We start from the raw sequence: 52,251 nt of genomic DNA on the forward strand, positions 1-52,251 counted from the left end.
TGATGCATCAGATGAAGCATTCGCCCCTGCATATCTTGAAATTAAGGGCGATATCTACATTCTTCAAGGTGATCGCGAGTCAGCAAAAGAAAGTTATCTAGCGGCGTTTGATATGGTGAAAGATGCGCCACAACGAGCACCACTTTTAGGTGTCAAATTGTCAGACTTGGGTGTGGACACACAGAGCCTTTAGTCACCTTCATGGATCATAGTATGACAAAGAGACTTATACAGTGTCTTGGCTTGAGCGCGGTTTTTACCGCGCTTTTTGCTTGTAGTTCTGACACTGGAAACATTCCTACAGAATTATCACGTATTGAAAACCCGATTTCTGTTGATAAAGCGTGGGACGCTGATGCAGGTTCTGGTGATGATGAATTACAACTGCAGCTAGAGCCCTTCGTTAGTGGGCCCAGCGTATTCACAATCGACATAGATGGTGAATTGCAATCTCGCTCCACAGAAACTGGTCGTTTAGAGTGGGAAGTAGATTTAGATCGCAGGGTTAGTGGCGGTGTGTCGGGAGATAGTCGCCAGCTCTATGTGAATACGTTCCAAGGGCAACTTATTGCTTTATCTCGTAGCAATGGCCAAGAATTGTGGCAAGCGCGATTAAGTTCAGAAGCACTGAGTGTTGTAGCAAGCGACGGGTCTACGGTAGTTGTGCATGCCAGCGATGGGAAGGTATTTGGGATTAACGCTGATACTGGAGCACAAAGGTGGCGTTATGATAGCGATACGCCCGTTCTTTCTCTGCGCGGCACATCTTCTCCTTTAATTAGCGGTGACTCAGTATATGTGGGTCTCGCTAATGGGGCCTTGATCGGTATTGCGATTGATTCGGGTCGTCAGCAATGGTCTGTCAACTTGGGAACACCAAGCGGACGCACTGAGCTTGAACGTCTAGTAGATGTCGATGGAACTTTTGTCTTAAGCGGAAGAACACTTTATGCAACCGCTTATCAAGGCGACTTGAAAGCCATAAGTCTTACTACTGGTGAAACCTTGTGGTCGATGGCCTTATCCTCTTATTCAGGCGTAGGTGTGTCCAAAGATGGGAATACTATTATTTCTGCAGATTCCGACGGAAGAGTTTTTGCGGTCGAGGCATCGACAGGCAAAGAGCTTTGGGAAACGGAAAAACTCCTATACCGACGTTTAGGTGCTGTTACGACAATTCTAAATTATGGAGTGGTCGCTGATTTTGAGGGTTATGTTCATTTTCTTGATTTAAGCAATGGCGATCTTGTAGGGCGTGTTCGCCCCGATAGTGATGGCGTATTAGGACGCATCAAAGTCGTTGAATCCACACTCTACGTCTATACTCGTTCTGGCAATCTGTACACCTACGAATTAAATCTTTAAGCGGAATACGATTAAATGGTTCCTGTAATAGCTCTAGTAGGGCGACCAAACGTTGGGAAATCAACTCTCTTTAACCGGATGACAAAGTCGCGCGATGCGATTGTTGCTGACTATCCGGGGCTGACTCGTGACAGAAAATATGGCGAGGGTCACCATGGCGATAAGAAGTATATCGTTATTGATACGGGTGGTTTGACGGGAGACGAAGAAGGCATCGATATGGCGATGGCCGAACAGTCATATCTTGCGATTGAAGAAGCGGATTTGGTTCTGTTTGTTGTATCAGCAAGAGACGGCCTAACACCCGCCGATGAGGTTATTGCTAAGTCGATACGACAGTCAGGTAAGCCGTGCGAACTTGTCGTGAATAAAATTGATGGGTTGAGCCAAGACGCAGTGGAAGCTGATTTTTATAAGCTTGGTATAGGAACCCATCACTTAACTGCAGCCTCACAAAATCGTGGCATCACGTCTTTGACTAGTGAGATTATCGATAACTTTCCAGAAGCTGATGAGGTGGAAGACCAAGAGCGTCATGGTTGTAGTATCGGAATCATTGGTCGTCCTAACGTTGGTAAATCAACCTTGGTGAATCGCTTACTGGGGGAAGAACGTGTCGTTGTTTTCGATATGCCTGGTACAACGCGAGACAGCGTTTATATTCCTTACGAACGTAGAGAGAAGCCCTACACCCTAATCGATACTGCAGGTGTTCGTCGCCGTAAAAATGTAAAAGAGACGGTTGAGAAGTTTTCAATTGTAAAAACACTGCAGGCGATCGCTGACTCCAACGTAGTGGTATTAGTGATCGATGCTCGTGAGGGAGTTGTTGAGCAAGATCTTCACCTACTTGGCTTTGCAATGGATGCTGGACGCGCGATTGTTATTGCTGTCAATAAATGGGACGGCATGACTGGTGAAGAAAAAGACGCTGTAAAAAATGAGCTCTCTCGCCGATTAGTCTTTATGGATTATGCAAATACACACTTTATTTCTGCGAAGCACGGAAGTGGTGTGGGTGACATGTATAAGTCTATAGATCAGGCATACAAGTCAGCATTTGCTAAATGGCCAACAAAACGACTGACAGAACTGCTTCAAGATGCAGTAAGCGATCATCAGCCACCTGTTGTTCGTGGACGTAGAATCAAATTGCGTTTCGCGCACCAAGGCGGTTCAAACCCACCTGTTATTGTTGTTCATGGTTCTAAAACCGATGACTTGCCAGATAGCTACAAGCGATACTTGGAAAATACGTTCAGAAAAGTATTGAAAGTAAAAGGTACGCCGATTCGTTTTGATTTTAAATCGAGCGAGAATCCGTTTGCGAATCCTACTAATAAGTTATCGGCAAAAGACAAAGTCAAAGCGAATCGCAAGAATGAAGCGAAGGCGTTTGAAAGTCGCCGCTCTAAGAAAAATCGACGAGGTTCGAAGGGTAAACGATGACGAAAATAGCATTAGTTACAACCGGCGGTACGATAGATAAAGATTACTTTGATGCGCTTAGCGATTATAAAGTTGTTGAGTCAATCATCCCGGAATTGTTGGCCCGTATTGGGTCTGGCGTTGAAGTTGAACAGCATGAGATTTGTCGCAAAGATAGTTTAGAGTTAACGGACGTCGACCGCGCGGCGCTGAAGGCGTGCATAGAAAGTCTTGAATGTGACAAAGTGCTTGTGACACATGGTACAGACACGATGGTCGACAGTGCTCAGGCGCTTGGTGATATGCCTGGAAAAACGATTGTTTTTACGGGAGCTATGCGTCCAGCACGTTTTCTTGATAGCGATGGTCTCTTTAACGTTGGTGTGGCGTTAGGTGCGCTACAAAGCAAGGAAAGCGGTATTTTCATCGCAATGACGGGCCAAGTATTTACGCCTGATGTGGTGAAAAAGAATCGCGCAGCGCAACGTTTTGAAAGTACGAGTGAATAATAAAGCTGTTTGCCCGTCTTGCGGTAACGAAAACAAATGCGGTATGGCTGCGCTGGACGCGGAATCGAATCTTTTGCAAGTGAGATGTTGGTGCCTACCTGAAGGTGGTTTTGATTTGGATTCAGTGAACGCTGAGTCAGTGTCGGGTGCTCAGCACTTGTCTTGTTATTGCAACCAGTGCTTAAAAGATAAGAAAGTTGTTGAAGGCAATAGTGTAATCACCGAATAAGGTCGGTACACTGCGTCTACAATCAAGAAGGGAGGTTCAGGGAAATGAAAGTGCTTATTGGCGTTGCCATAGCAGGCGCAGTTGGCGCACTGTTACGTTTCGGTGTCACTCTTCTTGTCGGCCAGCGTTTTTTCCCTTGGGCGACTCTTTCCGTCAATGTGGTTGGGTCGTTTTTGATGGGAGTCGCTTATGTTGCGATTGTCGAAAAAGCTATTATTCACCCAGACTTGAAACCTGTCATTATGGCGGGAGGCCTTGGTGCTTTCACGACCTTTTCCGCGTTCTCTCTAGAGGTGTGGGCTTTCATTGAGAAAGGTGCGCTTTCGTATGCGCTACTTTATATTTTTAGTTCAGTGTTGTTGTCTATTACGGCACTGTGGTTGGGTATTGTAATTAGTCGTTACTGCCTCGCATAAAGAATTGAACAAAATTAAACGAAGTTGATTAGTCATGTTAGATCCAAAACTTATTCGTAGCGACGCTCAAGCAATTGCAGAGCGCCTTAAAATCAAAAAATATGAGCTTGATGTAGCCGGATTTGAAGCTTTAGAAGAAAGACGTAAAGCGATTCAAGTGGAAACTGAGACCTTGCAAAGCGAGCGTAATGCCCGTTCGAAGGGAATTGGTAAAGCCAAAGCGGCCGGCGAAGATATTGCACCACTAATTGCTGAAATGGATAAGATGGGCGCTGCTTTAGAAGAGAAAAAAGCCGAGCTTAAAGTTCTTCAAGATGAGTTAAATGCGTTGTTAGCTGGAATGCCAAACATTCCTGACGAAGAGGTTCCTACTGGTAACGACGAAAATGATAACGTCGAAGTCGCTGTTTGGGGCGAACCAACTACGTTTGATTTTGAAGTGAAGGATCATGTTGCGTTAGGCGAAGGCTTGGGCAAATTAGATTTCGAAACAGCAAGTAAGCTAACCGGATCGCGCTTTGTATTGATGCGTGGCGCCTTAGCTAAATTACATCGTGCTCTTGCTCAATTTATGCTTGATACGCATACCGAGACTAATGGCTATGAAGAGCTATACCTGCCGTACATCGTCAATGACGAGTCTTTGTACGGTACCGGTCAGTTGCCAAAATTTGCAGAAGATTTATTTAAGCTCCATGCAGATAGAGAGTTTTATCTGATTCCTACTGCAGAGGTTCCTGCGACAAATATTGTTCGTAATGAAATTGTTGAAGAAGCTGAGCTACCATTACAATTCGTGTGTCATACACCTTGTTTCAGAAGTGAAGCAGGTTCTTATGGGCGTGATGTGCGAGGTATGATCCGTCAGCATCAATTCGATAAAGTTGAACTCGTTCAGGTAGTAAAACCAGAAGATTCTGACGCCGCGCTTGAAACCTTAACGTCGCATGCCGAAGGTATTCTTCAGGCTTTGGAGCTTCCTTATAGAAAAGTGATGCTTTGTGGTGGTGATTTAGGTTTCTCAGCGGTAAAAACCTATGACTTGGAGGTTTGGTTACCAGGTCAGCAGGCTTATCGTGAAATCTCGTCATGTAGCAACACGCGTGACTTCCAAGCTCGTCGCATGCAAGCGCGTTACCGTGACCAAGCTAGCGGGAAGCCGGCATTGGTGCATACCCTGAATGGATCAGGTTTAGCGGTAGGTCGTACCATGATTGCGGTACTTGAAAACTATCAGCAAGAAGATGGTTCGATTAAAGTGCCAGAAGCACTTAAATCATACATGGGTAATATCGACGTTATTCGCTAAGAGACGCTCTTATGAACTGGCTTCCGTTGTATTTTAAGCCGCAAGGGCAGTCAGTTCTTGTCTTTGGTAGTGGTGACGTTGCGACTAGAAAAGTTCGATTTCTACAACGAACAGGATTTCCGATTACCGTAATTAGTATTGATGAGACTGCTAAGGATAGGTTTACTGAGTTTGAATCGGTGGATGTTATTCATAGTACAGGCCTTGATTCTCTTAGCTCTCAATTGTTTGAAAACGTTATTTTTGCAGTTGCGGCATCTGAAGATCATAGCGCTGACGTCTTTTTTGCTCAGCAGGCTCGCCAAGCTGGTATCCCAGTTCATGTGGCACATTCCATTGACGATAGTGATTTTTTGCTTCCTGCTGTAATTGATCGAGGCCCGATATCGGTCGCGGTATCGAGTGCAGGTCAGCATCCTACCTTAACTCGCCTTGTTCGTAATCGTATCGAATCCGTATTGCCGGCAAGGCTCGAAGCTTTGGCTGAGCTAGCATTACGCTATAAAGATAAGGTACGAGAAAAGCTCTCAACTATTAATGCCCGTCGTGCTTTTTGGGAGCGTCAGCTAGAAGGTCGTGTTGCAGATCTTGTATACAGTGGACGTGATGAAGACGCGGAGCGTTTGTTACTAGAGAGCTTAGATAGCATAACGAGTTCCACGCATGGCGTTGGAGAAGTTTATCTCGTTGGTGCAGGGCCTGGTGATCCTGATTTACTTAGCTTTAAAGCATTGCGGTTGATTAGACAGGCAGACGTCGTGTTATTTGATCGTCTTGTGTCGCCCCAAATACTCAACCTAGTTCGCCAAGACGCGGATATGATAGATGTCGGTAAGCGGCGTTCTCATCATACGATGCAACAGGAAAGTATCAACGAATTGCTAGCTAAACTCGCCAAACAAGGTAAACGTGTTCTTCGCTTAAAAGGCGGAGACCCCTTTATATTTGGGCGGGGTGGGGAAGAGATCGAAACGCTCTCAGAGCATGGCGTTCCATTTCAAGTTGTTCCGGGTATTACTGCAGCTGCAGGGTGTGCGAGCTATTCGGGAATTCCATTGACGCATCGAGATCATGCTCAATCTGTGCGTTTTGTGACTGGGCATTTGAAGAATAATAGCTCGGAGTTAGATTGGCCTAGCCTTGTCGCTGAACAGCAAACGCTCGTATTCTATATGGGCTTGGTCGCTTTACCTCAAATTGCAGAAGGTCTAGTGAATCAAGGCATGTCGCAGGATATGCCTGTGGCAGTTATTTCACGCGGAACCTTACCAGACCAGCGTGTATTGATTAGCTCTCTGTCTCGCGTAGCGGCGGACGTTACGGCTGCTGAGCTTAAGGCTCCAACGATTATTATTATTGGTACTGTCGTGAATCTTCACGAAAAGTTGGGATGGCAGTCTTAACTAAGTGTGTAATTGTGTGAATCGAAATGTAGCGAATTGTTTTTCATTGCTGCGCTTCACGCGCCCTAAGATAACCATGACCGACTGAAACTGACATTAAGCGTCATAATGAATCTAGTAGTAGCACTGTTAGGCACATTATGAACATCATTCCTAAATCTGCAATTCGTATCCTAGAGTTGCAAAACGTATCTCTCCCGAGCGTCGGCTTGAACGAGCCTCAAACCACAATTAATAAGGTCAGCAAATCAAAAGGATTGCTATCCCGTTTTTCGAAATCAAAACAAAAGTCTACAACTGCCCTTGATAAGAGAAGCCAGCAGCATAGTTTTGAGGTCGCGAGCTGGCTGAGGTTTGGCTTTTCGGAGGAGTCTCGCTTGGTTACGCTGTGTCTATCTTATTCCGATTCTAGTGGCGATTATGTAGCCCTGGTCGAAGAGCAAAGTGTAAACGATAAGGCAAGTACAATGATGTCTGCCGTCATTGATTTGCAAACCAAAGGTCCGATACAAAAACTGGCAGTAGCTTGTGCGGGGTTAAAAGTTGAAGATCGCTGTTATATAGAAGATTTAACGATAAAAAGAATAACTCAAGAACAAAAAATTAGTGCATAGAGAGGTTAAGCGCTGCTGAGATAATGAAAGCAGCGCTTGAGATGCTTAGCGTGTAGGAAGAACGTCCTTCAATTTCGCATGCATATCTAGAATAGCTTTCTCTGTGGTTTCCCAATCAATACAACCATCTGTCACAGATACGCCGTATTCCAGCTCTTCTAAGTTTTCAGGAATTGATTGATTCCCGAAATTAATATTACTTTCGATCATCAATCCAATGATTGACTTGTTACCGTCAATAATTTGATTCGTAGCGTCTTGCATTACCAGTGGTTGCAATGCTGGATCTTTGTTTGAGTTTGCATGGCTACAATCAATCATAATATTGCTTGCCAGATTTGCTTTCTCTAGAGCTTGTTCGCAGAGCGCAACGTTCACGGAATCGTAGTTTGGCTTACCGCCGCCGCCACGCAATACAACGTGTGCGTATGGGTTACCTTTTGTACGTACAATTGAACATTGGCCTTCATGGTTGATTCCCAGGAAGCTATGAGGGTGTGCGACTGATCCAAGTGCATTGATTGCTACACCAAGTCCACCATCTGTTCCGTTTTTAAAGCCAATAGCAACAGACAGACCAGAGCTCATTTCACGGTGTGTCTGCGATTCAGTTGTTCTTGCTCCGATTGCAGACCAAGAGATTGTGTCTTGAAGGTATTGCGGAGAAATCGGATCAAGCGCTTCTGTAGCAGTCGGTAGGCCGATTTCTGCGATGTCGATCAGAAGCTTACGACCAATATGAAGACCATCTTCGATTTCAAATGAATCGTTTAGATGTGGGTCATTGATCAATCCCTTCCAGCCAATCGTTGTGCGTGGCTTTTCAAAATAAACGCGCATGACTAGGTAAATAGTGTCGCTTACTTTGTCTGCCAATTCTTTTAGCCTTAGGGCGTAATCTTTGGCAGCATCAATGTCATGAATTGAACAAGGACCGACAACAAGGAAGATACGCTTGTCTTTGCGATCAAGGATATTATTGATCGTTTCGCGACCTTCAGTGACAACTTCTTTCGCTTTCTCGGTAAGAGGGATGTCTTGCTTTAGTTGTGCGGGAGTAATAAGGAGTTCTTGGCTCGCAACATTTATATTATCTAATTCAGCGCTCATTTATTTAACCTACTGATATCGTTTCGTTTCCGACAGGTTATTGTTTTAACAACAGAAAGTTTGTCTTTGTGGGCACGATGTTGACCTAAACGTTAATGCTTTGCAACGGCATAGCGAATGTTCCGTGAAACATTATGAAAAAACCTGTGATTATCGATAACCTTTTGAACATCGCTGTCTATACTTTTGTTATTCAAAACAAAAACAAGCTTCGGTAAAGGAATATATGATTAGGTATTACAGTGATGACGAGCGGCGCCGCGAAGCACGGATGTATCGCAGTGGCGAAATCTTTGTTGAACTCGTTACACCGACACCAGATGAAACTTCGAGCCCTGAAATTGTTCGCTGTGAAGTGCTGGACATCTCTGCAACGGGCGCTCAGTTGCTAGCCGACGATTCAATGAAAGTCGGAGCGATTCATACGCTTGTGATCGATCTTGATGAATATGACAAAAACTATCGACTAGCAGGAGAAGTCCGTTGGGTACGTACCCATAATGACGGCTTTCTTATAGGTTTTGAGTTTTTGGATTCTGAACAAACAGGTATTGATGATTGGAAGGGCTTGCTCGCTAATTTCTTAAATTAACGAGCGGTGTGCTTTTACCTATTGCTCGTCAGTCATTTCTGGTAAGCCATCACCAAATAAGGCTTCTTTATCACCTACAGAATTAACCGCATCTTGTAAGGTGAAGGAATTGCGGCCTAAGCCTTCGAGAGTCGGCAGAGGTTCGTCGTTTATGAAAGCAATTAAGTCATAGGCAGAGTCTTCTGCATGCTCTTCCATCGCCAAATGCCCGATTCCTTTATACTCAACCATCATTGCATTTGGAACTTCTTCCACCCATCTCTCGGCGTGCTCGAAGTCACCCCATTTGTCTTTATTTCCCCACATAATTAGAGCGCGATTTTCAATGTTACTCAGAGTCTCTTGAGTTCCGTACTCCATCAGCTCGCGCGCTAGGCTGGCGTGACGTACATTTGTCGCATGCGCTCCTGGGCCTTGCAAAAGATGGATGTAACGCTGGAGGGTGTCGGGGGTGATTTTTTCTGGATTGGCGTAAAAATCATCTACCATTGTGGTAACGATTGTTGATGGTTGAAAATACTCGGAAAGTAGGCCTGTATTATCTAAGTATCGGACCATGAAAGGGGGCTCTTGCTGCATGCCAAGAGGCGATACCAAAGTAAGAGTTTTTACTTTATTTGGGTTGTCTATAGCGTAACGTGCAGCTAAATATCCGCCGTAAGAAGCACCGACTAAATGAAAGTTTCGGAGCTTGAGATCTTCAATTAGGTAGGTGAGGGTATGACTCAGGTAATCACGACTTAAGTTTTCAGGACATAGATCTTCTGGTGAGCGAATGCAGCGTGGTGCCCCCGTTAAACCTGAGCCAGGTAAATCAATCGCGATAACACGAAATTCTTGGCGAAGTATTTCGACCCAGCGGTTCCATGTGTGAACAGAGGAAAGCTCGCCATGGATAAGGACAATGGTATCGCCTTCGCCTACATCACGAAAATGCACAGGTAAGCCAAAGTCATTATCGCGATAGTCTGAGTCAGGATAGGTATAGCGGGAAGTGATGTACCAATCAGGTAATTCCGAAAAACCTAGAAAACTAGTCAGAGAAGTCGAGGATTTAGACGCACCCTTCATATTCGTACACGCGCCAAGCAATACAATGCTCAAAGTGACTAGCGCAACTTTTAAAATGCGAAACATACGCAGTTGTTTCTCTCTAACTTCCCAGTAAAACCGTAAGCATACGCAAACTAGCAGACTATTCAGTGAACTAGTGCTGTTTACGTTAGCTAACTTAGTTAGGCATCGTCCAAAGGATGCATAGCGGTGGTATTAAATCCGCCATCAACGAACAAAATCTCTCCACTAATTCCACTCGCTAAGTCGCTACACATAAATGCAGCCGCATTACCCACTTCTTCGATAGTAACATTGCGCTTCAATGGGGCTTGCTTAGCGGTTTCATTCAACATTTTTCTGAAGTTTTTAACTCCTGAAGCAGCTAATGTTCGAATCGGACCAGCGGAGATAGCATTCACGCGAATACCATCTGCGCCCAAGCTATTCGCCATGTATCGAACATTGGCTTCAAGGCTCGCTTTAGCAAGGCCCATAACGTTGTAATTCGGAACGACCTGTTGTGCGCCAAGATAAGTTAATGTAAGCAATGAACCGCCTTTTTCTTTCATCAAAGGACGTGCGTACTTAGCGAGCGCAACGAAACTATAGGCGCTGATATCATGGGCGATAGCGAATCCTTCACGAGTGGTCGCATCAACATAATCGCCTTCTAGTTCATGAGCAGGCGCATAACCAACTGAATGCACCACAATGTCGATAGAACCCCACTGCTTTGAAATCTCTTCAAAAACGGCTTCAATTTGCGCATCGTCAGATACATCTAAGGGAAGAATTAATTGGCTGTTCCATTTTTTCCCAAAATCAACAACCCTTTTTTTCAGCTTCTCTGTTTGGTAAGTCAGTGCAATTTCAGCGCCTTCGCGATGCATAGCGTCTGCGATGCCGGTAGCAATGGAAAGCTTACTTGCTACACCGATAATAAGTACTTTTTTACCAGCTAAAAAGCCCATAGTGATCCCTTAGAAATAATCTGTTTAAGCGGTCGCCGGATTGTGTCCGTAAAAGAATGCGGCATCAAGCAATTCTTTTGTGTATTCATGCTGTGGAGATGAAAAGAGCTGTTCACAATCGTTTTGTTCGATAACTTGGCCGTGTTGCATGACCATAACGCGATGACTTAATGCGCGGACAACAGCCAAGTCGTGACTAATAAAGATATAAGCGATCTGATACTTTTTCTGGATATTCTTAAGTAGCTCGATTACTTGAACTTGGATACTTCTATCTAGCGCCGATGTCGGTTCATCCAAAATAATGATTTCAGGCTTGAGGATCAAAGCTCGTGCAATAGCGATACGCTGGCGCTGTCCGCCCGAAAATTCATGTGGATAGCGATGTCGCACTTCTGGGTCGAGCTCAACTTCAGTTAGCGCGTCGATGATCATTTGCTCTCGCTCAGATTCCGAGCCAATGCCGTGAATATCAAGGCCCTCAGCAATGATCTGGCCAATCGACATTCGGGGGCTTAGGCTTCCAAATGGGTCTTGAAAAACGATTTGAATTTCACGACGAAAAGGACGGAACTGGCTTTGGTTTAACTGGTCAATTCGTTTTCCATTGAAGGTGATTGAACCCGTGCAATCGAGCAACTTTAGTATCGCCATTCCAGTCGTAGTTTTGCCGCTGCCACTTTCGCCAACAATACCTAGTGTTTCACCTTTTCTTAATGACAGGTCCATTTGCTTTACAGCCTGAAAGCTGCGTGTCGGTTTGCCGAAAAGATTACGTCTAAGAATAAAATCAACACTTAACTGTTCTGTTTGAAGAATCGTATCGGCATTCTCTTCAACAGGGTATGGAGAGCCGCTTGGTTCTGAGTTAATTAGCGTTTGCGTGTATTCGTCTGTTGGAGAATTGAATATTGCTTTGGCATTGCCTTGTTCTACAACGTGCCCATGTCGCATAACGCATACGTGATCTGCATATTGTCTGACGACATTGAGATCATGCGAAATGAGAATGATGGCCATATCTAGTTTTGTCTGTAGATCAGCGATTAGCTCTAAAACCTGCTTTTGAACCGTTACATCTAGCGCTGTTGTTGGTTCATCGGCGATGAGTACCTCTGGTTCATTAGCAAGAGCGATAGCAATCATTACGCGCTGCTTTTGCCCTCCAGAAAGCTCATGAGGGTAGGCGCTTAGTCTTCGTTCCGGTTCTGGTATTCCAACCAAACGTAAGAGCTCAAGGCAGCGCTCTTTGCACTGGTGAGCGCGAAGTCCTTGATGTATCTCAAGCACCTCACTAATTTGTTTCTCAACTGTATGTAAAGGATTAAGAGAGGTCATTGGCTCTTGGAAAATCATTCCAATTTTGTTGCCTCGCACACCTCTTAGATGACGTTCGTCAGCTCGGAGTAGGTCGTGACCTTCGAAGGTGATTTTACCTGATGTGTAACGGACAGTTTGTTTTGGAAGGAGCTGCATGATCGCATTCGTGCTGACAGATTTGCCAGATCCACTTTCACCTACAAGAGCGAGTGTCTTTCCTTTGAATACATCGAAACTAACGTTGTGAACTACGGCTTGCTGAACATTGTTATGTTCAAAAGCGATGCTCAGATCTTGGACGGAAATAATTGGTGTAGTCATGATAAGTTCCGTTTAAATCTTTCTCGGATCAAAGGCATCGCGCATTGCTTCGCCGATAAATACGAGTAATGAGAGCATAAGAGCAAGTACGATGAACGCTGTCATTCCAAGCCAAGGTGCATGAAGGTTTGTTTTACCTTGCGAGATCAGCTCGCCAAGTGAAGGAGATCCGGGAGGTAGGCCAAACCCTAAGAAATCGAGCGAAGTAAGAGTTGTGATAGACCCCGTCAATATGAACGGCATAAAGGTTAAAGTTGCAACCATCGCATTCGGTAGTATGTGGCGAAACATAATGCCTGCATTGTTCAGGCCTAAGGCTCTAGCCGCTCTAACATATTCAAGATTACGTGCGCGCAGGAATTCAGCGCGAACAACATCGACTAAGCCCATCCAGCTGAATAACAGCATGATTCCAAGTAACCACCAGAAGCTCGGTTCAATCATGCTTGATAGAATGATTAGCAGAAATAGTACTGGTAGCCCTGACCAAATCTCTATGAATCGCTGGCCAATTAGATCGACTTTTCCGCCGTAGTATCCTTGTAATGCGCCAACAGCTACTCCAATCATGGATGAGAAAATTGTCAACGCTAAGCCGAATAAGACAGAGATCCTAAAGCCATAAATTACTCGCGCAAATACGTCTCGCGCCTGATCGTCTGTGCCCAGCAAATTATCAGACGTGGGGGAGGAGGGCGCTGGTTCACTCAAGTTATAGTTGTGCGTGTCGTAGCTATAGCGAATAAGTGGCCATAGCATCCAGCCTTTCTCTTCGATTAGCTCGACGACGTATTCATCACGATAATCGGCTTCTGTTTCAAATTCCCCTCCAAATTCGGTCTCTGCATAGACTTGGCTAATCGGAGAATAGAAGCTCCCATCAAAATATATGAGCAGAGGTTTGTCGTTAGCGACAAGCTCAGCAAACAATGAGAAAAAAAATAGCGCCAGAAAAACCCATAGAGAGTAATACCCGCGTCGGTTTGCTTTGAAATTTTCTAAGCGACGACGATTAAGAGGCGACCAATTGTCGGTATTGAGTAACTGCATTATGACTCTCTACTTTCAAAGTCTATTCGCGGATCGATGAGCACATAGGTCAAGTCACTAATCAGCTTCAGCAGCAATCCGACAATGGTGAATATATAGAGGGTTCCAAACATGACTGGATAATCTCGATTTAGAGCTGCTTCGAAACCTAATAGCCCGAGACCATCTAGAGAGAATATGACTTCGATAAGCATGGAGCCGGTAAAAAATATACCAATTAGTGCGCTCGGCATTCCCGCAATAACAATAAGCATCGCGTTTCGAAAGACATGGCCGTAAAGCACTCGATTCTCAGTGAGTCCTTTCGCGCGCGCGGTTGCGACATATTGCTTATTGATTTCGTCTAAGAAGGAGTTTTTGGTGAGCATCGTGAGTGTTGCGAAACCGCCCACTACGATTGCCGTCACGGGCAAAACTAGGTGCCATGCATAGTCGAGAATTTGCTCAAACCACGAGAGTTGGTCGTAGTTGCTTGAGGTAAGTCCGCGAAGGGGAAATAGATCCCAGTAACTTCCGCCGGCAAATAAAACGATAAGTAACACGCCGAATAAAAAACCTGGAATCGCATAACCAACGATAATGACGCTGCTCGTCCAGACGTCAAACCGACTGCCGTCATTGACAGCCTTTTTGATACCCATTGGTATCGATAGCATATAAATGATTAGCGTAGACCAAAGCCCAAGTGATATAGATACGGGCATTTTTTCGAGAACAAGATCGGTGACGCTTTTATCTCGAAAAAAACTATCTCCGAAATCAAAGCTGAGATAGCTTTTTATCATGATCCAAAAGCGTTCATGCGCAGGTTTATCGAAGCCATAAAGCTTCTCGATTCGCTCAACGAGTTCTGGGTCGAGGCCTTGAGCACCTTTGTATTTGGAACTAGAGCTTTCACTAGTTGAGCCGCTCATGGCAGTATCAGAGCCGCCCCCTAAACGGGCTTGGACATCTGATTCCATTCCTTGGGTTTGAGCGAGCATGCGTTCTACAGGGCCGCCGGGAGCTGCTTGGACAATCACAAAGTTGAGAAGCATGATCCCAAACAGGGTAGGGATCATAAGAAGCAAACGCTTAAATATGTAGGCGGGCATTTCTGTTACTTCACCCACCAAGCGTCTAAGTAAATGCCCGATTTTGGTGTAACTTCGGGATGAGCAAGCTTCTTGCTATACGCGATGCGATCAACTGGGTTGTACCAATTTGGAATCGCGTAATGGCCCCAGAGTAATACTCGATCTAAAGCTCTCGTGCGAGTGATAAGAGATTGTCTATCTGGAGCGCTAATAACCATTTCAATTAGTTCGTCGACAACTGGGTCGTTGATACCTGCATAATTACGTGATCCCGGCACAGCAACTTTACTGGAGCTCCAATACTCACGTTGTTCATTGCCTGGCGAATTAGATTGGCCAATGCCACTGACAACGACATCGAAATCAAAATCGCGCAAACGATTAATATACTGAGTTGTATCAACAACTGTAATTCTTGCATCAATGCCTAGTCTTTCTAAATTCTTAATGAAAGGCTGAACGACTCGTTCAAAGTCTTTTTGGAACATTAAGAATTCGAGTTTAAATGGGTTTCCATTTTGATCAACGCGCTTGCCGTTCTTAACGTCGTAGCCAGCTTCCTTTAACAAGCTCATCGCTGAGCGCAGATTTTTGCGAATAGAGTTTGGTTTTGCTGTGCTTGGTACAGAATAGGGCGTGGTAAATACTTCTGCTGGAAGCTGTGTCTTAAATTTTTCTAAGATGGCAAGTTCTTCGCCTTCTGGGACGCCGGAAGACGCCAATTCAGAGTTTTCGAAATAGCTCAAAGATCTTTTATAAGTACTGTGGAATAAGTTGCTGTTAGTCCATTCGAAATCAAAGGCATAAGTGAGCGCGCGTCTTACTTTAGGATCGCTCAAGTATGCTTTGCGGGTATTGAGAACGAATGCCTGCATACCCGATGGGCGTTCGTGTTTGACTTCTTCTTTGATTAGCTCGCCTGAATCGAACAGCTTACCTTTATACTGTGTGGCCCAGTTTCTAGCTGTGGTCTCGGTTCTAAAATCGTATTCACCCGCTTTGAATGCTTCGAGAGCAACAGTGTTGTCGCTGTAGTATTCGTAAACGATTTCATCGAAATTATATTTACCTTTCGCTGTTGGTAAATTTTTTGCCCAGTAATCGGGGTTTCTCTTGTAGGTGATCGAACGACCTGCTTCAAAGCGGTCAATAACATAAGGGCCGTTACCAACAGGGATATCTAAGCCCGCAGAACCAAACCCGACTTTTTCCCAATATGCTTTTGATAGCACTGGCATCTGACCAAGAATTAGAGGGAGTTCTTTGTTTTTGTCGTCTTTAAACTTAAATGTGATAGTTCTACTGTCTTCAATAACCACATCAACCACATCTCCGTAGTAAGCCGCGTAAAATGGACGTGCGCGCTCATGCGTGGTGAGCATGTTAAATGTATATTTCACGTCTTCTGCGGTAATTGCAGAGCCATCACTGAAGGCTGCGTCTTCGTTGATAACAAAGCGTACCCAGCTGCGATCAGCAGGCATGATAATTTGTTCGGCTATTAATCCATATTCAGAGAACGCTTCGTCTTCGGAGTGATTAGTGAGTGTTTGATAGAGATAAGAAACCCCGGCGCCACTGACACCTTTTACGACGAATGGATTGAAACTATCGAAGCTGTTAGAGCGCACGCTTAAGCGCAGCGTTCCGTCCTTCGGAGCGTCAGGATTAACGTAATCATAGTGCTTAAAGTCGGCACCGTATTTTAGGTCTCCGTGCATCGCAAGGCCATGCGACGGCGCAGGGTCTTGATTCGCGTTAGCAATGCTGGTGTTTAAGGAAAGAGAGAAAACTAAAGCAATAGATAAGTGCCAAGTTCGCATAATATAGGGCCGCGCTTGTTAGTGTTATTAATAGAATCCTAAAGCGATTTGACTCAAGCGTCTAGCGAGTAAAGGCTGTTTTATGGTTGGTTTGAGTCAGAGGTCACGCGAGAGCTCGCGGGTTGCTTAAAAGCTATACAGTTTTATGCTTTTGCGATTCTGTTAGTGCCGGAGTACGTGCTTTCGCCGCCTTTCTCACCGTAAAGCTTTGGTTTTTGATGTTTGCCTCGAACCATATCCATAATTTTTTGATTTCGCGATCGTGAGCGCTCAATGACTAAACCGTTTACTTGGTTTAATTCCTTGCACTGTTCGAGTTGATTAAGTGATTGCGACCAAAGAGTTGACAGCTCCGCGTCACCAAGCGCGTCTATCCCCATCTTTACTTTTCCAGCTTCGATAGGTGCTCCAGAGGCAGTGATGAGCTTAACTTTGGCGCGAGCTCGATCTTCAATGTTCTTAACTAGTGTGCCTTTGGTTTTTGCGATGACTTCAATTTCGGTGCTGTTACGATCTTTCAGAGCTTGGGCTTCGTTTAAAAGTGTCGTATGCAATTGATCAAGATCAGAAAGATCTTTATCGATAAGTTGCTTCAGCTGTTTACAGAGGGCGGGTTTGCGTTGTTCGAATGAAGAAGGGGTGTTAGCCATTAGTGCTTGCCTCGAAAAGAATAAATCTATTCGAGATCAAGCATTTTTTGAGCCATGTTTTCAGGGTTTGATTTGTATGTTCCGTCTTCAATCGACGCGCGTAGTTCTGCAACGCGCGCAGCATCAACATCTGGCTCAGATTTGAGAGAGTTCTCTGCTCGGCTAAGAATCTGAGCAGTGTTGCTTAAGCTAACTTGAGCGGAACTGGCCTGAGGAGCAGGGCTTGAACTAGCAGTCTCTTTGGTTTGCGCAGGCGCGTTTGTTTCATTGCGTTTTGCGCGCAAATTCTCAAGATTGCCAGAATTTAAACCGTTAATGTCGATGTTCATATTTCATACTCTAACTGCTTTACGCATAGTTTATCGGAAGCTAGTAAAAAAACTTTAATGAATTTTCGTATAAATCTCGTATTTTTTTAGAGAACAACTAAAACTTTACCTCTTTCAAGGACTTGGGCTCGGATAATTCTCTCAGAAGATAAGTTTCTAACACTAATTTGCTCTCCGAGAGACCCTGCACTCAAGGCTTCGCCTTTCATCTGAATGCGGATGGCGCTGTTTGATGCGCTTATTAGAACTTCATCTCCGCGCTGCACGAGCATAGGTGCTTTTAACTGGGTTGGGCTGATGACTTCGCCTTGACGAATGCTACGTTTAGTAATCATTCCCACGAGATGATCTGGATGTCCGTAGCTACCACGCCTATTGAGATTTACCTGCTGTTCCATCGTACCTAGATGGCTTTCTCTAATGGCGGTGTTCTTAGGAATGCTTTGCAGCGCTGTAATCACTTTCTTGTATAGCGCGGCTTTGGCAGAAATATGAATTTGCCAAGTTGGACTTGCACATGACATGGCGATTGTATTGTTCGCTGTTTTGAAAATATCTCTACGTAATTCTTTCTTAATTTCACTTTCACATACTGGCACACTAAATTTCGGTGAAACTTTGCCGATCTTATATTCAGTGCGGAAGCCTTTTGCCTCGTACGTACTGAGTTCCATAGTGAGATATGAGTATGCTTCAGTAATAAGATTTTCTGCATTTAAGGTCTGCGCAAATGAACTATTCGCAGCGATAGAGGCTAAAAGCAGGGTAACTATTGTGTATAGATGGCGTTTCGACATGCGCTTTAATGACAAATAATCGTTATTTGCGATATTTACTGCAATCTATAGGCCTACTTTTTAATGATGGTCTATTATTGATTTGATAAGACTTTACTAATTTCTCAATTATCGAGGTGTTACCTTGGCTGGTGTGTTAGATAGCGTAAACCAACGAACGCAGTTGGTTGGCCAAAATAGGCTTGAGCTTCTGTTATTTAGGTTGGCTGGGCGTCAGGTATATGGCATCAACGTCTTTAAGGTAAAAGAGGTTCTTCAATGTCCTCGTCTTACGAGTCTGCCTAAAAGTAATCCTGTTGTTAAAGGTGTTGCTCATATCCGGGGCGGCACTATTCCAATTTTAGATATGGGTATGGCGACTGGTCAGCGTTCTGTCGCTACAGACGATCTTACTGAACAATTTATTATCATCACGGAATACAACCGAAATACACAAGGCTTTTTGGTCGCAGGCGTCGAACGTATCGTGAACCTAAATTGGGAAGAGATTCATCCGCCACCGAAGGGTTCTGGAAAAGAAAACTACCTTACCGCCGTTACTGAAATAGACGACAAATTAGTTGAGATTTTGGATGTCGAAAAAATCCTCTCTGAAGTCTCTCCGATGGATGAAAGTGTCAAAGAGAGTACGCTTGACGGTCGCGACAAAGAAGAATTTCAAAAGCATCGAATTTTGGTTGTCGATGATTCTGTGGTTGCGCGAAAGCAAATTCAGAATTGTTTGCAGACCATTGGTGCTGACGTAGTGCTCAAAAACGATGGGCGCCAAGCCTATCAACACTTAAGAGAAATCACCGAAGATGGCTCTCGCGCGAGTGATCACTACAGTATGATGATCTCTGATGTGGAAATGCCAGAAATGGACGGTTATACCTTGACGGCTAAGTGTAAATCGGAAAGTTCGTTATCTGATTTATATATTATGTTGCACACTTCTCTGAGTGGCGTATTTAATCAAGCGATGGTCAAAAAAGTTGGGGCAGACGACTTTATGGCGAAATTTAGTCCCGACGAATTGGCTGAGCGTGTAATGCAGGCAATTGATTCGCATATTCAGCAATAAAAATTCAGGGAAGTTTTTGTGATTAATAGTCAGTCTTATGATGCCTTTTGTGAGTTTTTAGATTCCGCTTGCGGAATTGTGCTTGGAGCAAACAAAGAGTATTTGGTGAACAGCCGACTACGCGCATTGTTTGAGGAGAATGGTCTTGAGTCATTAGACCAACTTCTAGAAAAACTAAAATTTGGCAATCACATGCTTCGTCAAAAGGTTGTTGATGCGATGACAACAAATGAGACTTTATGGTTTCGTGATGATCATCCATTTAAGTATTTTAAAGACGAGCTTTTAGAGCAGTTGTATTCAGTGGCCGGCGCTAGAAAACCAAGGATTTGGTCAGCAGCCTGCTCTAGTGGTCAGGAGCCTTATTCGCTTTCTATTTGTGCTAATGAGTTTGCCAAAGCTAAGCCTCTTCTTGGTTCGAGGGGCTTAGATATCGTCGCAACAGATATTTCATCTTCAATCTTAGATGTTGCAAGAAAAGGTGAATACGATCAGTTAGCTTTGAATAGAGGTATGTCAAAGGAGCGTCTTGAAAAGTATTTTGATCAAGGTGCTCATAACACTTGGACCGTTAAACCTAATATCAAGCAGAGCATTCAGTTCAAGTCGCTTAATTTACAAGATAGTTATATCGCCTTGGGCGGAAAGCTCGATATGATTTTTTGTCGTAACGTGCTTATTTATTTTTCCCCTGAAAATAAAAGGCAGATTCTCGAAAAAATGCATGCTCAGCTTCGCCCGAAAGGTTATTTAATGTTGGGAGCGTCTGAGTCGATTGGTCCTGCCGGAGAGCTGTTTAACATGATTCAGTATCGCGGCGGCATTGTTTATCAAGCAAAGTGAACTCCTTCTTGCTTTTGGTTTATCCCTAATATAAATTACGCCGCTTCTCAAATGGGTCGTCGGTCTATTTGTGTTGGTGAGGTGGCCGAGTGGTCGAAGGCGCACGCCTGGAAAGTGTGTAACGGGAAACCGTTCGAGGGTTCGAATCCCTCCCTCACCGCCAATTTATAAAGAGTCGAATCTTACTTCTGTCCAAACTCCGTCATTTCTATCCTTTTCTGTCTGGTCTAAACGTCACAAATTGATCTACATCAATTTTTAAAATTAGCCTACAAATTCACTGCGTTTACGCCTGAATGACGACTAGCCTGACTGTTTAGTTTCTAATTATTGAGTTTGGTGACTGTGTCTGCTGAAGCGATCTGGTTAGCCGTTTGCGTATTCTTAGTTTTTCTCCAGCAAGTAGGTTTTTTATTGCTAGAATCTGGTTTGGTGCGTTCAAAAAACAACGTTAACGTTGCTGCAAAAAATGTCCTCGACTTATGTTTAGTGATTCTTCTTTTCTGGTTTGTCGGACAAGCAATTGTCTTTGATGGCGATCTTGTATTGGAAGGTGAGGGCTATCTAGTCTTTCTCTATGAGAGCCTATTTTTTGCAACCTGTGTAACGTTGATTTCCGGAGCTCTTTCAGAGCGCGTTGCTCTCTGGGTATATGTCATTGTAGCGGTTTTTACCGCGGTCTTTATCTATCCCTTTTTTGCTTTTAATGTCTAGAGTCAGTCTGGACTGCTCGCACAGTTTGGGTTTGTAGACCTAGCTGGTTCGGCAGTTGTTCACGTCGTGGGTGGTGCGATTGCTTTGGCCGTACTTTTGATTATTGGTCCGCGGGAAGGTGTGTTTGTTAAAGGACGCAAAGTGGCTCTTGCCGCTAATATGCCTGTAGCCGTTGGCGGTGGATTTTTATTGTTCATAGGCTGGTTAGGATTTAACGGTGGTTCAGCATATCGCTCAGATATCGACGTATTTTTAGTCATTGTTAATACGGTTTTCGCTGCATGTGGAGCGGGTGCTTTTGCTGTTGTATTTTCACTGCTGCGACGCTCAATTATTGATGTGAAGGTTCTGATAAATGCAATCTTATCAGGGCTAGTCGCGTCTTGTGCCTCGGCTCATCTTATTACGCCGACTCAAGCGCTTATGCTTGGTGTGCTTGCGTATTGGGTAATGAAAGGTTTTTCATCATTACTTGAATACTTCGAAGTTGATGATGCAGTTGATGCTGTGCCCGTTCATTTAGATGGCGGTATGGTGAGAGTGTTGCTTCCTGTTCTGTTTGTTTCTGAGTTTTCGTTGCTGCCTCAGCTTGTTGGCTTGGCAATCGCTGTGGTTTGGGGTTTTGGTTTAACGTATGCGGTGATGCGATTAATTAACCGCTTTTGGCCTCTCAGAATTAGTAAGGAGGCCGAAAAGCTTGGGCTCAATATTTACGAGCACGGAGAGCGTAATGATCTGTCGGACATGATCGAGTCAATCAGCCACAACCATGAAAGCGGAGAACTAACGAAGCGATTGCCTGAAAATGAATCCACCGAAGTTGGTTTGTTAGCGGGGTATTACAATGGTCTTCTAACAAGCATAGATGCTCAGCAGCAAGAGCTTCAAGATTTACTGCGTGAGTCGCGGCGTCTCCAAGGTGTAAAGGATGAGTTTATCGGGACGATGAATCACGAAATACGAACGCCTATTACTGCGGTTATTGGATTCGCAAAACGATTGATGTCTGGTGTTAGCAATGCTGATGAATCACGTGATTTGTCTAAGCGCGTGCTTGAAGCGGGGCAAAGACTCGATGCACTGTCCAAGCAGTTGTTAGATGTTGAGCGCGTAGATGGTTTTGAACACGGTGTTAGTTGCCAAGCTTACTCGTGCGAAGCTGTTTTACGAGAGGTGGGGGTTCAAGCGCACCTTATGTTTGATGAGCTTGGTGTCGGGATTAAGGAATCTGTTCCCAAAGAGCTCGAAGGTCAGGTTTATATAGATATGCAGGTCTTGTACGACGTGTTACGTGAGGTTTTTGATAACGCGCGTAAGTTTGGTGATGGCGTATCCATAGAGGTTAATTACAACTTCGATCAGCGGAAGAGTTTTGTTTGTTCGATAACCAATTACGGCTCTGAGCTGTTACTTGCTCATGAGCCTTATGAGAAGTTTTGGCAGGCTGACTCGTAATTGAGTCGTTCTCATGAAGGCTTAGGTTTTAGGTTTGTACTTATCGCGTCAACTTCTAGGTGCTATGGGTTGTTCTATTCGTCATGAGTCATCATCAAAGGGTGTGACATTCTTTCTCTCTTTCCCCTTGCAAACTGATAACAATGAACCCGAAGAAATACTTGAATATTTGTCTGAAGGCCTGCAAAGCGAGTTGGCAAATGATCATGTTGTTTCCTATAAGGGCAAGCGATGTCTTATTGTTGATGACACGATGGATAATCAAGTGTTGATTGAGTTTGCCATGGCTGACCTTGGGTTTGATTGTGATACGGCAGATAACGGAGAGATCGCTGTTGAGAAGGTGCGCGCTGAGCAGTATGACATTGTTATGATGGATATGCAGATGCCTGTTATGGATGGTGTAACGGCAACGCAAAAGATTCGGAATGAGCTAGGCATCGCTGATTCGGAGCTGCCTATTGTGGCCATTACCGCGAATGATTTAGACGAGCATCGGCAGCAATGTTTTGATGCTGGAACGAATGACTTCTTAACGAAACCTCTTGATAACGAGAAGCTTAAGTCAGTTCTGTTAAACTTGCTCACAGATCAATAATTTTGCTGCTGGGCTGTAAAAAGATTTAATAAATTAAAAAAATGTGCACTTCCGTGCAGGCAGTCTCTTTAGTAAGCCGTTCTACTACTGCCCAAGTCCTCAAAATTGTTTATACTACCGCCCCTTTTTTAAGCGTGAATAGTTAGCGCTAGAAAGTTTTCGTCTGTTTTTCAGTAAGAAGGTGTTTGATGCCAATCTATGAGTATGCTTGTAAGTCGTGTGGCTTTCAGAAAGACGTACTTCAGAAATTAAGCGATGAACCGTTAACAGCGTGTCCAGAGTGCAATAACGAAACGTTTTCTAAGCAGATTTCTGCGCCGGGATTCCGGTTGTCGGGCGGCGGCTGGTATGAAACAGATTTTAAAACTGGCAAAAAGAAGAATTTAGCAGGTGATGCTGGAAAAAGTTCGTCATCTAGCTCATCAAGTAGCGATAGCGCTGCATAACGGTATTAGTAAGAATATAAGTAGGACAGGACTATGCGCAGTCAATATTGCGGTCAAGTAACAGAAGAATTGATCGGACAAGAAGTTACCATTTGTGGTTGGGTTCATCGTCGTCGTGACCACGGTGGTGTTATTTTCCTTGATATGCGTGACCGCGAAGGGATCGCCCAAGTTGTATTTGATCCAGATACTGAAGAAAGCTTTGCAGCGGCTGACCGTGTTCGAAGTGAATATGTTCTTCAAATTAAAGGTCTGGTTCGTGGTCGTCCAGAAGGCACGATTAACGAGAATATGACGACTGGTAAGATCGAAATTCTTGGTAAAGAGCTTGTTGTTCTTAATAGTGCTGAGACGCCTCCATTCCCGCTAGACGAATTCGTAGACGTTGGTGAAGATACGCGCCTTAAATACCGTTTTATGGATCTTCGTCGCCCTGAAATGCTTAACAAACTTATGTTCCGTTCAAAAGTAACGAACTACATTCGTAACTACATGGACGGCAACGGCTTTATGGACGTTGAAACGCCAATCCTTACACGTGCGACGCCAGAAGGTGCGCGTGACTACTTGGTGCCAAGTCGCACTCAGCCAGGTAACTTCTTCGCACTTCCTCAGTCACCACAGTTGTTCAAACAGCTATTGATGGTTTCTGGTGTTGATCGCTACTACCAAATCGCTAAATGTTTCCGTGATGAAGATTTGCGTGCTGACCGTCAACCTGAATTTACACAGGTGGATGTTGAAGCTTCATACATGAGCGAAGAAGAAATCATGGCGAACATGGAAGGCATGGTTGGTTCAATGTTCAAAGACTTGCTTGACGTTGATCTTGGCGAATTCCCTAAAATGCCTTATTCAGAAGCGATGAGCAAATACGGTAGCGACAAGCCTGACTTACGTATTCCGCTTGAGATTGTTGATGTTGCTGACTTGATGGAAAGTATCGAGTTTAAGGTGTTCGCAGGCCCAGCAAAAGATCCTAAAGGTCGCGTTGCAGCACTTAAAGTTGATGGTGGTGCGGAACTTAGTCGTAAGCAAATTGACGAATACACCAAGTTTGTTGGAATCTACGGTGCGAAAGGTCTTGCTTGGATTAAGGTTAACGAAATCGAGAAAGGCGTTGAAGGTCTTCAGTCGCCAATCGTTAAGTTCTTAGGCGAAGAAGTTGCAATGCAAATTATGGATCGCCTAGGTGTTAAAAATGGCGATATTGTATTCTTCGGTGCAGATAAAGAAAAAGTTGTAAACGAAGCGCTTGGCGCACTGCGCTGCAAAGTGGGTGAAGATCTCAATATGTTCACAACAGAGTGGGCACCACTTTGGGTTGTTGACTTCCCTATGTTCGAAGAGTTGGATGACGGAGGCTTAACAGCAATTCACCATCCATTTACAGCGCCTTCTTGTTCACCTGCTGAATTGCGTGATGCGCCTGAAAAAGCATTGTCGCGTGCGTACGATATGGTACTTAACGGTACTGAGCTTGGTGGTGGTTCTATCCGTATTCACGATGGAGAAATGCAAAGTACTGTATTCGATATTCTTGGTATCGATGCAGAAGAACAGCAAGAGAAGTTTGGCTTCTTATTAGATGCATTGAAGTTCGGTTGTCCTCCTCACGGTGGTTTGGCATTTGGTCTTGACCGTCTTGTGATGTTGATGACAGGTGCAAGTTCTATTCGTGAAGTGATTGCCTTCCCGAAAACACAGAGTGCTACTGATGTACTAACTAAGGCGCCAGGTGAAGTTGATAAGAAGCAGCTTCGCGAGTTGAGCATTAAGCTAAACCTTCCTGAGCCAAAGAAAGAAGAGTCTAACTAAGGCTCTTTAAGCTTCTTAATTAAAGTCATGACGGACAGATGTAATCGTGTGATTGCTAAGTTCGTCATGTCTTAACTAGTTTGTATTACTATCTTTGTCTTCGACCTCATTCTGTTTTTGTCTATATTCTCCTAGTTCGATTCTCCCATTTCTTATATTTAATGGCGTGTCACGTTATACCCCTTTAAACTCGCCTGAATTGTTTTGCTTGTAAGATCTTTATGTCAATTATCTTAGGGATAGATCCTGGTTCTCGAATTACCGGTTATGGTTTGATCGAGTTTAAGGCCGGTAAAAGCTATTACATAGGTAGTGGGTGTATTCGCGTTCAGAAAGATTCGCTCGCTGACAAGTTGGGGTTGATTTTCAATAGTGTTACGCAGCTCATTCAGCAATATAGTCCTGATGAGTTTGCGATTGAAGAAGTGTTCATGGCGCGTAATGCAGATTCAGCACTTAAGTTGGGTCAAGCAAGAGGTGTTGCTATTGCGGCTGCTAATGTTGCTGGCTTGCCAACTAGCGAATACGCTGCGCGCAAAGTGAAACAGGCTTTGGTAGGCAAGGGATCAGCAGATAAATCTCAAGTCGCGCATATGGTGGTCAATATGTTGGGTTTGAATGCTACGCCACAGGCAGATGCAGCGGATGCTTTGGCTGTTGCCCTGTGTCATGCACATATGCAGCAAAGCTTAATAAAAATGACCGGTGCGACGCGCAGTCGACGCGGTAGAGTAAGTTGATAAGGCTTGGCTGAAAGTCTGTTTTGATAATTTAGGAAGTATTTTGATTGGAAAAATAAAGGGTGTGCTTGAATCTAAAAATACCCATCAAGCACTCATTGACGTCAATGGCCTGTGTTACGAGTTAGATGTTCCGTTATCAACTGCATTCTCGCTGCCAGAGATTGGCGAGCAGGTAGTGTTGTATACGCATTTTGTTGTGCGTGAAGATGCTCAATTGCTTTATGGTTTTTCTTCTCTCTCGGACAGAGATGTCTTCCGAGTACTCATCAAGGTGAATGGTGTAGGGCCTAAATTAGGTGTCGCGATTCTGTCTGGTTTAAATGCCTCAGATTTGAAGCGCTGCGTTGAACTTGAAGATGTTAGCGCGCTGGTAAAGCTTCCGGGTATCGGCAAAAAAACAGCAGAGCGTTTGTTGATTGAGTTGAGAGATAAGCTAGGCGCTGTAGTAACCGAAAACGATGGCCTTGGAGAGATGGAACAAGCTGCCGTTGCTTTACCAGAAGAGTCAGTCGAGCAAGAGGCAGAGGCAGCATTAACCGCATTAGGTTACAAGCCGAGTGATGCGGCGAAGCTCGTGAAGAAGAGTTTTGAAGCAGGGATGTCTGTCGAGGATCTTATTAAGCAGGCCCTCCGTTCGCTCAGCTAGCTAGTGTGTTTGGCACTGTAACTGATATTTAACTTTCGTCAGTGTGCTTGAGATGTACACTAGTTTTATTCATCACTCTCTTTTAAGCCATGATTGACGCAGACCGCCTAATTTCCGCCGCGCCCAATAGCGGCGGCCGCAGTAAGCAAGAAGAAGCACAAGATCGTGCTATTCGCCCGAAATTACTAGCTGACTACGTAGGTCAGCCTGTTGTCAAAGAACAAATGTCTATTTTCGTTGAGGCAGCAAAAAAACGAGAAGAGGCACTTGATCATGTTCTTATTTTTGGTCCGCCTGGCTTAGGTAAGACAACGCTCGCGAATATCCTCGCTAATGAACTTGAATCTAACATTCAGTCTACGTCTGGGCCGGTGCTCGAAAAGGCAGGCGATTTAGCGGCCTTACTCACCAACTTAGAAGAAGGCGACATTCTTTTTATTGATGAGATTCATCGTTTAAGTGCGAATGTCGAGGAGGTTCTTTATCCCGCGATGGAGGATTATCAGCTCGACATTATGATTGGTGAAGGCCCAGCAGCGCGGTCTATTAAGTTGGATTTGCCCCCGTTTACACTGGTTGGCGCTACCACGCGCGCCGGACTATTAACGTCACCACTGCGTGATCGATTCGGTATTGTTCAGCGCCTCGAGTTTTATAGTGTCGCTGACTTGGCGAGTATTGTGGAGCGTTCTGCTCGCTTATCTGGAATTCATATTGAGTCACAGGGTGCTGTCGAGATTGCTAAGCGTTCTCGTGGTACGCCGCGTATTGCTAACCGCCTTTTGCGTCGCGTACGAGATTATGCGGAAGTTAAAAGTGACGGAAGCATTACTCAGAAGGTCGCTGATAAGGCCTTAAATATGTTGAGTGTAGATGAATGCGGTTTCGATCATATGGACCGAAAGTTACTGCTCACGATGATTGAGAATTTTGGTGGTGGTCCAGTAGGCGTTGAGAGTATGGCTGCCGCAATAGGTGAAGAGCGAGGAACGATCGAGGATGTTCTCGAGCCTTATTTAATTCAGCAGGGCTATATGATTCGCACGCCTAGAGGGCGAATGGCCACTGAAAAGGCATGGTTGCATTTTGGTTTAACGATGCCTGTAGGGGAATAGGATAGATGGATCCGTTTTCACTGCCTATTCGAGTCTATCTCGAGGATACCGATGCTGGTGGTGTGGTGTTCTATGCCAATTATCTAAAGTTTTTCGAACGTTCTCGAACTGAATTGGTCCGTACTCAAGGGTTCGAAATGCGGCGCTCGCTTTCAGATGGGGTGAGTTTTGTCGTTGCTTCCTTGAATATTAATTATCGAAAGTCAGCTTATTTAGATGATGAGTTGCTGATATTCACTGAAGTACTAGAAATAAAACGATCATACTTTGATGTTAAACAATGGGTTGAGCGCGTTGGTGAAAAGGGCGTGAAACTCGTTGAGGCGCAAGTGCGTGTAGCCTGCGTTGATCTTGATAGTGGTCGGCCACAAGGTATGCCAAAACAATTAGTTAGCGCTCTGCAGGGCGTGTCTTAGGGGATTTATTTTGGAAAATCAGATTTCTGTTTGGGGCTTGATCGCAGACGCGAGCTTGTTGGTGCAATTGGTTATGCTGGCTTTGTTGGCTGCATCTGTTATTTCTTGGTATCTAATTTTTCAGCGTAAAGCTTACTTCCAAACTGCTAAAGCAAACCAAGTTGAATTCGAAGAGCGATTTTGGTCTGGAATGGATCTCAGCCGTCTCTATCGAGAATCCGAAAATGTGCCGGGTCTCGAGTACATATTTCGGGCGGGTTTTAAAGAATTTAATCGTCTTCGCCAAAATGACATGGATGCCGATGCGATCATGTCTGGAACGCAGCGAGCGATGCGCGTCGCCCTTGCTCGAGAAGCAGACCGACTCGACGCCAATTTGTCTTTCTTAGCGACTGTTGGCTCGACTAGTCCTTATGTCGGCTTATTTGGGACCGTTTGGGGGATCATGAATTCGTTTTTGGGTTTGGCGCAAGAGCAGCAAGCGACACTAGCAACGGTCGCTCCAGGTATTGCTGAGGCACTTATTGCAACAGCAATGGGCTTGTTTGCGGCAATTCCAGCGGTAGTTGCATACAACCGATTCTCAGCACATTCGGATAAGCTATACAACACTTACGAGACCTTTGTTGATGAGTTTGCAAGTATTCTCCATCGCAATGTTTACGCGACAGAAAAAGCAGAATAATAGCGAGGTTTAGGTATGGCGCGCAGCAAACGTAAACCGATGTCCGACATTAACGTCGTTCCATATATCGACGTGATGTTAGTGTTATTGATCATCTTTATGGTCACCGCACCTATGTTGACGCAAGGCATTAAAATCGATCTGCCGCAGGTCGAGTCAGCTCCTGTGATTGTCGAACAAAATCAAGAGCCATTAATCATCTCAGTTGATTTAAACGGAACCTACTACATGGAGATGAGTTCGTTATCGCAAGACCCGTTGGAGCTAGATTTCTTGCTTGAGAAAACTCAGGGCTTGTTATCTGCCAATCCTCAATTAGCTGTTTTAGTTCGTGCGGATAAAAATGTTGAATACGGTCTTGTCGTTGAGTTGATGGCAGCGCTGCGTTCGGCTGGTGCGTCAGGTGTCGGCTTGATAACAGAAGATCTATGATCAAGAAAGCGAATCGCCAGCAATACTCTCAAGTTTTAAGGGAAAGCATTGCATTGCTGAAGCAGTCTTTAACTAAAGGTCATCGACGTTATCTAACAGCGAGTGTGGTTTTGCACTTGGTCGTGGTGATTGTGTTGAGTTGGTCTTGGAGTGCGAGTGAGGCAGTCAAAACCTATGTCATTCCTGCAAGTATCGAGGCGCGAGTGTTAACCGCTGAGGAAATTGATCAACTACCGTACAAGAAAAAGCAACGTCAAGAAGAACAGGCGCGTCAGAAAAAGAAACAAGATGAGCTAAGAAAGAAAAAGGAAGCGCGAAGAAAGAAAGAGTTGGCTAAGAAAAAAGCAGAGGCTGAGAGAAAAAAGAAAATCGCCAAGGCTAAGCAAGAAGAAGCTAAGAAGAAAAAGTTAGCAGAGCAAAAGCGAAAGGCAGAGTTAGAGGCGCAACGAAAGAAGCGCGAGCAGCAAAAGAAACAAGAGCAGGCGAAGCGTCAAGAACCGCCTAAACCGGTAGAGGCTCCAAAGCCTGATCGACGTTTAGAGAAATTGGCTGAACAACGAGAGAAAACGCTACGAGAGCAGCGTATGGCAGAGCGCCTTAAAGGTATTCAAGATCTCAAAGAGTCTGCGCAATCTCCAGAGCCTGTTTTTGATTTGGATGAAAAGACCAGATATTTGTCGATTATTCGTAGCCGTATTGAATCTCGATGGTTCAAGCCGCCCGGGGCTCAAAACGACACTGTCGTACTGCGTATTCGATTGTTTCCTACGGGTGAGCTGCAGAGCGTAGATGTAATAGACAGTAGTGGTAACTCTGCTTTGGATCAAAGTGCATTGGCGGCGGTTAATGCGGTAGGTAAGTTTGAAGTGCCAAAAGAAACGGCATTCTTTGAAAAATATTTTAGGTCTTTTCAAATGAGCTTTAAGCCAGAAGCTTAGTTGGTATATGTGCGAGGTTAGGGTGTTGTTATTTCTATTGAGAGTTTTTTTGGTGAGCGCCTTTTGCGTGCAGGCAGTTTATGCTGAGCTTCGTATTGAGATTACCAAGGGGTCGGACGACGCCGTTCCAATTGCTGTTGTTCCATTTACTAATCGCACGAACCAAGCCCTTCCTGCGGATATCGCACGAATTATCGATGCGAATTTATTGCGTAGTGGAGATTTCGTTACCTTGCCGACCAATAAAATGCTGAGTCTTCCTGATAAATCAGGGGATGTGTATTTTCGTGATTGGAAGATGCTAGGGCAGAGTTTTGTGCTGGTGGGGCAGGTTAGCTCAGATGCAGCGGGTAGGCGATTTCACGTCCAGTACGAGCTAATGGATGTATATAATCAGAAGCGCGTTGTCGGTGAGCTGATTTCTTCTAGTACGACGGGGATGCGACAGTTAGCGCATCGTATATCGGATAAAATTTATGAAGCGATCACGGGTGTGCGTGGTGCATTCTCAACCAAAATCGCTTATGTCACTTTAGATCTAAAGGGTGACGATGCTGAGTATCGACTTCAGTTAGCTGATGCGGATGGACAGCGTTCCAAGACCTTGTTTAAAAGTGCTAAACCAGTCTTGTCGCCTTCTTGGTCAAACGATGCAACACGTATTGCATATGTCTCTTTCGAGAGCGGTCGACCGGCGATCTATATTCAAAACATTAAAACTGGAAAGCGTAAGCAGATTACTAATTTTCGTGGTTTGAATAGTTCGCCTATGTGGTCGCCAGATGATAAAAAGCTGCTAATGACTTTGTCGAAAGATGGGAACGCTGAGATCTATTCCTATCATATTGCATCGGCGAGTTTGGATCGCTTGACCAATCATTATGGTATTGACACTGAAGGTAGTTGGTCGCGCGATGGTAGACGAATTGTGTTTACCAGTGATCGTTCTGGCACGCCTCAAATCTATGAGATGGATCTTGTCGAAAGACGTCCCGAGCGCTTGACCTTTAAGGGCCGTTATAATGCGCGTCCGCGATTTAGTTATGATGGTGAGAAAGTTTATTTTGTTCATAAGTCAACGCGTGATTACCATATCGCATCGATGAACGCTGACGGAACGGACCAATATATTTTGACGGACACACCTTTGGATGAATCACCTAGTGTGTCTCCTAATGGGCGTATGATCATTTATGCCACAAAGAGAAATGGTAAGGGTGTGCTCGGTGTGGTTTCCGTAGATGGTGATTCAAAGTACTTTTTACCGTCGAGTCACGGAGAGGTTCGTGAGCCGTCTTGGTCGCCTTTCTTAAACTAAACTAAATTTATACTAAGCTTTATTGTATGAAGTAAGGGGCTTGGTTAGACTGAGGCCAGTCCTCATGCTGTGCGTAGCGCTAATTTTTAGCTGATGCATTGGTAAAAAATACAGAATTAGTCTGTAATAAAACTATATTAAAACAGACATCAATTATCGTAGATCTGACAAAGGAAGAACAATGAAATTAGAAGCGTTCAAGCACGGTTTAGCACTTGTGTTGGCAACGACCGTATTGGTTGGTTGTGAAACGACGAGTACAAGTGATCAAGAAAGCGCAGAACCAACAGCAGAGCAAGGCGCTCAAACTAGTGGTGCTGTAGGTGATGAGCAATTGACTGAACAGCAACTTGCTGAGCAAAAAGCTCAGGCTCAAGCTGAAAAAGAACAATCGGCGATGCGCGAAGTGCGCACATTCTACTTTGATTTAGACCAATCTAGCATCAAGGCTGAGTTCCGTGCTCCATTAGCGGCACATGCTTCTTATCTTGTGCAAAACCCTTCAGCGAAAATTGTGTTAGAAGGCCACTGTGATGAGCGCGGTACTAAAGAATATAACATTGCACTCGGTGAGCGTCGTGCTAACTCTGTCGCCCAATTCTTGAAGGTGAATGGTGTATCGGCTTCTCAAATTGAAGTTGTTAGTTACGGGGAAGAGAGTCCAGCTGTTGCAGGTTCAAATGAAACAGCATGGTCTAAAAACCGTCGTGTAGTGCTTCAGTACTAATTAGCTTATGTTGAAGTATTCAAAACATAGAAAAGGGCTTCTTACGAAGTCCTTTTTTGTATCCCTTTGTTTTGCTTTATCTGCAAGTGTTTCAGCTAAGACACTTATCTTTCAATCGAAAGATAATAGTGCCTCCGAGCCTGTGTATGAGCAAGAATCTGGCTCGCAAGTTCAAGCGTCTACCCCATCTGCGCCAGTCGCTCCTGCGGTTGGGCAAACTTCAAATATCAATTCTGAATTGTTCTTTATTGTCGAAGAGTTGAAGCAAGAGGTGATGTCGCTCAGAGGTGCTGTTGAAGAGCAGGCATTTGAGATTCGCCAGCTGAAGCGTCAATCTCTTGATCGTTATAAGGATCTAGATTCTCGGCTTCAGGAAGTGGCAAAAGCGCGCGCTGAGTCGGTTAGCGTCGTTCAAAAACCAGAGCTTGCGACAGCTTCGTCGAATATATCAAGCGTTCAAGGCGCGGCGGTTGTGCCGGTTGTCGTTCAGGCTGATGTGAAGAGTGCCGCTGCTCCAGCAGAGTCTGCTCCGTCTGTTGATCAGGATCAGCAGAAGTTAGATTATCAAAACGCTTATGCTTATGTGACTAAAAAGGATTTTCCTGCTGCGGTCGATGCATTGCATGCCTTCGTTGAGAAGTACCCTGATGGAGATTTGACTGGCAATGCTTTTTATTGGCTCGGAGAAGTTTACCTTGTGTTGCCTCAGCTTGAGCAAGCAAAGCAGGCCTTTAGTATCGTCGTGAAAACGTTCCCGGGGCATCGTAAGTTGTCCGATGCGACGTACAAGTTAGGTGTTACATATGATCGTCTTCAGCAACCTGCCGAAGCCGAGCGATACCTGAAAATGGTTCAGGAAAAATTTCCAAATAGTACAGCTGCGAAACTTGCTAAAAGCTATACAATATCGCGCTAACTAATTGAAAAATAACAAGTTAAAGATTTTTTTTAGAATCGTAAAAAAAACCGTAAATTTGGCTTGTTATTTTTTTTAGAATCATTACTATATGCGCCTCGTCGGGTCGTTAGCTCAGTTGGTAGAGCAGTTGGCTTTTAACCAATTGGTCGCAGGTTCGAATCCTGCACGACCCACCACTTTTATATTTTTGAAGTGGTGCTCGGTACAACGAGCAGTGTCTGACTTTCCTTTCTAGGAATATATACTAAGGTGTGACACCAACCACGCCGCTCATCATGATGGTGATTCTTGGGTCGTTAGCTCAGTTGGTAGAGCAGTTGGCTTTTAACCAATTGGTCGCAGGTTCGAATCCTGCACGACCCACCACTTTCTTTCTCAGTACAAACTCCTATTTACCACTTGGTCACGCGACAACTAACTTTGTTCGTCCAGGATGAGAACCGTTAAGGTCCGAGCCGAGCAGCTTTGCTGCGAGACAACGTTGGCGCGCGCTCGTCACGACAACGACCCGAAGGGCGAGCGAAGCGAGTAATCCGCACGACATACCACTCTCTCTATCAGTAAAAAACAATCTTATTCTAAGCTCAGTCACGTAAGCGTTACTTATTTCCTTGCGAGATAAGAGCCGTTAATTTTTATGCTGCAGCAGTACAGTGTTCTTTTTACGAATAGCGCAGTAGTCCTAGCGCAGTGACTTTACTATAATATGCGCCGATTATTTCCACCGGATATATGTAATACATGAGTGACTTTCAAGACCGCGTTCTAGTACAAGAGCATTTAGCGCACGAAAAAATCCCACAAGCGATTGATCAAGCACAGGTAGATCAACTCACAGCAGAAATAAAAGGGCTGTTGAAACAGAACAATGCTGTGTTGATTGCACACTATTACACGGATCCGTTGGTTCAAGGCTTAGCTGAGGAAACCGGTGGGTGCGTGTCCGATTCACTTGAAATGGCACGCTTTGGCGCGAAGCACGAAGCTGAATCTGTGGTCGTCGCAGGTGTGCGCTTTATGGGTGAAACAGCCAAGATCTTAAGTCCTGAAAAGCGTGTATTTATGCCGACTCTTGAGGCGACCTGTTCATTAGATATTGGTTGTCCTGTTGAGGAGTTTTCTGCATTCTGCGATCAGCACCCCGATCGCACGGTTGTCGTGTATGCAAATACCTCTGCTGCGGTTAAGGCGCGGGCTGATTGGGTTGTTACGTCGAGCATTGCTCTTGATGTTATTGAGCACCTTGATCGGAAAGGCGAAAAAATAATCTGGGGCCCAGATAAGCACCTTGGTGGGTATATTCAAAAACAAACTGGTGCGGATATGTTGCTATGGGACGGTTCATGTATCGTGCATGAGGAGTTTCGCGCAAGTGGCATTAAGGATCTGCTAAAAATTCACCCTGACGCTGCTGTGCTGGTTCACCCTGAGTCGCCCGATGCAATGGTCGAGCTGGCTGATGCGGTTGGTTCGACATCGCAACTTATTAAAGCGTCTCAAACTCTTCCGAATGACAAATTTATCGTTGCTACAGATAACGGTATTTTTTACAAGATGAAGCAGCTTAGTCCTGAGAAGATGTTCATTGAAGCGCCAACAGGTGGAAGTGGTGCGACATGTCGTAGCTGTGCGCATTGCCCTTGGATGGCGATGAATGGCTTGGAAGGTATTCGTGACGTTTTAAAAGATGGGGCTGGCTGCGAGGTTTTTGTTGATGATGACTTGCGCAAGCAAGCCTTAATTCCTCTGGAGAGGATGTTATCGTTTAAAGCTTGATGATGTTTATCATCCAGTGAAAACAGATTTGTTCAATCTGTCATTGATTCTTAATTATTCCCGCTTTTTTGTTTAGAAAGGCGGGTTGTCTTTTAGCTGGTAAGCGTAGTCGAGTTGTCGTTTCATAATGCTCGCTAATCTGCTTTCTGGCTTCGCCTTCTTAATTCCTATTTGAAGTTGCTCTATAGCTTGGTTGAGTCTGCCAGTTAGTAGGAAGAACTCAGCACGAGCGCGATGCAGGGCGACAATGTTGCCAGCTTGTCTGTGAATTTCTGCGAGTAAATACCAGATAACAGGGTTATCCGCGCGCGTTCTACTTTGTGCGATGAGGAGCGTCTCCGCTTCGGAATAGCGTTGTTCTTGCTCGTAAATTTCTGCGAGTAAGATCGCGGCAGAATAGTTGTTCGGATTGAATTCGAGCAGCGTTTTAAGTCGCGCTATAGACGCTTCAGCATTCCCAGAAAAATATTCTGCTTCTGCTAAAAATATGCTGATCACTGGGAGTGCTGGATACTTGGCATGTAGTTTCGTCAGTATTTCTAAAGATTCTTTAGGTTTGCTATCAAATAAGGCGTACGCCAGTGCGAATCTTGTCGCATCGACATTTTTATGCTGACCTTTTTCTATAGTTGATCGATAGTATTTGATCGCAGACTCTTTCGACTCTGCGAAATCTGTTGCGACGATCGCTTTAGATATATGAAATTGAAAGTTATCACGGTATTGCTTGATGGGATATTGTTCGGCGCGGTTTTTTGTATCGGCAACTCGATTTTCAGATAAGGGGTGAGTTGAGAGATATTCGGGTGGTGAAGAGCCTTGTAGTCTTGCATTTTTGAGCATGGTTTCGAACATGCGTGGCATTGCTCTTGGATCGAAATTAGATTTGTACATGGTTTCGATGCCAATTCGGTCTGCTTCTTCTTCGTTCGAGCGTGAATAGCTAAGTGCTTTTTCTACAGACATCGCTTGGGTTGATGCAAGTGTCGCGATTCCTGCCTCGGCGCCAGTTGTGGCTGCGATTACAGCGCTTGCCAATATGCCTGCGAGGGTTAGCGGGGTGCTGAGCTCCTGCTTTTGAAGTCGTCGTGCGTAATGGCGTTGACTCAAATGCGCCAATTCGTGAGCAAGAACAGAAGCAAATTCTTGTTCATTCGCGGCATGTAAAAATAGTCCCGCATTGATACCGATAACGCTTCCGGGTACCGCGAACGCGTTTAACTCTGGGCTGTTAAGGATGACAAAGCGAAATGATTTGTCAGCGACTGTAGAGTTCGGGGCGAGAGAGTAGACAAGTTGTTCAAGATATTCTTCGACGCTAGGTTGTTCATAGGTGCGAACTTGGCCTCGTAGCGCAGATAGCCATGCAGTGCCTAACTCGCGTTCCTGTTCGATCGAAATGATTGTAGAGCTTGCGTTTCCAAAGCTTGGAAGCTCGGATTCATTTGCCTGAACAGAGAGTGAGAATAAGATTGCTGCAAAGAAAATAGAGCGCTGCATTTGAGCTAGTTGATCTCGGTGTTAATGTTATTGTGTTCTTTATAGTAACTGTACGTTGATTCCTAGTCACGAAAGCTTATTATTGCAAACCTTAAAATATCATTACCAAGAACAAATATGAGCGATTACGACCACCTTGTCGATGCGCGAGGAGAGGCTTGTCCAATGCCTTTGTTGCGCGCGAAATTGAAGTTGAATGAAATGTTACCAGGACAAACTGTCAAGGTGATGGCAACAGATGCCGGGTCTGTGCGAGATTTTGAAGCCTTTATTGGGCTAACTCCTCACGCTCTAGAAACAGCGCATTCTGATGACGATTACGTTTATTTAATTACGAAAAGAGATAAATAGAACCGTATGTTGAAGATTGTACAATCTTGGGTGGAGCGTTATTTTTCTGATGAGCAAGCGATTGTTCTCGCGTCATTACTTGCCATTGGATTTGGTGTCATCCTGCTGTGGGGCGATATTCTTGCACCTGTTTTAGCATCGATAATCATTGCGTTTGTATTGCAAGGAGCTGTTTCTTGGTTGAACAAACGTGGGCTACCGCAATTACTCTCTGTGACAGTGGTTTTTAGTACCTTTTTGTCCGCGATTTTCGCTTTGATATTTGCTGTTCTCCCTTTGGTTTATTCGCAGTTTGAGTCTTTGGTAAATGATTTTCCCAAAATAGTGAGCACGCTACGTGTCTATGGGGATGATCTGCAGGAACGTTTCCCCGCGTTCTTCCAAGGTGATGAAATAACGCTCGCATATCAGCAGCTATCGGAAGGCTCAGCGCAGGTCGTTCAATGGATATTCTCTCATTCACTATCAACGCTGCCAGTGATTGTAAGTGTGATGATTTATCTCATTGTTGTTCCGATCTTAGTGTTTTTTCTCTTGAAAGATCGCACGAAAATTTTGATGTCGATTGATGCAGCGCTCCCGTCAAAGAAAGGCCTAATTCAGCGAGTCTCGCTCGAAATGAATGAGCAGTTTTCTAACTATCTGCGTGGCAAAGCGATAGAGATTTTCGTTGTCGCCGTTTTTACCTATATTGTGTTGCAGTATTTCGGTCTTAATTACGCAGCGTTGTTGTCAATGCTTGTTGGCTTGTCGGTGTTGATTCCCTATATCGGAGCGATAGTTGTAACGATCCCGGTCGCCTTGATTGCTCTGTTTCAATTTGGTCTTACGGACGAGTTTTACTACGTGTTGATCGCATATTTTGTAGTGCAAGCGATTGACGGTAATGTGTTAGTTCCTTTGCTGTTTTCTGAGGTGGTTAATCTTCACCCGATTCTCATTATCGTCGCTGTATTGTTTTTCGGTGGTGTGTGGGGTTTTTGGGGAGTGTTCTTCGCGATACCTCTGGCAACGCTGGTTAAGGCAGTTTTAACGGCATGGCCAAGGGTGGATGCTGAAGCTTAGAAGGAAGTAAAACGCTATACCAAAAGCGAAGAAGGTATAGCGTTATTAGTTTTACAGAACTTGGTCCAATTCTGCTAACAGATCCTCGTGATGTGATTTCGTTTTAAACTTATCCATCACTTTCAACAGTTTGCCATCTTTACCGATAATGAAGGTGGTGCGAATGAGCCCCATAAACTCTTTGCCCATAAACTTCTTTAATCCCCAGCAGCCATATTGTTCCGCTACGGCGTGATCTTCGTCTGAAAGGAGAGGGAAGTTTAGGTCGTGCTTTTCGATAAACTTTGGAAGTCGCGCAACAGGGTCTGGGCTAATGCCAAATACCTCAACTCCTCTTTCCGCTAACTCTGCTTTCGTGTCACGAATGCCGCAAGCTTGTGTGGTGCAGCCAGGCGTCATTGCTTTAGGATAAAAAAACACAACAACAGCGCTTTTGTCTTTGTAATCTGACAAGTTAATTACGTCGCCGTCTTGATTGCTCAGCGAAAAATTTGGCGCGGTTTCGCCGACGGTTGGATGAGTCACAAAAAGTCTCCTTGTTATAAAGCGTTTACCAAAGTCTTGTTAGCGTTGCGGTTCGATGACAGCATCGAGATTTCTGTCGTCACAGAAGTCGATAAAGTTTTCGCGCAAGCTAGCAATATGCGTGTCGGCAGGAATGCGGATTAGCATATTTAGGTTGAACATTTGGGTTCCAGTGTGTGGCGCGCTATATGTTCCTGTGGAAAGATCATCAATATTGATTTGTGCAGATGAGAAAAACTGCGCGATTTCATGAACGATTCCAGGGTTGTCGAGGGCGACCACGTCTACGGTATACGAGAAAGCTTGCGCACTTGGACGTGCCACCGTGTGTTTTATTGTGGTTGTTAGGCCGAGCTCATCGGAAAGTGCAGGAAGGGCCTCTTCTAATTTTGTAATGCTGTTCGGCTGGCCAGAGATCATCATGATGACGGCAAACTCTCCACCAAGAACGGTCATGCGACTATCCACGATATTGCATTGAGCTTCTGCGCAAGCCTTTGCGAGCTGATTTACGATGCCTGGTTGGTCAGTGCCAATACTTGAAATTACTAAGTGAGAATCTTGAGTGCTTGTATTCATTATTATTCAATTCGCCATATAAAAGAGTTGTATTAAGAGTATAGGTATATCAGTAAGTTCTACCAAGCTTTCGGGCAATGTTTCCGCTTGTTTAAAATCGTTGCGAGCATTAACATACGCGCTTGGAAATACGCGCGTAAATTCTTATCGCGCAAGACCTTGTTTGCTCGGAGAACTCTATGATAACTGGCAGTATTGTTGCCCTCGCAACCCCAATGCACAGTGATGGCTCACTTGACTGGGACCGCCTTGACCAACTTGTTGATTTTCACATCGAAAACGGCACAGATTCAATTGTTGCTGTTGGCACAACCGGTGAATCAGCAACATTAAGTCCTGAAGAGCACTGCAAAGTTATCGAACGAGTTGTAAAACGTACCGCGGGTCGCATTCCAATCATCGCGGGTACTGGAGCTAATTCTACTCTTGAAGCTATCGAGTTGAGCAAAGCTGCTAAGCAAGTTGGCGCTGACGCTTGTCTCTCTGTTACGCCTTACTACAACAAGCCAACGCAAGAAGGTTTGTATCAGCATTTTAAGGCGATCGCAGAAGCAGTGGATATCCCTCAAATTTTATACAACGTTCCGGGTCGTACGGCTGTCGATATGGCAAACGAAACTGTGGTTCGTTTATCTAGTGTCGAAAACATTATTGGTATCAAAGATGCGACAGGTGACGTGGCGAGAGGGATCGAACTGATCAAGTCCGTGCCTGAAGGTTTCGCAGTTTATTCTGGTGATGATCCAACTGCTTATGAGCTAATTCTGAACGGTGGTCAAGGCAACATTTCTGTTACCGCGAATATTGCGCCAAAGAAAATGCACGAACTATGTGTTGCAGCAGCAAACGGCGAGGCAGAACAAGTCAAGGCAATGAATGATAGCTTGATGTCTTTGCACGATGTGATGTTTGTTGAATCTAACCCAATTCCCGTGAAGTATGCGTTGCATTTGATGGGCTTAGCTGAAACAGGCATACGACTCCCGCTAACGGTTCTTGATGAGTCCAAGCAGCCAGAGTTGAAAGCTGAATTAGATAGCGCAGGCTTATTGTAGTTTTTATGGTATTCAAACAATTTTATAGGGCTCCTTTCGGGGCTCTCATTTTTTGTGCATTAACGAGCTGTGCTTTTATTGGTGATCGTTCGAGCGAGTATAAAGACGCTGAAGACGGTAAAGCTCTTGTCGTTCCTGAGTCATTGAGTGATGACCTCCTACAAGAAAGATATCGTATACCGCAAGCGCATTCCGAGTTGGTTGTTCCTGGCAAATACGTGTTGCCACTGCCGCCTGATGCAACTGCGAGTTTAAGCGATGATCCATACACTATCGTGGCACACGATAATGACGTTTGGTTAGAACTGCCCATGTCGCCAAGTAAGGCGTGGACTTTAATCGACGCGTTCTGGCAGACAAATGGCTTTGATGCGCATGAGGAAAGTGTTGCAGCAGGATATTTTTCTAGTGAAGAACTAAACGAACAAGGTTCTCATCAAAACTTTATGGAAGCCTTGGAAGCGACTAGTCACGGGCCGATTGTTATCGAGGGTACGGCTTTCCAAACGCGCTTGCGACAGGGCATACGTCGAAATACATCCGAAGTACAAGTTCGGGCTTTGTTCCCAGATGCCTCGGATACAATGCGTCGTGTATGGCAAAGTCAGCCACATGCACCAAGAGTTGAACGCGGTTTGCTTGAGTTTATGGCCGAGTCGATTACTTCTCGAGATCAAGCCGATTTACGTTACTCGCTCAATGCGGTTGAGATCGGCGATGAATCATTGGTCAGAATTCTAGAAGACGAAGCTGGATATCCATATCTTGAATTGCGAATCAATTTTACGCGTTCGTGGGTTGAAGTGATTGATGCTCTGAATGCAAGTTCAGCATTAATTTCATACCGCGATAAAGACGAAGGTGTGGTGACCATTAGCTATCTCAGCCAAGAAGATATCGAAAGCTGGTACACCTTTGAGTCAACGATCGAAGAGTTGAAATCTGAACGCAATATCGAACTTAAATTCTACGCAGAAGAGCAAGACGTCATTCACGTGCGAGCCAAATTGCTGAATGATCGATTAGAGCCAGAAAGCGTTCGTGAGCTGATTGAACTCGTCTTCGAGCATATTTCATAGATAGAAATTTTTAATTTTTATAGGGTCAGGGCAGAGATGCAAAAGCAAGATTTGTTGTACGCAGGAAAAGCGAAGTCTATTTACAAAACAGACGATCCAAATTTTATGGTCATGGAATTTCGTGATGACACGTCTGCATTTGATGGTGAAAAAATGGAGCAGCTTGACCGTAAGGGCATGGTTAACAATAAGTTCAACGCTTTTGTCATGCAGAAGTTATCTGAAGCAGGTATCGAAACCCATTTTGAGTCGTTGCTCAATGACAATGAGAGTTTGGTAAAAAATCTCGAAATGCTGCCTGTGGAATGCGTTGTGCGTAACCGTGCCGCTGGAAGTCTTGTTCGTCGACTTGGTGTAGATGAGGGTGCTGAGCTAAATCCTCCTACCTTTGAATTGTTTTTGAAAAACGACGCTTTGCATGACCCAATGGTGAACACTTCATTGTGTGTCACATTTGGTTGGGCGACTGAAGACCAGCTTGCTGACATGAAACGACTGACATTAGTAGTCAACACAGTATTGTCTGAGCTGTTTAAGTCGGGCGGTATGATCTTAGTAGACTACAAACTTGAGTTTGGTTTGTTTGAAGGTCGCATTGTTCTAGGTGATGAGTTTAGCCCGGATGGCTGTCGTATTTGGGATGCTGAAACGCTAAATAAAATGGATAAAGATCGATTTCGTCAAGGTTTGGGAAGCGTGATCGAAACCTACGAAGAAGTTGGTCGTCGAATAGGTATCGAATTTTAAAATAGTGTCTAAGCTTAAGGTGTTAAATATAGAAACACCTTAAGGAATTCCTATGAAAAACTCGTCATTGTTCTCTCGTAAATCTTTATTACCAGCAGCGGTGCTTGGTGCTTCACTTGCAGCAAGCTCTGCCTCTGCCGATGTTATTGGCGGTGAAGTCTCCGTGTCATACTGGAACGCGGGTTATGGTGGTGATGTAAATGATCGTGTGGCGTCAGCACAGAAAATTGATTTACAAGACGATTTGAATTTTGACGACTCTGGTTTTGTAGAGTTCTCTGCTGCGATTGAACACCCAGTCCCAATTCTTCCTAACGTTAAAATCAAGCACATCGATTTAGATGAATCTGCGAACGGCAGCTTGAGTGTGAATTTTGACGGCGTAACGTTTGATGGTGATGCAAAAACAGATTTAGATTTGACGCATTCATCTGCGATTCTTTATTACGAAGTCTTAGACAATTACGTGAATTTAGATCTTGGTTTAGACGTCAAACTATTTGATGGTCAGTTAAGAATCGAGGACGTTGGCACAGGTAGTGTTAGTGAAACGAAGATCGATGATCCCATTCCAATGGCATATGTCGCTGCAAGTGTTGAGTTGCCGTTAACCGGGTTGAGTTTTGGTGCTCAAGTGTCTGGTATTAGCTACTCTGGCGATAAAGTGATGGATGCGAAAGCAGGTATTCGTTACGACATTAGCCTGTTGTTTGTTGAGGCAGGGTATCGCTCAATGATGATTCAAGTAGAAGATGTTAATGATATTGACGTCGATGCCGATTTGAGTGGCGCGTTTATCTCCACGGGTATCGACTTTTAATCAGCACTTTGGTGCTTAACGGTTTTATAACTTAATAGATAGTAGGTTTGAGTGTGAAAGTATTAATTACAGGGACGGCGGGTTTTATCGGTAATGCCTTAGCGATACGTTTGTTAGATCGCGGCGATACCGTCATCGGATTAGATAACGTCAACGATTATTATGATCCGAGTTTAAAGGAAGCACGACTCGCGAGAATTAAAGATCACCCAAACTTTACTGAAGAACGTGTTTCTCTCGAAGGTCGCGTTGAAGTTGAGCGGGTCTTTGCTGAGCATAAACCACAAAGAGTCGTGAACTTAGCTGCGCAGGCTGGTGTTCGTTATTCGCTCGAGAATCCGCAAGCTTATATCGATGCGAATATCGTTGGATTCACGAATATTCTTGAAGGTTGTCGTCATCACGAAGTTGAGCATCTTGTTTATGCATCAAGTAGTTCCGTATATGGTGCTAATGAAAGTATGCCGTTTTCTGTGCATGACAATGTCGACCATCCAGTAAGCCTGTATGCTGCGTCTAAGAAGTCGAATGAATTGATGGCACACACGTATAGTCACTTGTTCGGATTGCCGACGACTGGCTTACGGTTTTTCACGGTATATGGCCCTTGGGGACGACCTGACATGGCCTTGTTTATGTTTACTAAGAATATTATCGAAGGGAAACCTATCGACGTATTTAATTATGGTAAGCATCAGCGTGACTTCACCTATATTGACGATATTGTCGAGGGCGTTATTCGTACCTTAGACAATACTGCTGCTTCAAATCCCGATTGGTCTGGAGTAGATCCTGATTCAGCCACATCTAGAGCGCCTTATCGCATCTATAACATTGGTAGCAATAATCCATGTGAATTGCTCCGTTATATAGAGTTGATCGAAGAAAACGTTGGTAAGAAAGCAGAGAAAAATCTTCTTCCAATGCAGCCGGGTGATGTACTTGCAACCTACGCCAATGTCGATGCATTAATCAAAGATGTTGATTACAAGCCGTCAACGCCCTTAGAAGAGGGTGTTGCGAACTTTGTTGAGTGGTATAGAGACTTCTACAAGGTTTAAGTTAGATAGCCTGCCATATCTTTCTTGATATGGGCTTTTTCTTACAAACTTCATCTCATCTTAAAACGCCGCGAGTGAGCCTTTTACAGGTTCTTGCTTGCGGCGTCGCTAGTTTCAGGCCATGAATTTGGTAAACCAATAAGATCTCAACTATTATATTTTGAGCTGTATATTGGCCGCACTAACAATTATTGTCAGGGAAAGTAATATGAATCATGTCTATTCTGCGATCGCTCTGATCGGTAGTTTTGCCTTCAGTACACTTTTGCATTCTGCGCCATTAAAACCAATCCCTAAAGAGTCTGGCTTTAGTGGTTCAGTCGTGGGTGGTGCTTCTGCTGTTGAGTATTCAAGTAACTTAGTTGCGGGCACGAGTGGCAAGTTAAGTGACCAAACAATTAAAAGCATTAATGCAGATCCGGAAACAGAATCGAGTGTGGCTCCTTTCATTACTGGTGAGGTGAATTACACCTTTGCTGAATCCCGCACACAGGCCTATTTGGGTGTCGCACTGGAAGACTTAGTACGTTACGACTTGGCATTCCAATTGGGAGTGAAACAAGAGCTTTCTAAAAAAGGTATCGTTTATGGTGCGTTTCTTTTTAGTGCGTTACCAACTGAAGTCTATGCGGACCCTTATGTTGCGAATGTAGCAAGAGCGCGCACTGATCGATCTTCTACAGGCGCGCGACTTGGTTGGCAAAACGTATTAGGCACGGGATTAGGTCTGGAGGTAAGTTCTCGTGAGATCGAATTAGATGAAGAAAATGCCGGCGCCGATTTGGTTACAAATAATGTAATTACTGCCGATGAGCAAACGCTTCTTAATCGAGAAGGAACACAAACCGAGGTCACTGTGAGCTACTTGTTCAGAATTAGCAAAGGCCACTTGGTTGTTCCTGAGTTAAATTTTGATCGTTTTGATCTAGACGGTAAGGCGCGTGCTAGAGATCGAATGGGAGCGACGCTCGCATACTTTCATACTCGATCGACTTGGTCATTCGTGGGTACACTGTTTTATTCAAGCTCTGACTACGACGAGCTCAATCCAATATATGGAAAGAAAGAAGAGGTTGATACTATTGGGGCTAGTTTAGTGCTCACATATGGTCAACTGTTTGGGTACAAAGATCTGTCTGTGTTTGGCTCCGTTGCTGCAGCAGAATCCGATTCGAATATTGATTTTTATGATCAAGATGCCTCAAGTGCAATGCTCGGTTTAATTTATCAGTTTTAGTGAGGTTTAAGAGGCGAACTTCTAAGTCTAAACACGCCGAAGTTTAAGGAGATTTGTAAGTAAGAATTAAATCGTGATTTCTTCTTGCGTCCGATACACGGCTTTGTTAAATTACGCGCCGTTCTCGAGTCGAGAAAAAAGTTTTATACGACCGTAGCTCAGTTGGTTAGAGCACCACCTTGACATGGTGGGGGTCGGTGGTTCGAATCCACTCGGTCGTACCAATATTTTCTAGGAAATATCAAAGGCTTACAGGTTTTAAATTTGTAAGCCTTTTTTCGTTTTCGAGCCGGATGCCATTCTTTGCCCAAGTTGTATTTTATTTTGATATTTTCTCGCAATGAATGACCTTTACCCTTTTACTGTATAGCGAATCAACCCAACAAATTAGGTCGTGGGCTTGTTCTCAAGTGCTGTTCTCGACAGCGTCATCCAGAAGCTACTTATTAATCGTGAAGCTAGGCAACAGTAGACACAGTTATTTTATGCCTTAAAGCCCTACTTGAACAGCATCCAGTTTTTCTGAATATGATGCCTTCGTTTATCTTTTAGACAGATATTAAACGACATATGTATTTTGGTTTTAACAATGCTATTTCTTGAATTCCCTGAAAGTAGGTAGTTATTGTCATGTGAGTAGTGGACAGCGATCATGACATACATTGGATACCTTTTTCTTCAAGAGCATTTTGTTTAGAAATCGAGCTTATAATATCTTTTCTGCGGTGTGTGCTCGGGTAATACGCTCTGCATCTTAACTCTTCGATTTTAGTTTGCATGTTGTGCTAGCTGATCTAGACTTGGATCGTTATAAAAACTCAGATTCTGAATAAAGAACTGGATATCAACATTGAATGTGTACAAGAATTTGCAATGTGATGAGTGAATCTAACCTTTAATATTTCGGATATGGACGTGTTGCTAAAGAAAATTCTTTCTTATCATTTTGTTTTTGTAGTCGGCTTTCTGCCTAATCCATTGTTTGCGCTTGAAACAGATAAGATCTCGCTCAAAGCTGGCTATTCGCGAGCAATTGAAGACCGTAGTGATACAAATGGCGGATCCAGTGATGCGCTTGATCCGGGCAATGATGGTTTTATTATAAACACCACTGCAATGTTCAACAGCCAATACAGTGATTACTTTGATACCTATCTAGATTTCGCGTGGCTACAGTATACTGACCGAAAAGTTATTATCCCGGGGCTGGGTATCGTCCACTCGGCTGAATTGGAGGATTCTGCGATTCAACCCTTTATCGGTGCCGGCGTCGGATATGCATTTATGTATCTCGATGATTCACCATCGGCTAAGCTGGATTCAATTGACCGCAATGGGCAGTCTGTTGTGTTTACATTACAAGCGGGTGCTGATATCCCATTAAGCGAGTCATTGTCGCTCGATCTTACCGCGCGATATGACATGTATAACATTGACAGTAGCTTTTTGCAGGATTCCGGTTTAACTATCGTGAAGGATAGAGGCGCTCTAAGCGTTTTAGCAGGCCTAAGTTACCATTTTGATTCCCCCTCTCGAAGCAATTATGTTGATGAGGACTTTGACGGTGTCACACGAAACCTTGACCGCTGTCCCGACACCTTGATTAATGTGCCCGTCAACGAGGCGGGTTGTCCTCAATACCGTTTCAATATCAATTTGTCTTTTAACTTCGCCAAATTTGGTATAGACGATATTGTTGAACACCCTGATTTTAATGCAGCTGAATTCTTGAAGAAAAACACGCAGTACTCGGTCCGCATTATTGGTTATACAGATAGTAAAGGCTCTGCTTCTTTTAATGAAAAACTCGCCAAAAAGCGCGCCATTGAAGCCAAACAATACTTCCTTGACAAAGGGGTTTCGGCCGAACGTGTTGCGATTCTCGGGCGTGGAGAGCGCGAGGCACTTCGTAATAGCAAGGGAGAGGATAGCGATCTCGCTAATAGAAGAATTAAATTGGAATTCTATCGAACGGAGCTAGGTGCAGAATGAGCCCCTTAATGAAACTTATCTTATTCGTGGCATTCAGTGTTTTGATGGGATGCACTGATGACAATCCCATTTTTGCCAGTTCAAGTAATATAAATAGACAACTGACAATCGTTCCGTTGCAAACGACTCTAAACAAAGGTACCTCACAAGTTTATCAAGCCTATGTTGTTAGTAGTGACGGCTCACAGCTTAACGTAACAAGAGATTCTGTCTGGAGTGTTGATCAAACAGCACTTGCTGCGATTAGCCAAAGTGGTCTTTTAGAGACTTTAGAAGCGGGAGAGCTCACGGTTTCAGCCCAATATCAAGAGTTGGTGGCCACAGCAAATCTTATTGTCACTGACAAAGTGATCACAAGTTTTTCTGTATTGCCACAGGAAGTGATTACGTTAGCAGGTTTAGAGCGTCAATTTTTAAGTTTCGTTGAATTTGATGATGGATCTAATCAAGATGTGACAGTCGATACCCAGTGGACGTCCTCTGATCCTGACATTGCAAACTTTCCTGGTCGACCGGGCAACGCGCGAGCGATTCTAGCAGGGCTTGTAACAATATCGGCTGAGTTTAATTCCTTCTCTGACACTGCTTCGCTAGAGGTCATTTCTGGAGAACCTACAGAGTTTTTAATTACACCTCCTGTCAGCTACGTACCAATCGGTGTTAATGAAAATTATTCAGCAAGTATTGCACTTGCAACGACCCCTGTTGAATATCTAGATGTTACCGAACAAGTGGTATGGTCGGTTGATGAGCCAAAACTCGCTTTCATTTCAAATGATATTGGACTGAAAGGCCAAGCTACGGCGAAAAGCGAAGGCGTTGTTATTGTCTCTGCAAATCTCAGTTTCGCCGGTCAGTCTGCTGTCGCGAATGCTGAATTAAACGTTATTCCAATTCAACTGGAAAGCATCGAGGTTAACCCTGAAAATATAACAGTTGTACGTGGTACTGATGGGCAATACGTAGCAACCGGTATATTTAATGATCAGCAAAGTAGGGACATCACCGATACGGTGGTATGGTCTTCATCCAACGACACCGTGGCAAAAATTGAGACCTTTGGAGCAAATAGTGGTCGTGCTGTAGCGATTAATCCCGGCAAGACAGATATTACGGCTGCGCTTAATGGTCTAAGTGATACTGTGACGGGTACCGTTGTCGCGCCCGAACTCAATACACTGCGCGTCTATCCACAAAACGCCTCTATTCCACTTGGTGAATCACAACCTTTTAGTGCCTTCGCCGATTATAGCGACGGTACTTCGCAGGACGTTTCGAATCGTGTCGCTTGGACTAGTTCGAATACAACGCTTGCAACATTGAATTTACGCATACCGGGTCGCGTGGATTCAGACCCAACATTTGCTGGGCTCCTGCCCGATACTACTGATATTTCGGCATCATTGGGCGGCGTAGATAGCAATATAGCTGTACTCACCGTAACAAACGCAACGCCTACAGCACTCCGTATCGTGCCGGGTGATAGCGACTTGCCACTTAGGGTCGATGCAAATTATGAAGCAATGCTCGACTATTCGAATCAGACAACGCTTAATGTGACAGACCAGGTAGTCTGGTCATCGAGCAATCAAGAGATTGCTTCTATAAGCAATTCACCGAGTAATGAAGGCCGTGTGCATACGGTTAAGACCGGCACTACGGTCATAACGGCCAAATATATTGATGGCACCCTAGATTTGTCTGACTTTGTAAATCTTGATGTCACGAGTGATTACGTAACGTTTATAACTCCGAGTTGCGAGCCTTCCGATCTATTAGTAGGTGATTTTGCAACATGCTCTTGCACCGCTAATTTGTCAGGGGGAGGTAAGTTCGATTGCACACCCTTTGCTAACTTCACGCCAACACCTGGCGGCTTAGCTTTATTTGGTAGCGATTCATCAGATCGAAATATTGCGGAAGCCATTGCGGCAGGTAATGTAAATGTTTATATCGAGTTTAGTAATTCTAGTGGGAATGCTAGCCTCAGAATAGAGTAGAAGGGTATCTAATGCTGACCTTTTTATACAGTTTTCAGGAGATCTGGCATCACTTGAAATCTAGCTTGTGAGAGTAGTTCGATTTAAATATAAATCCGGCATCAACTTTACTGACAATAAAAAGGACTTACCAAAATGCGATCTAGACTAAATACAACCATGGTTGTCGTGCTCTGTTTTCTTTGTCCAAGTGTGTTTGCTTGTACCGGAATCATATTGCGGGCACTTGATGGAACAGCCGTTCCGGCGCGTACAATGGAGTTTAGTTTCGATGTGCACTCAAATATCCTAGTCGTTCCAGCAGGCACAAAAATTGAAAAACTCATTATGGACGAGAATCTCACTGGTGGCACTTATGTGACTAAGTATGGCGTGGTGGGAGCCAACGCCCTAGATAAACCCATTGTCGTTGATGGAATAAATGAGGAAGGTCTTTATTTTGGCGCATTTTACTTTAACGGTTTAGCAGAGTACGAAAAAATTACACCGGCTAATCGTGTAAAGGCCATCTCAAGTGAAGAGCTCGGCACGTATATTCTTAGTCAATTTGCGACGGTAGACGAGGTTAAAAGTGCGCTGCCTAACCTTACGATTGTCGGCACATGGATTAAAGAAATTGATTCGTTTGCACCTTTTCACTATGCAATCACTGACCGAAGCGGTGAATCGATCGTTGTCGAAATTACAGCAGACGGCTTAAAAATATTCGACAATACAGTCAACGTAGTAACGAATAATCCCACTTTTGATTGGCATTTAACTAATTTGAACAACTACGTCGGCCTCACCGCAGAAAATCGCGGGCCACAAATTGTCGGCCGGCACAAAGTAATGCCTTTTGGGGAGGGTACCGGACTTTTTGGACTGCCCGGTGATCACTCGTCACCCTCGAGATTTGTGAGAGCAACAGCATTCGCAAACTCCGTATTGCCGAGTGAGACGGCCGAAGATGCCGTATTCTCGGCATTTCACCTTTTGAATCATTTCGATATTCCAAAAGGTTCGATTCGTGAGAAGGTTCAAGATGAACTGTTCACCGACTACACCGTTTGGACTTCAGTAGCCGACACAAAAAACAGGATATACTATTATAAAACTTATCAAACGCAGCAAGTTGAAAAAATAGATTTAAAATTTGTATTGAAAAATCTACACGAGCCAAAAGTAATAAAAATGGAGTCAGGATTTTCAGTTACTGACCGCTCACACGACTGAGGCTAAACGCTTCTGATTGCATAACGTTTGGAAAACTAAATTCCTTTGGACGTATCTCTCGTCGCAGACGCTTTACAGGCCAATTGCAAGGCCTTTATTTCAATAGCCTTTTTGTTTGAGCCATGAAGCTATTCTGTTGTACGGGGCGCTCTTTATTTGAAAGAAATAGTGTTTATGAAAAGTTTTTAACTAGAATATTAGTTTCAAGGCTTACGTTGCCACAAATCCAGACAATTCCACTTTAGTTCATTTATAACAGCGATATATACATATTTATTTGTGACGAAGGGATAATGCTTTTTCGGGATATATTGGTATTTTTTGACGAACTTTGATCAACCTTCACTTATTATTTTCACGTTTCTTTTAGTGTCTGTGTTATTCGGGCTAGAGCAGAGCGAGGGCAAGTTTACAAAGAAGCTCAATGAAGCGTCGAACCAAGAGTTTGCTGGGGATTGTATCGCTGGCGCGCGGAAACCACTGACGTCAATATCATGCGTTTTAACGCTACATTTTAAAGGGGCTTCAGCCCCTTTGAGAAAGTTTTACAAGCTGGATTAATTGGGTTGTATCCTCACACACGTACTCAATAGCGACCCCACGGCAGAAACTGGCTCAGTTGTGACTTCGGCTAATGAAATTGCTTTACCAGATCTATCAGCAATCCAAAAGTTGGTTTGGGCTGGCCAATTATGTTCGGTAAAAAATAGGTAGTCAGAGTCGTTATTTGAGTCATAGTAAAATATCAGCCGGACTAAATCGGAGTATCTAGCTAGTTCCCAATCGTTGTGACCGTCTAAATTGAGATTGTCGCAGTAATCAGCCGCGACGCTAGCATTGCTGTGAGTGATGAAGTCAAACTCAGGGCCCCTGATCCCATCGCCTCTGGAGGTTGCTCCATAGCTAATTTGAGCATCAGTGGCTTCGGTATCTCTAAGCGGGCAACTGAAGTACATTACGCCTGAGCCACCTGGGCGAGGATTAAGAACCTTTAAGCTTGGGCAGCCAGTGGTAACTATCGGACTGCTGTCGCGAATATTATCGTTCTCAGCCTTCACAGCACCATTGCCAGAACCTAAACCGATCACACGTCCATCAGCAACCACCGCAATACTGCTATCTAGATTGTCTTGATCATCGACAATGGTCCAATGAGTATCGTCGCTGAGCGTAATATCCTGACTACTTCCATCTTCATACGTTGCCTGTGCTTTGAAGTCAGCGGCAACGTTATCAATCTGCAATTGATCAATCGGTACTAGGCTTTCAGATTTCGAGACAATCATCGGCAAGTCTGGGTTGCCGTCAACGGTCTCAACGTCGATGTCTGTGATTCTAGCCTCAAAAACGTCTAGACGCCCACTGGGATTAGATTGAAGCACCTCATTTGTGTCTGCTGAGCTAGACACTTTCAACACAGCAAAGATCTCGGCTTGGCCCTCATGCAGGCCTCTTATAGTATTGCCATTATATACCTCGGCTACGCTGCTATTGGAGCTATACCAATCGACCTTTTCAGTGTAATCGGCTTCGGTTCCGTCTGAGAAAGTTACCGTGGCGTTATAATCTATTTTGCTGCCCTCAACGATAGAAGCCTCAGCTGGTGAGACGACAAGGGACTCTACTGTGGCATCATTGACTACCAATTCAGCCTCAGCTTGAATCAAATCCAAGCTCACTAATACTTTGGTTTGGCCATCTAGGTATGTGCTTAACAAGCCGTCTTCTGAGATGCGAGCAATGCGATCATCTTCAACCGACCAGCTTACTTCAGGGATATCAATTAAGATCGAATTATCCGAGTAGACACCTGCAACCGATAGCTGTTGATTGATCGCTTTGGGTAAGCTAAGAGAGCTTGGTGAAATCAATAACTCGGTGAGCACGGCATCGGTAACCGTCAAAATTTGTTGCACGGCCACATTCGTTTGTGCTGATTGACTGGGATCACTGACATCCACAGTTAAAGTAGTAACCCCCAAAGATTGGCCCGTCAGTTTAACCT

General features: G+C 44.4%; 52 protein-coding genes, 4 tRNA genes, 1 other RNA gene and 1 pseudogene (1 of these 58 cut by a window edge). 44 read left to right on the forward strand and 14 right to left on the reverse strand.

Annotation, left to right across the window (positions count from 1 at the left end):
- From A3762_RS14865 to A3762_RS14905, 9 genes are all read left to right on the forward strand, one after another.
- On the forward strand, positions 1-193 hold the 3' portion of the coding sequence (locus tag A3762_RS14865; protein WP_068756327.1) for a tetratricopeptide repeat protein. Its footprint begins 461 nt before the window's first position; only the last 193 of its 654 coding nucleotides appear in the window; its start codon lies off the left edge, out of view; the stop codon is at positions 191-193.
- 20 nt (positions 194-213) lie between these two features.
- On the forward strand, positions 214-1,365 hold the full coding sequence (gene bamB / locus A3762_RS14870) for an outer membrane protein assembly factor BamB (protein ID WP_197469280.1): 1,152 nt from the start codon (positions 214-216) through the stop codon (positions 1,363-1,365).
- 15 nt (positions 1,366-1,380) lie between these two features.
- Positions 1,381-2,814 (forward strand): ribosome biogenesis GTPase Der, encoded by a 1,434-nt coding sequence (der, locus tag A3762_RS14875; RefSeq protein WP_068756332.1) that lies wholly within the window; start codon positions 1,381-1,383, stop codon positions 2,812-2,814.
- Positions 2,811-3,302, forward strand: coding sequence for an asparaginase domain-containing protein (locus A3762_RS14880; RefSeq protein WP_068756335.1), 492 nt, complete (start codon positions 2,811-2,813; stop codon positions 3,300-3,302). Before der ends, A3762_RS14880 begins: the two co-directional genes overlap by 4 nt.
- Positions 3,295-3,531 (forward strand): cysteine-rich CWC family protein, encoded by a 237-nt coding sequence (locus A3762_RS14885; protein WP_255375051.1) that lies wholly within the window; start codon positions 3,295-3,297, stop codon positions 3,529-3,531. Before A3762_RS14880 ends, A3762_RS14885 begins: the two co-directional genes overlap by 8 nt.
- Positions 3,532-3,575: 44 nt before the next feature.
- Positions 3,576-3,947, forward strand: a complete 372-nt coding sequence (gene crcB / locus A3762_RS14890) for a fluoride efflux transporter CrcB (RefSeq protein ID WP_068476712.1) — start codon at positions 3,576-3,578, stop codon at positions 3,945-3,947.
- A gap of 34 nt (positions 3,948-3,981) precedes the next feature.
- Positions 3,982-5,256, forward strand: coding sequence for a serine--tRNA ligase (gene serS / locus A3762_RS14895; RefSeq protein WP_068756339.1), 1,275 nt, complete (start codon positions 3,982-3,984; stop codon positions 5,254-5,256).
- 11 nt (positions 5,257-5,267) lie between these two features.
- Positions 5,268-6,659, forward strand: coding sequence for a siroheme synthase CysG (gene cysG / locus A3762_RS14900; RefSeq protein ID WP_068756341.1), 1,392 nt, complete (start codon positions 5,268-5,270; stop codon positions 6,657-6,659).
- A 140-nt stretch (positions 6,660-6,799) separates the two neighbouring features.
- Positions 6,800-7,273 (forward strand): hypothetical protein, encoded by a 474-nt coding sequence (locus A3762_RS14905; protein ID WP_068476718.1) that lies wholly within the window; start codon positions 6,800-6,802, stop codon positions 7,271-7,273.
- Between the two features lie 45 nt (positions 7,274-7,318).
- On the opposite strand, the gene A3762_RS14910 is transcribed toward A3762_RS14905, so the two are convergent.
- The gene (locus tag A3762_RS14910; RefSeq protein ID WP_068476719.1) at positions 7,319-8,383 is read right to left on the reverse strand and encodes a 3-deoxy-7-phosphoheptulonate synthase; all 1,065 of its coding nucleotides are present in this window, start codon (positions 8,381-8,383) and stop codon (positions 7,319-7,321) included.
- 226 nt (positions 8,384-8,609) lie between these two features.
- On the opposite strand from A3762_RS14910, the gene A3762_RS14915 reads away from it, so the two are divergent.
- A complete protein-coding gene (locus tag A3762_RS14915; RefSeq protein ID WP_082869162.1) occupies positions 8,610-8,975 on the forward strand; it encodes a PilZ domain-containing protein in 366 nt (121 codons plus the stop codon).
- 18 nt (positions 8,976-8,993) lie between these two features.
- On the opposite strand, the gene A3762_RS14920 is transcribed toward A3762_RS14915, so the two are convergent.
- From A3762_RS14920 to flgA, 9 genes are all read right to left on the reverse strand, one after another.
- Positions 8,994-10,112 carry an alpha/beta fold hydrolase gene (locus tag A3762_RS14920; protein ID WP_068756345.1) on the reverse strand — a complete coding sequence of 373 codons (1,119 nt, stop codon included), beginning with the start codon at positions 10,110-10,112 and terminating at the stop codon, positions 8,994-8,996.
- Between the two features lie 98 nt (positions 10,113-10,210).
- Complete coding sequence (locus tag A3762_RS14925; RefSeq protein ID WP_068756347.1) at positions 10,211-11,002, reverse strand: enoyl-ACP reductase; 792 nt, start codon at positions 11,000-11,002, stop codon at positions 10,211-10,213.
- Positions 11,003-11,026: 24 nt separating this feature from the next.
- Complete coding sequence (locus tag A3762_RS14930) at positions 11,027-12,643, reverse strand: ABC transporter ATP-binding protein (RefSeq protein WP_068756350.1); 1,617 nt, start codon at positions 12,641-12,643, stop codon at positions 11,027-11,029.
- Positions 12,644-12,655: 12 nt separating this feature from the next.
- The gene (locus A3762_RS14935; protein WP_068756353.1) at positions 12,656-13,693 is read right to left on the reverse strand and encodes an ABC transporter permease; all 1,038 of its coding nucleotides are present in this window, start codon (positions 13,691-13,693) and stop codon (positions 12,656-12,658) included.
- On the reverse strand, positions 13,693-14,787 hold the full coding sequence (locus tag A3762_RS14940) for a microcin C ABC transporter permease YejB (protein WP_068756401.1): 1,095 nt from the start codon (positions 14,785-14,787) through the stop codon (positions 13,693-13,695). The genes A3762_RS14935 and A3762_RS14940 overlap by 1 nt, the downstream gene beginning before the upstream one ends.
- Positions 14,788-14,792: 5 nt before the next feature.
- Complete coding sequence (locus tag A3762_RS14945; RefSeq protein WP_068756355.1) at positions 14,793-16,592, reverse strand: extracellular solute-binding protein; 1,800 nt, start codon at positions 16,590-16,592, stop codon at positions 14,793-14,795.
- Between the two features lie 143 nt (positions 16,593-16,735).
- Positions 16,736-17,242 (reverse strand): flagella synthesis protein FlgN, encoded by a 507-nt coding sequence (locus A3762_RS14950; protein ID WP_068753632.1) that lies wholly within the window; start codon positions 17,240-17,242, stop codon positions 16,736-16,738.
- A 26-nt stretch (positions 17,243-17,268) separates the two neighbouring features.
- A complete protein-coding gene (gene flgM / locus A3762_RS14955) occupies positions 17,269-17,571 on the reverse strand; it encodes a flagellar biosynthesis anti-sigma factor FlgM (RefSeq protein WP_068476735.1) in 303 nt (100 codons plus the stop codon).
- Positions 17,572-17,657: 86 nt separating this feature from the next.
- On the reverse strand, positions 17,658-18,368 hold the full coding sequence (flgA, locus tag A3762_RS14960; RefSeq protein WP_068476737.1) for a flagellar basal body P-ring formation chaperone FlgA: 711 nt from the start codon (positions 18,366-18,368) through the stop codon (positions 17,658-17,660).
- A gap of 124 nt (positions 18,369-18,492) precedes the next feature.
- On the opposite strand from flgA, the gene A3762_RS14965 reads away from it, so the two are divergent.
- The 22 genes and pseudogenes from A3762_RS14965 to nadA all read left to right on the forward strand — a co-directional run bounded on the left by A3762_RS14965 (position 18,493) and on the right by nadA (position 35,020).
- Complete coding sequence (locus A3762_RS14965; protein ID WP_068756357.1) at positions 18,493-19,431, forward strand: chemotaxis protein CheV; 939 nt, start codon at positions 18,493-18,495, stop codon at positions 19,429-19,431.
- An 18-nt stretch (positions 19,432-19,449) separates the two neighbouring features.
- Complete coding sequence (locus A3762_RS14970) at positions 19,450-20,274, forward strand: protein-glutamate O-methyltransferase CheR (RefSeq protein WP_068756359.1); 825 nt, start codon at positions 19,450-19,452, stop codon at positions 20,272-20,274.
- Between the two features lie 75 nt (positions 20,275-20,349).
- Positions 20,350-20,437, forward strand: a tRNA-Ser gene (locus tag A3762_RS14975).
- 182 nt (positions 20,438-20,619) lie between these two features.
- A pseudogene (locus A3762_RS28395) lies at positions 20,620-21,705 on the forward strand (ammonium transporter); the annotation flags it as partial.
- A gap of 27 nt (positions 21,706-21,732) precedes the next feature.
- Positions 21,733-22,443, forward strand: a complete 711-nt coding sequence (locus A3762_RS28400) for a sensor histidine kinase KdpD (protein WP_255375052.1) — start codon at positions 21,733-21,735, stop codon at positions 22,441-22,443.
- 64 nt (positions 22,444-22,507) lie between these two features.
- The gene (locus tag A3762_RS14990; RefSeq protein WP_068476747.1) at positions 22,508-23,041 is read left to right on the forward strand and encodes a response regulator; all 534 of its coding nucleotides are present in this window, start codon (positions 22,508-22,510) and stop codon (positions 23,039-23,041) included.
- 188 nt (positions 23,042-23,229) lie between these two features.
- Positions 23,230-23,487: an FmdB family zinc ribbon protein gene (locus A3762_RS14995; protein ID WP_068476749.1), complete on the forward strand. Its 258-nt coding sequence runs from the start codon at positions 23,230-23,232 to the stop codon at positions 23,485-23,487.
- Between the two features lie 33 nt (positions 23,488-23,520).
- Complete coding sequence (gene aspS, locus A3762_RS15000) at positions 23,521-25,305, forward strand: aspartate--tRNA ligase (protein ID WP_068756364.1); 1,785 nt, start codon at positions 23,521-23,523, stop codon at positions 25,303-25,305.
- Between the two features lie 221 nt (positions 25,306-25,526).
- A complete protein-coding gene (gene ruvC / locus A3762_RS15005) occupies positions 25,527-26,045 on the forward strand; it encodes a crossover junction endodeoxyribonuclease RuvC (protein WP_068476754.1) in 519 nt (172 codons plus the stop codon).
- Between the two features lie 43 nt (positions 26,046-26,088).
- On the forward strand, positions 26,089-26,694 hold the full coding sequence (gene ruvA, locus A3762_RS15010) for a Holliday junction branch migration protein RuvA (protein ID WP_068756366.1): 606 nt from the start codon (positions 26,089-26,091) through the stop codon (positions 26,692-26,694).
- A gap of 89 nt (positions 26,695-26,783) precedes the next feature.
- Positions 26,784-27,809 carry a Holliday junction branch migration DNA helicase RuvB gene (ruvB, locus tag A3762_RS15015; protein WP_068476756.1) on the forward strand — a complete coding sequence of 342 codons (1,026 nt, stop codon included), beginning with the start codon at positions 26,784-26,786 and terminating at the stop codon, positions 27,807-27,809.
- Between the two features lie 5 nt (positions 27,810-27,814).
- Positions 27,815-28,225, forward strand: a complete 411-nt coding sequence (locus tag A3762_RS15020; RefSeq protein ID WP_068756368.1) for a YbgC/FadM family acyl-CoA thioesterase — start codon at positions 27,815-27,817, stop codon at positions 28,223-28,225.
- Between the two features lie 10 nt (positions 28,226-28,235).
- Positions 28,236-28,910: a protein TolQ gene (gene tolQ / locus A3762_RS15025; protein WP_068476757.1), complete on the forward strand. Its 675-nt coding sequence runs from the start codon at positions 28,236-28,238 to the stop codon at positions 28,908-28,910.
- Positions 28,911-28,925: 15 nt separating this feature from the next.
- Positions 28,926-29,342: a protein TolR gene (gene tolR, locus A3762_RS15030; protein ID WP_068756370.1), complete on the forward strand. Its 417-nt coding sequence runs from the start codon at positions 28,926-28,928 to the stop codon at positions 29,340-29,342.
- Positions 29,339-30,280 (forward strand): cell envelope integrity protein TolA, encoded by a 942-nt coding sequence (gene tolA / locus A3762_RS15035; RefSeq protein ID WP_068756372.1) that lies wholly within the window; start codon positions 29,339-29,341, stop codon positions 30,278-30,280. The genes tolR and tolA overlap by 4 nt, the downstream gene beginning before the upstream one ends.
- A 67-nt stretch (positions 30,281-30,347) precedes the next feature.
- Complete coding sequence (tolB, locus tag A3762_RS15040) at positions 30,348-31,598, forward strand: Tol-Pal system beta propeller repeat protein TolB (protein WP_231878824.1); 1,251 nt, start codon at positions 30,348-30,350, stop codon at positions 31,596-31,598.
- A 181-nt stretch (positions 31,599-31,779) separates the two neighbouring features.
- Positions 31,780-32,325, forward strand: a complete 546-nt coding sequence (gene pal / locus A3762_RS15045; protein WP_068756376.1) for a peptidoglycan-associated lipoprotein Pal — start codon at positions 31,780-31,782, stop codon at positions 32,323-32,325.
- Between the two features lie 7 nt (positions 32,326-32,332).
- Positions 32,333-33,241 (forward strand): tol-pal system protein YbgF, encoded by a 909-nt coding sequence (gene ybgF, locus A3762_RS15050; RefSeq protein WP_082869164.1) that lies wholly within the window; start codon positions 32,333-32,335, stop codon positions 33,239-33,241.
- Positions 33,242-33,344: 103 nt separating this feature from the next.
- Positions 33,345-33,420 (forward strand) — tRNA-Lys (locus A3762_RS15055).
- A gap of 114 nt (positions 33,421-33,534) precedes the next feature.
- Positions 33,535-33,610, forward strand: a tRNA-Lys gene (locus A3762_RS15060).
- Positions 33,611-33,656: 46 nt separating this feature from the next.
- A non-coding RNA gene (locus tag A3762_RS15065) (RtT sRNA) lies at positions 33,657-33,792 on the forward strand.
- 193 nt (positions 33,793-33,985) lie between these two features.
- Positions 33,986-35,020, forward strand: coding sequence for a quinolinate synthase NadA (gene nadA / locus A3762_RS15070; RefSeq protein WP_068476766.1), 1,035 nt, complete (start codon positions 33,986-33,988; stop codon positions 35,018-35,020).
- Between the two features lie 72 nt (positions 35,021-35,092).
- On the opposite strand, the gene A3762_RS15075 is transcribed toward nadA, so the two are convergent.
- A complete protein-coding gene (locus A3762_RS15075) occupies positions 35,093-36,520 on the reverse strand; it encodes a M48 family metalloprotease (RefSeq protein WP_068756378.1) in 1,428 nt (475 codons plus the stop codon).
- Positions 36,521-36,637: 117 nt separating this feature from the next.
- Between A3762_RS15075 and A3762_RS15080 the strand changes: the two genes are divergently transcribed.
- Positions 36,638-36,871 (forward strand): sulfurtransferase TusA family protein, encoded by a 234-nt coding sequence (locus tag A3762_RS15080; protein WP_068756380.1) that lies wholly within the window; start codon positions 36,638-36,640, stop codon positions 36,869-36,871.
- Between the two features lie 6 nt (positions 36,872-36,877).
- A complete protein-coding gene (locus A3762_RS15085; protein ID WP_068476770.1) occupies positions 36,878-37,936 on the forward strand; it encodes an AI-2E family transporter in 1,059 nt (352 codons plus the stop codon).
- Positions 37,937-37,987: 51 nt separating this feature from the next.
- Here the strand turns inward: A3762_RS15085 and bcp are convergent, their stop codons facing one another.
- Positions 37,988-38,461, reverse strand: a complete 474-nt coding sequence (gene bcp, locus A3762_RS15090; RefSeq protein ID WP_068476772.1) for a thioredoxin-dependent thiol peroxidase — start codon at positions 38,459-38,461, stop codon at positions 37,988-37,990.
- 39 nt (positions 38,462-38,500) lie between these two features.
- Positions 38,501-39,040: a glycine cleavage system protein R gene (locus A3762_RS15095; RefSeq protein WP_068476774.1), complete on the reverse strand. Its 540-nt coding sequence runs from the start codon at positions 39,038-39,040 to the stop codon at positions 38,501-38,503.
- 179 nt (positions 39,041-39,219) lie between these two features.
- Between A3762_RS15095 and dapA the strand changes: the two genes are divergently transcribed.
- The 10 genes from dapA (at position 39,220) to A3762_RS15145 (ending at position 50,246) form a co-directional block, all read left to right on the forward strand.
- Positions 39,220-40,095 (forward strand): 4-hydroxy-tetrahydrodipicolinate synthase, encoded by an 876-nt coding sequence (dapA, locus tag A3762_RS15100; RefSeq protein WP_068476776.1) that lies wholly within the window; start codon positions 39,220-39,222, stop codon positions 40,093-40,095.
- Between the two features lie 5 nt (positions 40,096-40,100).
- Positions 40,101-41,174 carry an outer membrane protein assembly factor BamC gene (gene bamC / locus A3762_RS15105; RefSeq protein WP_068756382.1) on the forward strand — a complete coding sequence of 358 codons (1,074 nt, stop codon included), beginning with the start codon at positions 40,101-40,103 and terminating at the stop codon, positions 41,172-41,174.
- 36 nt (positions 41,175-41,210) lie between these two features.
- Positions 41,211-41,921: a phosphoribosylaminoimidazolesuccinocarboxamide synthase gene (gene purC, locus A3762_RS15110; RefSeq protein WP_068756384.1), complete on the forward strand. Its 711-nt coding sequence runs from the start codon at positions 41,211-41,213 to the stop codon at positions 41,919-41,921.
- Positions 41,922-41,973: 52 nt separating this feature from the next.
- Positions 41,974-42,741 carry a TIGR04219 family outer membrane beta-barrel protein gene (locus A3762_RS15115; protein WP_068476782.1) on the forward strand — a complete coding sequence of 256 codons (768 nt, stop codon included), beginning with the start codon at positions 41,974-41,976 and terminating at the stop codon, positions 42,739-42,741.
- A 53-nt stretch (positions 42,742-42,794) separates the two neighbouring features.
- On the forward strand, positions 42,795-43,802 hold the full coding sequence (locus tag A3762_RS15120; protein WP_068476784.1) for an NAD-dependent epimerase: 1,008 nt from the start codon (positions 42,795-42,797) through the stop codon (positions 43,800-43,802).
- A gap of 208 nt (positions 43,803-44,010) precedes the next feature.
- Positions 44,011-45,039: a DUF2860 family protein gene (locus A3762_RS15125; RefSeq protein WP_068476786.1), complete on the forward strand. Its 1,029-nt coding sequence runs from the start codon at positions 44,011-44,013 to the stop codon at positions 45,037-45,039.
- A gap of 147 nt (positions 45,040-45,186) precedes the next feature.
- A tRNA-Val gene (locus tag A3762_RS15130) sits at positions 45,187-45,263 on the forward strand.
- Between the two features lie 658 nt (positions 45,264-45,921).
- Positions 45,922-47,031 (forward strand): OmpA family protein, encoded by a 1,110-nt coding sequence (locus A3762_RS15135; RefSeq protein WP_068501576.1) that lies wholly within the window; start codon positions 45,922-45,924, stop codon positions 47,029-47,031.
- An 8-nt stretch (positions 47,032-47,039) separates the two neighbouring features.
- On the forward strand, positions 47,040-49,031 hold the full coding sequence (locus A3762_RS15140) for an Ig-like domain-containing protein (RefSeq protein ID WP_197469281.1): 1,992 nt from the start codon (positions 47,040-47,042) through the stop codon (positions 49,029-49,031).
- A 135-nt stretch (positions 49,032-49,166) separates the two neighbouring features.
- Positions 49,167-50,246 carry a choloylglycine hydrolase family protein gene (locus A3762_RS15145; protein ID WP_197469282.1) on the forward strand — a complete coding sequence of 360 codons (1,080 nt, stop codon included), beginning with the start codon at positions 49,167-49,169 and terminating at the stop codon, positions 50,244-50,246.
- Positions 50,247-50,803: 557 nt separating this feature from the next.
- On the opposite strand, the gene A3762_RS15155 is transcribed toward A3762_RS15145, so the two are convergent.
- Positions 50,804-52,251: Ig-like domain-containing protein (locus A3762_RS15155; RefSeq protein WP_156493483.1), on the reverse strand; the 1,448-nt coding region annotated here is incomplete at its 5' end.

Source organism: Oleiphilus sp. HI0125, from assembly GCF_001635355.1.

Coding starts and splice junctions, on each gene's coding strand:
- bamB (WP_197469280.1), top strand. CDS start 214: ATGACAAAGAGACTTATACAGTGTCTTGGCTTGAGCGCGGTTTTTACC.
- der (WP_068756332.1), top strand. CDS start 1,381: ATGGTTCCTGTAATAGCTCTAGTAGGGCGACCAAACGTTGGGAAATCA.
- A3762_RS14880 (WP_068756335.1), top strand. CDS start 2,811: ATGACGAAAATAGCATTAGTTACAACCGGCGGTACGATAGATAAAGAT.
- crcB (WP_068476712.1), top strand. CDS start 3,576: ATGAAAGTGCTTATTGGCGTTGCCATAGCAGGCGCAGTTGGCGCACTG.
- serS (WP_068756339.1), top strand. CDS start 3,982: ATGTTAGATCCAAAACTTATTCGTAGCGACGCTCAAGCAATTGCAGAG.
- cysG (WP_068756341.1), top strand. CDS start 5,268: ATGAACTGGCTTCCGTTGTATTTTAAGCCGCAAGGGCAGTCAGTTCTT.
- A3762_RS14905 (WP_068476718.1), top strand. CDS start 6,800: ATGAACATCATTCCTAAATCTGCAATTCGTATCCTAGAGTTGCAAAAC.
- A3762_RS14910 (WP_068476719.1), bottom strand. CDS start 8,383: ATGAGCGCTGAATTAGATAATATAAATGTTGCGAGCCAAGAACTCCTT.
- A3762_RS14915 (WP_082869162.1), top strand. CDS start 8,610: ATGATTAGGTATTACAGTGATGACGAGCGGCGCCGCGAAGCACGGATG.
- A3762_RS14920 (WP_068756345.1), bottom strand. CDS start 10,112: ATGTTTCGCATTTTAAAAGTTGCGCTAGTCACTTTGAGCATTGTATTG.
- A3762_RS14925 (WP_068756347.1), bottom strand. CDS start 11,002: ATGGGCTTTTTAGCTGGTAAAAAAGTACTTATTATCGGTGTAGCAAGT.
- A3762_RS14930 (WP_068756350.1), bottom strand. CDS start 12,643: ATGACTACACCAATTATTTCCGTCCAAGATCTGAGCATCGCTTTTGAA.
- A3762_RS14935 (WP_068756353.1), bottom strand. CDS start 13,693: ATGCAGTTACTCAATACCGACAATTGGTCGCCTCTTAATCGTCGTCGC.
- A3762_RS14940 (WP_068756401.1), bottom strand. CDS start 14,787: ATGCCCGCCTACATATTTAAGCGTTTGCTTCTTATGATCCCTACCCTG.
- A3762_RS14945 (WP_068756355.1), bottom strand. CDS start 16,592: ATGCGAACTTGGCACTTATCTATTGCTTTAGTTTTCTCTCTTTCCTTA.
- A3762_RS14950 (WP_068753632.1), bottom strand. CDS start 17,242: ATGGCTAACACCCCTTCTTCATTCGAACAACGCAAACCCGCCCTCTGT.
- flgM (WP_068476735.1), bottom strand. CDS start 17,571: ATGAACATCGACATTAACGGTTTAAATTCTGGCAATCTTGAGAATTTG.
- flgA (WP_068476737.1), bottom strand. CDS start 18,368: ATGTCGAAACGCCATCTATACACAATAGTTACCCTGCTTTTAGCCTCT.
- A3762_RS28400 (WP_255375052.1), top strand. CDS start 21,733: ATGATCGAGTCAATCAGCCACAACCATGAAAGCGGAGAACTAACGAAG.
- A3762_RS14990 (WP_068476747.1), top strand. CDS start 22,508: ATGGGTTGTTCTATTCGTCATGAGTCATCATCAAAGGGTGTGACATTC.
- A3762_RS14995 (WP_068476749.1), top strand. CDS start 23,230: ATGCCAATCTATGAGTATGCTTGTAAGTCGTGTGGCTTTCAGAAAGAC.
- aspS (WP_068756364.1), top strand. CDS start 23,521: ATGCGCAGTCAATATTGCGGTCAAGTAACAGAAGAATTGATCGGACAA.
- ruvC (WP_068476754.1), top strand. CDS start 25,527: ATGTCAATTATCTTAGGGATAGATCCTGGTTCTCGAATTACCGGTTAT.
- ruvB (WP_068476756.1), top strand. CDS start 26,784: ATGATTGACGCAGACCGCCTAATTTCCGCCGCGCCCAATAGCGGCGGC.
- A3762_RS15020 (WP_068756368.1), top strand. CDS start 27,815: ATGGATCCGTTTTCACTGCCTATTCGAGTCTATCTCGAGGATACCGAT.
- tolR (WP_068756370.1), top strand. CDS start 28,926: ATGGCGCGCAGCAAACGTAAACCGATGTCCGACATTAACGTCGTTCCA.
- tolA (WP_068756372.1), top strand. CDS start 29,339: ATGATCAAGAAAGCGAATCGCCAGCAATACTCTCAAGTTTTAAGGGAA.
- pal (WP_068756376.1), top strand. CDS start 31,780: ATGAAATTAGAAGCGTTCAAGCACGGTTTAGCACTTGTGTTGGCAACG.
- ybgF (WP_082869164.1), top strand. CDS start 32,333: ATGTTGAAGTATTCAAAACATAGAAAAGGGCTTCTTACGAAGTCCTTT.
- nadA (WP_068476766.1), top strand. CDS start 33,986: ATGAGTGACTTTCAAGACCGCGTTCTAGTACAAGAGCATTTAGCGCAC.
- A3762_RS15075 (WP_068756378.1), bottom strand. CDS start 36,520: ATGCAGCGCTCTATTTTCTTTGCAGCAATCTTATTCTCACTCTCTGTT.
- A3762_RS15080 (WP_068756380.1), top strand. CDS start 36,638: ATGAGCGATTACGACCACCTTGTCGATGCGCGAGGAGAGGCTTGTCCA.
- A3762_RS15085 (WP_068476770.1), top strand. CDS start 36,878: ATGTTGAAGATTGTACAATCTTGGGTGGAGCGTTATTTTTCTGATGAG.
- A3762_RS15095 (WP_068476774.1), bottom strand. CDS start 39,040: ATGAATACAAGCACTCAAGATTCTCACTTAGTAATTTCAAGTATTGGC.
- dapA (WP_068476776.1), top strand. CDS start 39,220: ATGATAACTGGCAGTATTGTTGCCCTCGCAACCCCAATGCACAGTGAT.
- bamC (WP_068756382.1), top strand. CDS start 40,101: ATGGTATTCAAACAATTTTATAGGGCTCCTTTCGGGGCTCTCATTTTT.
- purC (WP_068756384.1), top strand. CDS start 41,211: ATGCAAAAGCAAGATTTGTTGTACGCAGGAAAAGCGAAGTCTATTTAC.
- A3762_RS15115 (WP_068476782.1), top strand. CDS start 41,974: ATGAAAAACTCGTCATTGTTCTCTCGTAAATCTTTATTACCAGCAGCG.
- A3762_RS15125 (WP_068476786.1), top strand. CDS start 44,011: ATGAATCATGTCTATTCTGCGATCGCTCTGATCGGTAGTTTTGCCTTC.
- A3762_RS15140 (WP_197469281.1), top strand. CDS start 47,040: ATGAAACTTATCTTATTCGTGGCATTCAGTGTTTTGATGGGATGCACT.
- A3762_RS15145 (WP_197469282.1), top strand. CDS start 49,167: ATGCGATCTAGACTAAATACAACCATGGTTGTCGTGCTCTGTTTTCTT.